Genomic DNA, 55,401 nt, shown 5'->3' with positions numbered 1-55,401 from the left:
CGCTCGGACTTCATGAACTTGAGCCGGGCGGGCGTGGCGTAGAACAGGTCGCGGACCTCGACCCGGGCGCCGTGCGGGCCGGGGAAGCCGGCGGGGGCCGTCGGGCGCTGGTCGCCGCCGTCGACGGTGACGGCCCAGGCGTCGGCCTCGTCGCGGGCGCGGGTGGTGATGGTCAGGCGGGCGACGGAGCCGATGGAGGGCAGGGCCTCGCCGCGGAAGCCGAGGGTATTGATGCGCAGCAGGTCCACGTCGCCGGCGTCGTCGGGCTCAAGCTTCGACGTGGCGTGGCGTTCGACGGCCAGCGGCAGTTCGTCCTTGGGGATGCCCTTGCCGTCGTCGGCGATCAGGATGCGGGTCAGGCCGCCGCCGTCCGCCTGGATCTCGACGCGCGAGGCCCCCGCGTCCAGCGCGTTCTCGACCAACTCCTTGATGGCGCTGGCGGGACGTTCGACCACCTCGCCGGCGGCGATGCGGTTGACGGTTTCGGGGGGGAGGCGACGGATGGGCATGTGAGTCGCAGGATAGGCGGGCGGCGCGCAGGGCGCACCTCAATCCGCATTTTTGCACGAACGGGGCTTGAAGGTCACCAATCGCAACTTATACTGTTGCAGTCCGAGCGGCGCGCCGACGGACAGACGAACCGTTTCTGGGCCTCGTGTCCAGTCCTGAACTCCAACGAGGTCCTCCCCATGAAGATGCAACATATCCTGGCGGTTTCCGCCTTCGCCCTGCTGGCCGCCTGCGGTCAAGCCGGCGACAAGTCCGCCGCCCCGGCCGCCGACGCCGCCTCGACCGCTCCGGTCGAGCTGAAGGCCCCGGCCGGCGTCTACGTCATGGACCCGACCCACGCCTCGCTGCAGTGGTCGGTCCCGCACAACACGATTTCGAACTACACCGCGCGCTTCAACAAGTTCGACGCCAAGATCACCCTGGACCCGGCCAACCTGGCCAACAGCTCGGTCGAGGCGACCATCGATCCGCTGTCGGTCGACGCTAACTATCCGGGCGACTACCTCGGCACCCACGCGGCGACGGGCTTCAAGAGCTTCAGCGAGGACATCGCCAAGAGCAAGAACTTCCTGAACGGCGTCGCCTTCCCGCAGATCACCTTCAAGTCGACCAAGGTCGAACTGACCGGCACGCGCACGGCCAAGGTGACGGGCGATCTGACCTTCCTGGGCGTGACCAAGCCGGTGACCCTGGACGCCACCTTCGGCGGCGAGATCGAGAAGCACCCCTTCATGCAGGTGCCGACCATCGGCTTCTCGGCTGAAGGCAAGTTCAACCGTTCGGACTTCGGCATGCCGGTCGGTCCGGTCGGCGACGAAACCACCATCCGCTTCGACGGCGAGTTCCTGCAGCAGGTCGCTCCGGCTGCTCCGGCTGCCTAATCGCTGACTTTTCTGCCGTCATCCCGGACAGCCGACAGGTTGATCCGGGATCCAGGCGCTGGATATGGGCTCGAGGCTTCGGTGCTTGTGCTCTGCCGCCTGGGTCCCGGATCGCTCCTGCGGAGCGTCCGGGATGACGGATATTTTTTGCGAGTTTTGTGATGACCGCGTCCGCCAGCCGCTACACCCCCGTCGCCATCGCCCTGCACTGGGCCATTGCGGTCGCTATCATCGCCATGATCCCGATGGGCTGGTGGATGAGCGACGCGATCAACGAGCCGGGAAGTCAGGCGCTGGCCTATCGCGTGTTCCAGATTCACAAGTCGGTCGGCTTTCTGATCCTGGCGCTGACGGCGCTGCGCATCGTCTGGCGGCTGACGCACCGGACGCCGGGGATGCCGGCCGAGATGAAGACCTGGGAAACGTTCGCGGCGCGGGCGACCCATGCGGCCTTCTACGGCCTGATGCTGGCCCTGCCGCTGACTGGCTGGCTTTACGTTTCGACCGGCTGGGCCGTGGCGACGGATCAGCCGCTGGCCGTGGCGACCAGCTGGTTCGGCCTGTTCGCCGTGCCGCACCTGCCCTTCATCGGCGAGGCGGCGGCGGGCGTCCGCCGGACCGTGGCCTATCAGGCCATGGGGGCGCACAGCCTGCTGGCCTGGGGCGCGGTGGTCCTGATCGCCATGCACGTCGGGGCGGCGCTGAAGCATCAGTTCATCAATCGCGACGGGGTTCTGGCGCATATGATCCCGCTGCTGAAGCACGGCGAGGGGCGGACTGCGCCGGAGCCCAAGCCGCTGCTGCGCCGCGCTGAGCGTCTGGCGGGACTGGGCTTCATCGCCGCCCTGGCCGTCGCGGGCGGCATCGCGGCCAAGCCTGCGCCGCTGGCGGACGGAGCAGGGGTTGAGGCGCACGCTGCGGCGGCGCCCGCTCAGGCCGAGGCTGCGGTCACGCCGGGGACGGCGACCGCCTGGACCATCGACAAGGCGGCCTCGAACATCGCGTTCACCGGGACCCATGCCGGCAAGGCCTTCAAGGGCCGGTTCGAGCAGTGGGAGGGGCAGGTCTGGTTCGACCCGGCCGATCTGGCGGGGTCGAAGGCCGTGGTTCTGGTGAAGACCGGCACGGCCAAGACGGGCGACGCGACGCAGGAAGGCAGTCTGACCGGCGCGGAATGGCTGGACCCGACGGGCTATCCGACCGCGCGGTTCGAGACGACTTCGTTCAAGGCCCTGGGCGGCAATCGCTATGAGGCGACGGGGACGCTGCGGATCAAGACGACGACGGTGCCTGTGGTCCTGCCCTTCACCTTTGACGAGGCGAACGGGACGGCGACGGTGGAGGGCAGGCTGGAGCTGGACCGCACATCGCTGGACCTCGGCATGATGTCCGACGCGGGCGGCGACTGGGTGTCGAATGCGATTGGCGTCGAGATCAAGGTGAAGGCGAAGCGGACGAGCTGAACCTTCTTACCCTTCCCCCTCAATGGGGGAAGGGTAGGGATGGGGGTGTGCGCTCAACATTTCTGACGGAGCATGCGAGGCGTTGTGTCTCCTGAGCACGACTGCAAACAATCTGTCTGCACCCCCACCCAACCCTCCCCCATCGAGGGGGAGGGCTTGTTGAGTTGCGGTGATGCCGAAGGAGAAGGCGCTTAGGGGTTTGCCCGACTCCGCGCGGGGCGTTACAGCCTTCGGCTTCTTCCTGACCGTCCGAAGATTGACGCCATGCACGACATCAGAGCCATCCGCGACAACCCCGAAGCCTTCGTCGCCGGCTGGTCGTCGCGCGGGGTGGAGGACGCCGCCGAGGTGGTCGCGCGCATCCTGGCGCTGGACGTCGACCTGCGCGCCGCCCAGACCAGGGGGCAGGAAGCCCTGGCCAAGCGCAACGCCGCCTCCAAGGCCATCGGCGCCGCCATGGGCAAGAAGGACATGGCCGAGGCCGACCGGCTGAAGACCGAGGTCGAAACCCTGAAAACCGAGATCGCCGAGGCGGGCGAGGCGGAAGCCGCCAAGGGCGCCGAACTGCGCGACCTGCTGGCGGGGCTGAAAAACCTGGCCGCCGACAATGTGCCGGACGGCGCGGACGAGAACGACAACGTCGAAGTCCTGAAGTGGGGCGAGCCGCGCACGACGGGTCCCGCCAAGGATCACGCCGACCTGGGCGAGGCCCTGGGCCTGCTGGACTTTGAGGCTGCGGCCAAGATGTCCGGCTCGCGCTTCGCCGTGCTGAAGGGCCAACTGGCTCGGATGGAACGCGCCATCGGCCAGTTCATGCTGGACCTGCAGACGGACAAGAACGGGTATCTGGAAGTGAACCCACCGCTGCTCGTCAAGGACGACGCGATGTTCGGCACGGGGCAGTTGCCGAAGTTCTATGACGACCTGTTTTCCGCCATCACGCCGGATTTCATCTACGACTATCTCCACGACGTGCGGTTGGCAGTTGGAGACGACGCGCTAGAGGCCAAAGACCACAAGGCAGATGCTACTTGGTCGGTCGGCCCAATGATGCTGCCCGATGGTCAGTCTGTAAAAGTGTTTTTGGATCGCCCCTACAATAGTGGTGATCGAGGGCAGCACTGGCTGATCCCCACGGCCGAAGTCTCCCTGACCAATCTCGTGCGCGAGCAGATTCTGTCCGAGGACGAGGTGGCGACGCCGATGCGGATGACGGCGCTGACGCCCTGCTTCCGGGCCGAGGCGGGGTCGGCGGGGCGCGATACGCGCGGCCTGATCCGCCAGCACCAGTTCAGCAAGGTCGAGATGGTCTCCATCTGCCGTCCCGAGGACTCGGACGCGGAGCACGAGCGCATGACCGGTTGCGCCGAGGCGGTGTTGCAGGCGCTGGAGCTGCCCTATCGCAAGGTGCTGCTGTGCAAGGGCGACATGGGCTTCTCGGCGCAGAAGACCTATGACCTCGAGGTCTGGCTGCCCAGCCAGAACACCTATCGCGAGATCAGCTCCTGCTCGAACTGCGGCGACTTCCAGGCCCGGCGCATGGACGCCCGGTTCAAGCGCGCGGGCGAGAAGAAGACCGAGTTCCTGCACACCCTGAACGGCTCGGGCCTGGCCGTCGGCCGCACCCTGGTCGCGGTGATGGAGAACTATCAGCAGGAGGACGGCTCGATCGCCGTGCCGAGCGCGCTGCTGCCCTATATGGGCGGGTTGAAAAAGGTTGGCTGACCCGTCTTCTCTTGCGGGAGACGGCGCTCAAGCGGCCGAAGGCGTTAGCGCTAAAATCCTTCTCCCCTTGCGGGAGAAGGTGGGCCGTACAGCGGCTCGGATGAGGGGTTGCTCAGACAGAAGATGACAGTGGCGAGTTCAGACGACATGATTTCCGGCCGGGGCGCGACCCCTCATCCGTCTGGCTGCGCCAGCCACCTTCTCCCGCAAGGGGAGAAGGACATGTTTGGTGCGCTATCGCCCTTTGGGCTGCTTGAGCGCGAATGATGCGTATCCTCCTCACCAATGACGACGGCATCGAGGCGGAAGGCCTTGAATGTCTTGAGAAGATTGCTCGCACCCTGTCGGACGACGTCTGGGTCGTCGCGCCCCAGACCGAGCAGTCGGCCAAGGGGCGGGGGATCACCCTGACCGAGCCGCTGCGGGTCAACCAACTGGGCGACAAGCGCTTCGCCGTGACCGGCACCCCGACCGACTGCGTCGTCCTGGCGGTCAACGACCTGATGCCCGAGAAGCCCGACCTGGTGCTGTCGGGCGTCAATCGCGGGCATAACGTCGGCGAGGACGTCAGCTATTCCGGCACGGTGGCGGGCGCGTTGCAGGGCATGGCCTTCGGCATTCGCTCGATCGCCCTGTCGCAGTCGCTGGAACGGTTCCACGACGACGTGGTGGCGCATTGGGAGACGGCCGAGGCCTTCGCCCCCGGCATCATCGCCAAGCTGCTGGAGCAGAAGTGGGAGGACGGCGTGGTCATGAACGTCAACTTCCCCAAGCTGCCGCCGGAACTGGTCAAAACGGTCGAGGTGACCAAGCAGGGCTTTCGCGACATCGGCGAGATGCACGCGATCCGGCGCACCGATCTGCGCGGCCGCGACTACTACTGGATGGCCTTCCGCGGGGCGCCGCAGGAGCACGCCGAGGGCACCGACCTGCGGGCCATGGACGAGGGCCGGATTTCGGTCACGCCGCTGCATATCGACCTGACGCATATGCGCAGCGTCAATGATCTGAAGAAGGTGCTGGGCGGCGCGCCCCCCAAGGGACCGCAGGAAAAATGAGCCTCAAGGACGACCGCGCGGGTCGGCTGATCCTGTCGCTGAGGCGGCAGGGGGTGACCGACGCGCGGGTGCTGCAGGCGATGGAATCCATCGACCGGTCGCTGTTCGTCCATGAGAAGTTCCTCGATCAGGCCTGGGAAGACCAGGCCCTGCCGATCGACTGCGCCCAGACGATCAGCCAGCCCTATATCGTCGGCCTGATGACCCAGGCGCTGGAGGTCGGGCCGCGCCACCGCGTGCTCGAGATCGGCACCGGCAGCGGCTATCAGTGCGCGGTCCTCAGCCGGTTGGCGCGCTTCGTCTATTCTGTGGAGCGCTACAAGAGCCTGCTGACCGAGGCCGAGACCAAGCTGAAGCTTCTGGGCGTCGACAACGTCTTCACCCGCCACGGCGACGGCGGGCAGGGCTGGCTGGAACAGGCGCCGTTCGACCGGATCATGGTCACGGCGGCGTCGCCGCATGAACCGACCGAACTGCTGAAACAGCTGAAACCGGGCGGCGTGCTGGTCGCGCCGGTGGGCCGCGGCTCGGTGCAGATGCTGCACCGCTATACCGGCCAGGAAGACGGCAGTTTCCGCCGCGAAAGCCTGTGCGAAGTGCGCTTCGTGCCGCTGGTCGAGGGGATGGCCAAGGAGGGGTAGGGGCGATGCTCGTCTTCTGTGTCGCCACCTTCATTTATTCCACCGTCATCCTCGGGCTTGACCCGAGGATCGGGCGGTCGGCAGGCAGATCATCTGAAGCGTTGAGCGCGCCGCTGTACCTCGACCCTCGGGTCAGGCCCGAGGGTGACGGCGGGGGTGAGGCGGCGGTCCCGGATAAACGCTGCGCGTTTTCCGGGATGACGAATGACTGTGCAGGTTAACCTTTCCGCCCCACTTTGGCGCTGTTTGGCGGGTTGGCTTGGCGACGCTTCCGGGGCACACCGGGGGTGAACGAATTCACGGTTAAGAAGGAGAGGCGCATGGGCGGCTTCACGGGCTGGATCAGGGCGGCGGCGGTCGTCGGCGGGGCGCTGACGGTCACGGCGTGCGCGAGTTATCCGACCGAGCCGCGCTATTCGACCCATCCGACGCCGGTTGGCGGACAGGGCGCCTATCCCCAGCAGCCCGGGCAGGGCGGCAATCCGAACAACAATCCCTACTACGCCCAGCCGACGCAGCCGCAGACGCCGCCGCCGGCGCGACCCTATGAAGAGCAGGGGCCGCGCGCGCCGTCGGGCAGCATTCAGGGCGGCGGTCTGCCGCCGGCGGGCGGACCGGCCTATCCGTCGACCGGGGCGCCCGCCGGGTCCACGTCGCCATCGACCGGCGGCTCGCCCGTCATGGCGGGCGCGACCTATGTCATCCAGCCGGGCGACACGATTTCGGGCGTCGGCCGCCGCTTCCAGACGCCGGTGCAGACGCTGATCGACCTGAACGGTCTGGGACCGCGCGGCGCCATCACTTCGGGCCAGCGCATCGTTCTGCCGGACAGCGCGGTGGACACGGGTTCGGATCCTTACGCCACGGGCGCGTCGCCGGTCGGCGTGAAGACGCCGAACAACGGCGTGGCGCCGCCGCCGCCTCCGCCGCCCAGCGGCAACGCCGCCCTGCCGCCGCCGCGCGCCCCGGCCGTGACAGCCTCCGAACCGGCCTCGCCGGTTCAGGGCGCAGCCGTGGGCCAGGCCCTGGCCATGCAGTGGCCGGTGCGCGGGGACATCCTGCGCCGTTTCGGCCCGGTCGGCATGGGCGAGCGCAACAATGGCGTCAATATCGGCGCGGCCGCGGGAACCGAGGTCAAGGCCGCCGCCGCCGGGCGCGTCGCCTATGTCGGCGACGACATCGTGGGGCAGGGGCTGACGGTCCTGATCGTTCACAAGGACGGCTGGCGCACGGTTTACGGTCATCTGGGCTCGGCCACCGTGCGCGACGGGGCCGAAGTTCGCGCGGGTCAGGCCATCGGCACGGTCGGCCTGACGGCAGGCGACGGCCGCCCCTCGATCCATTTCGAGACCCGGCAGATGCGTGGCGACGATCCGATTGCGGTCGATCCCCTGGGCGTTCTGCCGCGCTGACGAAGACCGCCCGGCGTGTCCGGGCGGCATCGCCTGTGACACGTTGGCGTCAGGCCGCGTTGCAAATCGGCACGGCGCGCCCTAGGTTCCGCGCCTCATTTTAAAGGGGCCCCCGTTTCGAGGTCGGCCCGGTTCGGGGAGTTTCCATGCCTACTGCTTCTGAAGGCGGCCTGATGGCCATGGCGGTGCAGATCGCGCCGATCGTCGCGATCTTCATCCTGTTCTACTTCCTGATGATCCGTCCGCAGCAGAAGCGGGTGAAGGCGCATCAGGCCCTGATCGCCAGCGTCAAGCGCGGCGACGAAGTCGTCCTGTCGAACGGCATGGTCGGCAAGGTCACCCGCGTCGAGGACGCCGAGGCCATGGTCGAGATTTCGCAGGGCGTGAACGTTCGCGTGGTCAAGTCGATGATCGCCGAAGTCCGCAACCGCACCGCCATCGCCGCCAACGACAAGGGCTGAGCGGCTTTCGCCGCTGACGCCCGCCCGAAAAGAGCCCTGACATGATTCAGCTTTCGCGCTGGAAAGTCGTCCTGGTCGTGCTGTCGCTCGTATTCGGGCTGCTGCTGGCCTTCCCCAATGTCCTGACGCCCGCCCAGCGCGAGGCTCTGCCCGGCTGGCTGCCCAAGAACGGCCTGAACCTGGGGCTCGACCTTCAGGGCGGGTCCTACCTGCTGCTGGAAGTCGACGTGCCGGAGATGCGCGCCAAGCGCGTCACCAACCTGATCGAAGACGTCCGCGTCTCGCTGGGCGAACAACAGATCGCCATCGGCGGCCTGCAACGCGAAGCGGCCGGCGTGGTCGTGACGGTCGGCAACGCCGCCCAGTTCGATGCCGCCATGACCGCGCTGCGCACCCTGGCGCAGACCGGTGCGCCGCAGGGCCAGTCGGACCGCGCCGTCACCCGTCTAGGCGACAACCGCATCCGCTTCGCCTTCACCGACGCCGCCCTGAACGCCATGGGCGCGACGGCGGTCGATCAGTCGATCGAAGTGGTCCGCCGTCGTCTGGACAGCACCGGCACCAAGGAAATCTCAATCACCCGCCAGGGCGCCGACCGCATCGTCGTCCAGGCGCCCGGCGAGAGCGACCCGAGCCAGTTGGAACGCGTCATCGGCCAGACGGCGCAACTGACCTTCCAGATGGTCGACAGCAGCACCAACGGTCTGCAGGACGCTCTGGCCGGCCGCGTGCCGCCGGACGCCGAACTGCTGGCGGGCGAGGATGGCACGCCGTACCTGGTCAAGAAGCGCGTGCTGGTGTCGGGCGAGAACCTGACCCGCGCCGGCGTCGGCTCGGACCAGAACGGCCGTCCCGCCATCGATTTCCGTTTCGACGGTCAGGGTTCGCGTCGCTTCGCTGAAGCTACGGCCCAGAACCTGGGCAAGCCCTTCGCCATCATCCTGGACGGCAAGGTCATCTCGGCCCCGACCATCCAGAGCGCCATCACTGGCGGTTCGGGTCAGATCACCGGCAACTTCTCGATTCAGTCGGCCGCCGAACTGGTGAACCTGTTGAACGGCGGGGCCCTGCCGGCGCCGCTGAAGGTCGAGGAGCGTCGCGTCGTCGGCGCCGAACTGGGCGCGGACGCCATCCAGGCCGGTCAGGTTTCGACCATCATCGGCTTCCTGGTGATCGTGGCCTTCATGCTGCTCACGTACGGCTTCCTGTTCGGCGGCATCTCGGTCCTGGGCCTAATGCTCAACGGCCTGCTGATCCTGGCGGCGATGTCGCTGACCCAGGCGACGCTGACCCTGCCGGGCATCGCCGGTCTGGTGCTGACCTTCGCCGTGGCCGTCGACGCCAACGTTCTGATCTATGAGCGGATGCGCGACGAAGCGCGGGCGGGCCGCTCGGTCATCGCCTCGATGGACGCCGGCTTCAACAAGGCCATGGGCACTATCATCGACGCCAACCTGACCACCCTGGTGGCGGCGCTGATCATGTTTGTCTTCGGCGCCGGCCCGGTGCGCGGCTTCGCCTGGACGCTGACCATCGGCGTCTTCACCTCCATGTTCTCCTCGGTGATGGTCGCCCAGGTGCTGCTCGGGTATTGGCTCAAAGTCGCCAAGCCCAAGAAACTGCCGATCGCGGAGTGATGGCGATGCGTGGATGGCCTCTCATCAAAGTGCTGCCGCACAAGACGAACTTCCATTTCGTGAAGTACGCTGTGCCGGCCGGTATCCTTTCCGTCGTGCTGTGCGTCGCCTCGATCGTCGCCTGCTTCTATCCCGGCCTTGAAATGGGCATCGACTTCAAGGGCGGGGCCGTCATGGAAATGACCGCCCCGGCTGGACAATCGATCGACGCGGGCAAGGTCCGCGAGGCGATGAACAGCCTCGATCTGGGCGAAGTCCAGGTTCAGAACATCGACGGCGACCAGCGCGCCATCGTCCGCTTCCAGGTTCCGGACAACCAAGACCAGACCGCAGTCGTCCAGCGCGTCCAGGGCGGCATCACCGACGCCGTCGGCAAGGTCGCCTTCTCGGGCGTCAGCGTCGTCGGCTCCAAGGTCTCGGGCGAGCTGTTCACCAATGGCCTGATGGCCTTGGGCGCGGCTATCGCCCTGATGTTCGCCTACATCTGGTTCCGGTTCGAACCGCAGTTCGGTTTCGGCGCCGTGGCCGGTCTGGTCCACGACGTGATCCTGACCTTCGGTCTGATCGTCCTGTTCAAGCTGGAGTTCAGCCTGAACATGGTGGCCGCCATCCTGACCGTCATCGGCTATTCGATGAACGATACGGTCGTGGTGTTCGACCGCCTGCGTGAGAACCTGCGCAAGTACAAGACCATGCCGCTGCGCGAGGTCATCGACCTGTCGCTGAACGAGACCCTGTCGCGGACCATCATCACCGGCGTCACCGCCGTGGCGGTTCTGGCCGTTCTGGCCGTCTTCGGCGGCGAGGCCCTGTTCGGCTTCTCCATCGCCCTGATGGCCGGCATCGTCATCGGCACCTATTCGTCGATCTATGTCGGCGCGCCGATCATCCTGCTGTGGGGCGTCCGGCGCGGGGGCTCCATCGACGAGGACGCCAAGCCGATCAAGCTCGGCATGGCCAGCCGGCCTTAAGGCTGGATTCTACCTGAAAATGCTCCTCCTTCCCCCGGACGGGGAGGGAGGAGTAAGGTCACGCTTCCTGATTCCGACCCGGGGAGGGGCGCATGGCCAAACTGCTTTCAAACTTCAGAACGACTTTCCTGCTCAGCATCCTGCTGGCGGGCGTCATGATCTTCGCCTTCGGCCGTATCGCGCCAGGCGGTTTCGACATGAGCTTCTGGCAGGCGAGCGCCCGCTGGGTCCACGTCGTGGCGGGCATCCTGTGGATCGGCCTGCTCTACTATTTCAACTTCGTGCAGATCCGGGTCATGCCGTCGATCCCGGCCGAGCTGAAGCCCGCCGTCGGCAAGTACATCGCCCCTGAAGCCCTGTTCTGGTTCCGCTGGTCGGCCCTGGTGACGGTGCTGGCGGGTCTGACCGTCATGTTCCTGCGCGGCCACGCCTATGCTCACGAAGTGCTGAGCTTCGGCCTGGCCGGAGGTCTTAAGGCGGGCGACCAGCAGTTCACCCTGATGGGGATCGGCGTCTGGCTGGCCATCGTCATGTTCCTGAACGTCTGGGGCGTGATCTGGCCGAACCAGAAGCGCGCCCTGGGCATCGTCGTCGTTGACGATGACAAGAAGGCCAAGGCCGCGCGGATCGCCATGCTGGGCAGCCGCACCAACCTGCTGCTGTCGCTGCCGATGCTGACCTCGATGGCCATGTATCAGACCCTGTTCGGCTGAGGTTTGCACCCCAGACCCTTGAGGTATGGGCCGCAATGGCCGATGGCCTTGCGGGATGACTGTTGATCTCGACTCCCAGGTCCGCGCCGCCGACCCCGACCGCTGGCTGTCCAGCCGGTTCGTGGCCGACGAACAGGCGCGCGCGGACTTGATCTCTTTCTACGCCTTCGAGGCGGAGCTTCTGGCCATTCCCACCCGCGTCACCCAGCCCATGCTGGCCGAGATGCGCTACACATGGTGGGCCGAGCAGATGGAGGGCGTCTTCGCCCATGCCCCGCGCGTCGGCCATCCCGTGCTGGAGGCCCTGACCGCCGCCGTCGCCCGTCACGGGCTGGTCCGCGGGCCCTTCGACGCCCTGATCGAGGCTCACATCGGCCGGGTGCATGGCGAGCCGCATGACCTGGACGCCTTCTACATCGCTCCGATGCAGGTCGCGGTGCGGATGCTGGCGGGCGAGGGGCACGAGGCAGCTGTCGAGGCGGCGGGGCGTCTGTGGGCTCTGTCGCAGACCGGTCGGGCGGACGAGGCGAGGGCGCTGCGCTCAGCCGCCAATAAGGCGCTTCGGAACCTGCCCGCGGCGGCTTTCCCGGCAACGGCCCACGCCGCCCTGGCGGGCTTCGACCACCCGGAACCGGTGAAGCGCCTTCGGCTGCTGTGGGCGGTCCTGCGCGGCCGCGTCTAGTCGCAGAGACCGCCGATCAGGCGAGCCAGCAGGGCGTTCAGGGTTTTCTGTTCATCGAGCGAGAGCGGCGAGAGGATGTCGCGCGCTGTTTCCTCATGGCGGGGCATGATGGATTCGATCAGGTCGAACCCCTTGTCGGTCAGCCGGACCAGGGTGGCGCGGCGGTCGGTGGGGTGGGGGCGGCGTTCGACCAGACCGGCCTTTTCAAGGCGGTCGATGCGGGCCGTCATGCCGCCGGACGACATCATCGCCGCCTCGAACAGGGCGGTCGGCGTCAGGCCCTCAGCCGCGCCCGAGCGGCGCAGGGTCGCCAGGGCGTCGAACTCTCCATGCTGCAGGCCGTAGCGGGCGAACAGGGGCGTCTGGCGCTCGCGCACCACCAGTTGCGAGGCCTCGTTCAGCCGGCCCAGCACCTGCATCGGCAGCATGTCGAGGTCGGGGCGTTGGACGGCCCATTGGGCGGCGGCGCGAGAGGCTCTGTCGGACATAGGTTATCTTGACGTCGAGATACTTGAGGTCGAGAGAGTAGCGCGATTGCCCAGTGGAGTCCTCTGTCATGACCGCACGGTCCGAAGCCGAACCGGCGCGCGGCGCGTCCCTGCTGCTGCTGGCGGCCATTTTCGCTCTGGCGCTGAACCTGCGCCCGGCGATGGCGGCGGTCGGGCCGCTGCTGGACCTGATCGAGGGCGCGACGGGGATGGATTCCACCGCCGCCAGCCTGCTGACGACCTTACCAGTGCTGATGATCGGTCTCGGCGCCCTGTCGATCCGGCCCCTGCGTCGGCGGCTGGGCGAGCGGCGCGGCATCCTGTTGGGCGCGCTGCTGATTGGCGGGGCCTGTCTGATCCGGGCGGCGCTGAAGGACACGGCGGGCCTGATCGCCAGCGCGGCGGTCGTCGGCGTCGGCGTGGCGCTGATCCAGGCCCTGGCGCCGGTCGTGATCAAGCGGGCCTTCCCGACGCGGTTCGGCACGGTGATGGCGCTCTACACTACGGGCATCATGGGCGGAGCGGCCATTGCGGCGGCCACGGCGGCGGGCTTGGCCGAGGCGGTCGGCTGGGCCGGGACGCTGGCGCTGTGGAGCGTGCCTGCCTGCGTCGCGGCGGTCGTCTGGCTGCTGGCCGCGCGTGATCCGGCGGCGGAGGAGCCCGACCGGCGCGCCGTGGTCGAGGTGGTCCATCCTGAAATCCCCTTCTGGCGTCAGGGGCGGGCGTGGAGCCTGATCCTGATCATGGGGCTGGGGACCTCGGCCTATACGCTGGTGCTGGCCTGGCTGCCGCCCTTCTACGTCGATCTGGGGCAGGCGAGGGCGACGGCGGGCTATTTGCTCAGCGGCATGACCGGCGCCGAGGTGGCGGCGGGCATCCTGGTGTCGCTGCTGATCGGACGTTTCCCCGACCGGCGCGGGCCGATCTTGGCGGCGCTGGTTCTGGCCCTGATCGGTCTGGCGGGGTTGGTGCTGGCGCCGGTCGGCTTGGCCGTTCCGGTCGTCATGGCCCTGGGTCTGGGCGTGGGGGCTGTCTTCCCCCTGACCCTGATCCTGGCGATGGATCAGATCGACGACCCGGCGCGATCCGGCGACCTGCTCGCCTTCGTCCAGGGCGGCGGCTACATCATCGCCAGCCTGTCGCCGCTGGCCGCCGGCCTGCTGCGCGACCACATGGCCGACCTGACCGGGGCCTGGGTCCTGATGGGCGTCGGCGTGGTCGGGCTGGGCGTGATGGTTCTGGGGTTCCGGCCGGGCCTGCCCAAGCTGCGCTGAGGCGACCCGGCCCTAAGGCTTAACCCGCGTCGCGCCAGGCTTTCAGCGCGGCCATGGCGCGGATGCTCTGCAGGCGCTTCTTGGCGCGGCCGCGATCCTTGGGATTGATGCGCTTGCCGTCCTCGTCGACCTTGGGGGCTTCCAGCGGCGGCAGCAGGCCGTAGTTGATGTTCATCGGCTGGAATTTGGAGCCTTCCAGATGGCCGCCGGTGATGTGCTCGACCAGGGCGCCCATGGCGGTTTCCGGCGGCGGGGCCGACAGGTCGCGGCCGAGGGCTTGGGCGGCGGCCAGGCGGCCGGTCAGCAGGCCCATGGCGGCGCTTTCGACATAGCCTTCGACCCCCGTCACCTGGCCGGCGAAGCGCAGGCGCGGCATGGATTTCATGCGCAGTTGGTTGTCCAGCAGTTGCGGGCTGTTGAGATAGGTGTTGCGGTGCAGGCCGCCGAGGCGCGCGAACTGGGCGTTCTGCAGGCCGGGGATCATGCGGAAGGTCTCGGCCTGGGCGCCGTGCTTCAGCTTGGTCTGGAAGCCGACCATGTTGAACAGGGTGCCGAGCGCATTGTCCTGACGCAGCTGGACGATGGCGTGGGCCTTGACCGTCGGGTTGCGCGGATTGGTCAGGCCGACGGGCTTCATCGGGCCGTGGCGCAGGGTTTCGCGGCCGCGCTCGGCCATGACCTCGATGGGCAGACAGCCGTCGAAATAGGGAACGTTCTCCCACTCTTTGAACTCAGCCTTGGGACCGTCGATCAGGGCGTCGATGAAGGCCTCGTACTGGGCCTTGTCCATCGGGCAGTTGACGTAGGCGGCGGCGTCGCCGCCCGGGCCTTCCTTGTCATAGCGCGACTGACGCCAGGCGATGTCGAAGTCGATCGAGTCAGCGTGAATGATCGGGGCGATGGCGTCGAAGAAGCTGAGGCTTTCCTCGCCCGTCAGCTTGAGGATGGCCTCGGCCAGCGCGGGCGAGGTCAGCGGGCCGGTGGCGACGATGACGTTGTCCCAGTCTTCCGGCGGCAGGCCGGCGATTTCCTCGCGCACGATGGTGACCAGAGGGTGGGCTTCCAGCCGCGCGGTGACGGCTTGCGAGAAGCCGTCGCGGTCGACGGCCAGGGCGCCGCCCGCCGGGACCTGATGATCGCCGGCCGCGGCCATGATGATCGAGCCCAACTCGCGCATTTCCTGATGCAGCAGGCCGACGGCGTTGAACTCCCAGTCGTCGGAGCGGAAGGAGTTGGAGCAGACCAGTTCAGCCAGGCCGTCGGTGTGGTGGGCGTCGGTTTTCACGCCCGGCACGCCGCGCATTTCATGCAGGATGACGGGCACGCCGGCCTGGGCGATCTGCCAGGCGGCTTCGGAGCCGGCGAGGCCGCCGCCGATGACGTGAATGGGTTTGGTGGAGGGCGCTACGTTCGACATGGCGGCCTTCTAGCCGTCCCAAGGCCTTCCGTCAGCCTGTCATCGCATCCTTGGCCCCGGGGGAGCGGGCGCGTATGGTCTGGCTTGCGGCGAAGGTTCGGAGGGACCAGTCATGACCACGGCGTTTTCAATCGGCGAGGCCTTGGGCTCCGGCTTCAGGCTGACACGGCGCCAGCCGCTGCGGGTCTGGGCGTGGGGCGTGGTGCTGGCCGCCCCGTCGCTGATGTTCGGCGCCCTGATGCTGCGGCTGTTCGGCGCGATCTCCGTGGAAGAACTGGCGGCGGAGGAGCCGCCCGCCACGCTGATCGCCCAGATGGTGCAGTTTCAGGCGTGGTCGGGCCTGGCCAACGTCCTGCAGGCCCTGATCTGGGTGGTCGTGGCGGCAGCGATTTTCCGAGCCGTGCTGTTTCCCGAAAGAAGCGTTCGTTTCGCCGGTTTGAAGGTCGGCATGGACGAAGTGCGCATAGCCGTCGTCGGCCTGGGCATGATCGTCGCCTTCTACGCCGCCGCCATTGTCGTGGGGCTGATCGCCTTCGCGGTCGGCGCTGCGCTGTGGTTCGTGTCGGAAGCGGCGGCGGTGACGCTGGGACTGTTGGTGGCCGTGGCGGCGGGGCTGGCCATATGGGGCGTGATGCTGCGGGCGTCGCTGATCATGCCGGCCAGCGTGGCGCTGGGCGATTTCGCCTTTGTGCCGGGCTGGAAGCTGACCAAGGGACAGGTGCTGAGGTTGCTGGGAATGAGCCTGGCGATCATCGTGGTCGTGATCGCGATCGAGCTGGCGCTGCTGATGGCGGCCGCCGTCGTTCTGTTCCTGGCGGCGGGCGTCAATGTCTTCAGTCTGGCCGCGATGCTGGAGCAGGGGCCGCCGCCCGACATCGATTGGGGCGCTCTCGTCGGTTGGGGGCTGGCGGCCTTCGTGCCCCTGTCGTGGCTGCAGGGATTTCTGATAACGGTCATGGTCGCCCCCTATGCCGAGGCCTGCCGTTGGCTGTTGGCGCAGGGGCCGCAGGACGAACCGGGCCCGGTTGCGCTAGAGCCAAATCGGTCCTGACGTACGCAGCCAGTCAGAATCCAGAAAATGCTCTAGGCTGACCGGGAATCGAGGACGATCGCATGACTTTTCCTGCCACCAATTGCGCTTTTGAGGGCTTCCGGATGACCCGGCGCGCGCCACAGGCCCTGCTGGCCTGGGCGCTGGCCTACGCGGTCTTCTTCATCCTGTTCTTCCTGGTCGCCGGACCTCATCTGGTGACGATGATGTCGCTGATGAAAGAACTCGAAGGGAAGGCCAATCCCTCCATCGAGGAAATGCAGCCGTTGATGCAGGCTTACGGCGTCATGTTCGCCTGGGGCGTGCCCCTGGCCATCCTGCTGGGGGCGGTGCTGAACACCGCCATCGCCCGCTCGGTGATCCGACCCGAGGACAAGCGGTTCGGCTATCTCCGGGTGGGCAAGGACGAACTGCGGGTCCTGGCCGTCAATCTGATCGTGGCCGTGATCACGGGCTTGACCGCCATGGCGGCGTTCGTCGTGGTCAGCGTGGCCGCTGGCCTCGCCATGACCGTCCCCGCTCTTTGGCTGGCGGTGATTCTCTTGTCCCTGGCCGCCGTGGCGCTAATCGTCTGGCTGTCAGTGCGGCTCAGCCTGGCCGTGCCGATCACCTTCGCCGAGCGGCGGATTGCGGTGAAGGAGTCCTTCGCACTGACGCGTGGCGTTTTCTGGCCGATCCTGGGCATGGGCATCATCGCCTGGATCATGGCGGTCCTGGTCGCCGTGCTGGGCTCGGCCGTGGCGGCGCCGCTCAGTCTGCTGGTCGGCGGCATGGACCGTCTGGCCGGGCTGGAAGGCGCCGGCATCGCGGAAATGCTGCGCGTGGCCGGGCCGGCGCTGGCCGTGTCGCTGGTGGTCAACGCCATCCTGTCGGCGGCGCAGATCGCCATCATGTACGCGCCGTTCTCGGCCGCCTACCTGCACCTTAAGGACGCGCCCCGCGTTTGACGGCCCGCGTCTTAGACGCCTGACCGATCCGGTCAGGCGTTCTTGCGGACGCGGGCCGGTTTGGCGGGCGCTTTCGCGGCCTCGGGCAGGGCGGCGACGCGCGCCTTGCGACGCTCTTCGTGGCGATCCAGCACTTCCTTCAGATATTTGCCGGTCCAGCTGGCGGCGTTGTCGGCCACCTGTTCAGGCGTGCCGACAGCGACGATCTCGCCGCCTCCGTCGCCGCCCTCGGGACCGAAGTCCAGCAGGTAGTCGGCGACCTTGATGACATCCAGATTGTGCTCGATCACGACGATGGTGTTGCCGCTGTCGACCAGTTCCTGAAGCACCTCCAGCAGCTTGCGCGTGTCCTCGAAATGCAGGCCGGTCGTCGGCTCGTCGAGGATGTAGAGGGTCTTGCCCGTGGCGCGCTTGGCCAGTTCCTTGGACAGCTTCACGCGCTGCGCCTCGCCGCCCGACAGGGTGGTGGCGGACTGGCCGACCTTGACGTAGCCGAGGCCGACGCGGGCCAGGGTCAGCATCTTGTCGCGGATCGGCGGCACGGCCTTGAAGAAGGAGGCGGCCTCTTCAACCGTCATGTCCAGAACGTCGGATATGCTCTTGCCCTTGAAGACAATTTCCAGCGTTTCGCGGTTGTAGCGTTTGCCCTTGCAGACGTCGCAGGTGACATAGACGTCGGGCAGGAAATGCATCTCGATCTTGATCAGGCCGTCGCCCTGACAGGCCTCGCAGCGGCCGCCCTTGACGTTGAAGCTGAACCGGCCGGGACCATAGCCGCGCGCCTTGGACTCCGGCAGGCCGGCATACCAGTCGCGGATCGGGCCAAAGGCGCCGGTATAGGTGGCGGGGTTTGAACGCGGGGTGCGACCGATAGGCGACTGGTCGATGTCGATGACCTTGTCGAACAACTCCAGCCCTTCGATCCGGTCGAAGTTGGCGGGGGCGTCTGAGGCGTTGTGCAGGCGGCGCGCGGCGGCCTTGTACAGGGTCTCGATGGTGAAGGTGGACTTGCCGCCGCCGGACACGCCGGTGACGCAGGTGAACAGACCGACGGGGATCTCGCCGGTGACGTTCTTCAGGTTATTGCCGGTGGCGCCGCTGATCTTCAGCATCCGCTTGCGGTCGACGGGACGGCGACCCTCGGGCGGCAGTTCGATCTCGCGCGCGCCGGTCAGGTACTGGCCGGTCAGGGAGTTGGGGTTGGCCATGACCTCGGCGGGCGTGCCCTGGGCGCAGATCTCGCCGCCGTGGACGCCGGCGGCCGGACCCATGTCGATGACATAGTCGGCGGTCATGATCGCCTCCTCGTCATGCTCGACCACCAGGACCGAGTTGCCGAGATCGCGCAGGCCCCGGAGGCTTTCCAGCAGACGGGTGTTGTCGCGCTGGTGCAGACCGATGGACGGTTCGTCCAGCACATAGAGGACGCCGGTCAGGCCCGAGCCGATCTGCGAGGCCAGACGGATGCGCTGGCTCTCGCCACCCGACAGGGTGCCGGAACTGCGCGACAGGCTGAGGTAGTCGAGGCCGACATTGTTCAGGAAGCGCAGCCGGTCGGTGATCTCCTTGAGGATGCGGCGGCCGATTTCCTTCTGCTTGTCGGTCAGGTGCTCTTCCAGCGTCGAGAACCACAGATAGGCCTTGGAGATGGACAGCCAACTGACGTCGGCGATGTCGGCCCCGCCGATCTTGACGGCCAGGGCCTCGGGTTTCAGCCGCTTGCCGCCGCAGACTTCGCACGGGGTTTCGGACTGATAGCGGCCCAGTTCCTCGCGGACCCAGGCGCTGTCGGTCTCGCGCCAGCGGCGTTCCAGGTTGGGCAGCACGCCTTCAAAGGCTTTGGAGACCTCGTATTTACGGGCGTTGTCGTCATAGACGAACTTGATCTTCTCGCCGCCCGAGCCTTGCAAGATGACCTTCTGGGCCTGTTCCGGCAGGTCGCGCCAGGCCTTGTCCATCGAGAAGTCGTAGTGCTGGGCCAGCGACTGCAGGGTCTGGGTGTAGAGCGGCGAGGGGCCGCGCGCCCAGGGGGCGACGGCGCCCTTGTGCAGGGTCTTGTCGCGGTCCGGGATCACCAGATCGGCGTCGAAGGCCAGCTTGACCCCCAGGCCGTCGCAGGTCGGGCAGGCGCCGAAGGGGTTGTTGAACGAGAACAGCCGGGGCTCGATCTCGCTGATGGTGAAGCCCGACACGGGGCAGGCGAATTTCTCGGAGAAGACGATGCGGCGCGGCTCTTCGCCCTCCGGCGCATTGGCCCATTCGGCGGTGGCGATGCCGTCGGCCAGGTTCAGCGCCGTCTGGATGCTGTCGGCGTAGCGGGGTTCAAGACCTTCTTTTGTTACAATACGATCCACGACGATATCGATGTCGTGCTTGAACTTCTTGTCGAGCGTCGGCGCATCCTCGATGGCGTAGAATTCGCCGTCGATCTTCAGCCGTTGGAAGCCGTTGCGCTGCCACTCGGCCATCTCCTTCTTGTACTCGCCCTTGCGGCCGCGAACGACGGGGGCCAGCAGGAGCAGACGCTCGCCGTCGGGCAGGGCGGTCAGCTTGTCGACCATCTGGCTGACGGTCTGGCTCTCGATCGGCAGGCCGGTGGCGGGCGAATAGGGCACCCCCACGCGGGCCCACAGAAGGCGCATGTAGTCGTGGATCTCGGTGACCGTGCCGACGGTCGAGCGCGGGTTCTTGGAGGTCGTCTTCTGTTCGATGGAGATGGCCGGGGACAGGCCCTCGATCAGGTCCACGTCGGGCTTGCCCATCAGTTCCAAGAACTGGCGCGCATAGGCGCTGAGCGACTCGACATAGCGGCGCTGGCCCTCGGCGTAGATGGTGTCGAACGCCAGCGAGGATTTGCCCGACCCCGACAGCCCGGTCATCACGACCAGCTTCTCGCGCGGGATATCGACGTCCACGCCCTTGAGATTGTGCTCGCGGGCGCCGCGAACGCGGATGAAGTTGTGCTTTTCGGTCATGGGCCCGGAAACGGTAAGCGGGAACGCGGGAGGCCCCAAAACGGTCGGGGCGACGACGCTATATGGGGATCAATTCGCCCGAAACAGCAAGAACAATATGAGAACTTACGTTCAGGATTCGGGCATCCAGGCGGGCTCCGGGCGGCGGTAGCGTTCGCCGGGGCCGACGAGGACGCCTTGGGCGTTGGCGACGCCCAGTTCCAGGCTTTGGGCGATCTGGCGGGCGCGGCTGATGAAATGGTCGGCGGCGACGGGCGGGCAGAGGTCGCGGGCGGTCGCCTCGAAGAGTTCAAGCCAGCGGTCGAAGTGGCGGGCGTCGATGGGCAGGGGCAGGTGTTTGGGCATGGGCCGGCCCTGATAGACGCCGGTGGACAGGGCGACCGAGGACCAAAAGAGCTTCATCTGTTCCAGATGCGGAGCCCAGTCCGAGATGCGCTCGGCAAAGATGGGGCCGATGAAGTCGTCGTCGCGGACGCGGGCGTAGAAGCCTTCGACCAGGGCGTCGATCAGGGCCTCGTCGATGCCGGTCTCGGCGCGGATGCGGTCCACGGCTTCGGCGCGGCGGGCGGCGGCCTCGGTGCGGTCGGGGGCGGGTTTGTCGATGCGGAAGGCGACGGTTCGGTCAGGCGCGGTCATGGGGCCAAGATAGGCGCACGCCGACTGTTCGACCATGGGGGCGGGATCGGGGTGCGGCGCCGCGTCGCAAAAGCGGGACCGGAGAATTGGGGTTGCGCTGCGAAAGATCAGCACCCATCCTTCCTCCAGCCAACGTATTTGACGAGGAGGCACGACGATCATGATCAGCGCTTTGGAAATCGGTTTCGCCCTTTCCGCTCCGCTGCTGGTGCTCGCCCTTGTCCTCGCTCAACCCAAGCCACAACCCGTCCGCATCCGCGCCAAGGCTACCTATCGTGACGCTCAACAGCGTCGCGGCCCGCACGCCTGACGGAAACCCCCTATTCGATAATCTGAGCCTCGCCTTCGGGCGCGAGCGCACGGCCGTCGTGGGCCGCAACGGCGTGGGCAAGACCACGCTGCTGCGGCTTGTCGCCGGCTTGGCCGCGCCCGCAGAGGGGACGGTGGCCCGCGCCGGAACGATCGGCTGGCTGGCCCAGACCTATGAGCCGGCGCCCGGTGAGACCGTGGCTGACACCTTGGGCGTGGCGGGGGCGCTGGCCTTGCTGGCGCGGGTGCTGGCCGGGGACGGCTCGGTCGAGGATATGGCCGAAGCGGACTGGACGCTGGAGGCGCGGCTGGATGAGGCCTTGGCGCAGGTCGGCTTGGCTGGGCTGGCGTTGGATCGGCCCACGAGCGGCCTGAGCGGGGGGGAGCAGACGCGGCTGCGGTTGGCGGGGCTGATGCTGGCGGCGCCGGACCTGATCGTGCTGGACGAGCCGACCAACCAGCTGGACGCCGAGGCGCGGGCCTTGGTGGCCGAGGTCGTGGGGCGCTGGCCGGGCGGGGTGCTGACGGTCAGTCATGACCGGGCGCTGTTGCGGCGCATGGACCGGATCGTGGAGCTGTCGAGGCTGGGCGCGCGGACCTATGGCGGCGGCTGGGACCTCTATGTCGAGCGGCGCGAGGCGGAGCGGGCGGCGGCCGAGCGCGATCTGGAGAGCGCCGAGCGCGAGGTCGGACGCGCCGCGCGCGAGGCGCAGACCGCGCTGGAGAAGAAGGCGCGGCGCGACAGGGCGGGGCGGGCGCATCGGGCGGGGACGTCCGATCCCAAGATCCTGCTCGACGCCAAGGCCCAGCGGGCCGAGGAGTCCGGGGCGCGCGAAGGGCGGCTGGCTGAGCGGCGCCGCGCCGAGGTCGAGGCGCAGCTGACCGAGGCCCGTGAACGGGTCGAGCGGGCGCGATTGTTGTCCGTGCCCATGCCCTCGACGGGGCTGGCGACGGGCAAGACCGTGCTGGCGCTGGACGGCGTGGAATGGCGCAGTCCCGAGGGGCGGTTGATTGTCGGGTCGGTGTCGCTGCGGCTGACGGGGCCGGAGCGGGTGGCGATCACCGGGCCGAACGGGGCGGGCAAGACGACGCTGCTGAAGCTGATCTCGGGCGAACTGGAGCCGACAGCGGGGTGGGTCGAGCGGCCGGTGACGGCGGCCTTGCTGGATCAGGTGGCGGCGATCCTGAAGCCGGAGGAGACCCTGATCGAGGCCTGGCGGCGGCTGAATCCGGAAGGGACGCCGAACGAGGCCCATGCGGCGCTGGCGCGGTTCCTGTTCAGGAATACGGCGGCGCACCGGACGGTCGGGACGCTGTCAGGCGGTGAGCGACTGAGGGCGGCGCTGGCCTGTGTGATGACCGGAGCGCGGCCGCCGCAACTGCTGATCCTGGATGAGCCGACCAATCATCTGGACCTGGATTCCATCGCCGCCATCGAGGCGGCGCTGAAGGCCTATGACGGGGCGCTGGTGGTGGTCAGCCACGATCGGGACTTTCTGGGTAATGTGGGCGTGGGCCGGGAGGTTCGGCTGGAGCGGGCGGATTGCACGGTGCGGTGAAAAAAACAGTGCAATTGGTGCAATGCGCGGACTTCAGGGGGGCTAGATTGACCCCGTTCATCCCGGCGGACGCCGGGACCCAGTGAGATCGCCGAGCGCCGCACTTTCCATTGATCCCGGCGGCTGGAAGCCAAAGCGCTGGATCCCGGCGTCCGCCGGGATGAGCGGAGTGTGAGGGGCGGTTCGCTATAATCGACGTGTCAAAGACCGTCCCTAGTGTGGCGCACGGCGTGACCAAGGCGAGCGAAACGTTTCGAGGCGTTCGCAATCCCTGGAATTCATTGGGATCGGCGCGTCGGATTTGGATGGAAAGTCAGCCCCAGGCCTCGACCACGCCCTGACGGCGGGCGCGGGGGGCGGCGGGGGCCACGGTGACGGGTTCGGCTTCGGGGCGGCCGAACAGCCAGCCCTGGCCATAGCCGACGCCCAGGGCCTGGACCGCCTGGGCGGCGTCCTCGGTTTCGATCATCTCGGCGATGGTGGTCAGGTTCAGCGAGCCGCACAGGTCGACCAGATGGCTGACCATGGTGCGGGCGCGGGCGTCGCCGTCGATCTGGCGCACGAAGCCGCCGTCGATCTTGACCGAGTCGACCGACAGGCCGTGCAGATAGTCGAAGGCGGCGGAACCGGCGCCGAAGTCGTCGATGCAGACCTTGATCCCGGCGTCGCGCAGGGCGCCCAGGCGGCGGTTGGCGGCGGCGATGTCGGCCAGGGCGGCGGTCTCGGTGACTTCGACGATCAGACGGCGGCGGTTGTCGGGCTCGGACGCCGTCATCCGCAGCAGGGCCGCGACATAGGCGTCATTGGCCAGCGAGGCGCCGGAGACATTGATGGCGACCTTGAGCAGTCCCGAGCCGGGTTGGCGAAGGCGGTGGACGATCTTTTCGGCCACGGCCATGTCGAAGCCTTCGATCAGGGCCAGTTCCTCGGCCATGCGGATGGCCGGGGCGGGGCCGCCGGCCTGACCGAAACGCGCCAGAGCCTCGAAATGATGAACGGCCCGCGTCTTCAGATCGACGATGGGCTGATAGAAGAGGGCGAACTCCTTGTCGCGGACGATGCCGCGGAACCGGTCGGCGTCCTTCAGCGTGCGCGACAGCGAGTCGGCGAAGCTGAGTTCCGGCTGGGCGGCGTCGTCCTTGAGGCAGCCCTCGATGGCGAAGCGCATGGCGCGCAGGGCGCACAGGGCGTCGGATCCAACGGCGACTTCGCTGGACCGTGAGGTCAGGTCCAGACCTTCGGCCAGTCCGGCTTCGCGGACTTCGGCCTGGAGGTCGCGGCCGTCGCCGGCTTCCTTGACGAGGGCGTAGCGATTGCCGGTCAGACGCCCCGCGCTGACCCCGTCATGGGACGCCAGTTGCAGCCGGGCGCCGAGGCGGACGGCGACGCGCTCATTGGCGGCGTCATTGGCGGCGGTCAGGCCCTGAACCTCGATGAAGGCGAGGGCCAGCCGTTGCAGAGCCGCGCCGGTCTGGTCGCTCAGACTCTTGCGGGCGTGCTCCATGAAGCCCGCCGCGTCCGCGATTTCCGCTGCGCCGAGCGCAGCGCTCATTTCAAACGCGGCGCCGGCATAGGTGAGGGCGCAGGACACGGCCGGGGCCAGTTCGGGCAGCATGAAGGCGCGGAACACGGCCCGACGGACGCGCCCGTCGCCGCAATCCACCAGCACCTCGAGCGCGTCGCAGCGGCCGCCGGCGCTCAGGGCGCGGGTCGCCTCGGCGACCGCCGGGCGGCTGGCGACGGCGAGCCGGTCGGCCAGCGGCTGGCCGATCCAGGCGGTCGAGGCCTGGCCCGCTATGGGTCCGGCGCCGAGGGCGAAGGTGATCTGACCATCCTTGTCGATCTCGACCAGGGCGTCGGCGGCGGCGAACGCCATTCCAAGAAGACGGGATTTCAGGCTCATGGCCTGTCCTTGCGGCCAAGGCCGTTAAGAAAACGCGGATCGTCCGAAGATTTTTCGAGCCGATCAGGCCTTTCGGTTCAAGGCCACGGCGCGGCCGTCGCCCTCGGTGGCGCGGCCGGAGGCCCCGTAGCCGACGCCCTGGGCGCGGGCGCCGGCGACCTCGGCGGCGATGGTGCGGACCAGGCCCTCGGACACCTGACGGGCGGCGTCGACGGTCAGGGCGTGGTCGGCCAGGACGAGTTCGAACGCCTGGGTCGCCTCGATCAGGGCATTACGGTCGGCGGCGGGGATGACGGACAGGAAGGCGGGCGCCGCCTTGGCCTGGGCCGACTCGCGGCGATAGAGGTTGGCCAGTTCCTGCGTCTCGGCCATGCCCGCCGCGACGTCCTGGGCGCGATGGGCGCGGAAGGCGTCGCGCTCGGCGCCGAGGCGTTCGGTCAGGGCCTGGGTCAGGTTGATCAACTGGCGTGCGCGGAGAGTGGAGGTTTCGACGTCGGCGGTCACGCGGCTTGTTCCTGCATCTTCAGCATCTGGGAGACGACGCTGTCGGCCAGACCGACGCCGCCGGCCTTGACGGTCTGCTTGGCCATGGCGTCGATCAGGAAGCTGCGCCACGTCGCTTCGCCCTCGCCGCCGCCGAAGGGGCCGTCGGTCTGCAGACCCTCGAACATCGGCTTGAGCATCTGCGACAGGAAGCTGGCCTCGAAGGCCTCGGCGGTTTCGCGCATCTGCTCGGGCGACTGGCCGCGCTTGGCGGGCGCGTCGGTCGGGCGCAGCAGGTCGGGGGAGACGGAAAGCGCGTCCATTACATCACCTCGATGTCGGCTTGCAGGGCGCCGGCGGTCTTGATGGCCTGCAGGATGCTGATCATGTCGCGCGGGCTGACGCCGAGGGCGTTCAGGCCGTTGACCAGGGTGGACAGGGAGGTCCCGCCGTTAACGATCCGCATCTGGCGGCCGGTTTCTTCATCGACGCTGACGTTCGACTGGGGGACCACCACGGTCTGACCGCCGCGGCTGAAGGGCTCGGGCTGGCTGACCATCGGGTTTTCCTGAACCGAGACGGTCAGATTGCCCTGGGCGATGGCGACGGTAGAGACGCGAACGGCCTCGCCCATGACGATGACGCCGTTGACCTCGTCGATGATGACCTTGGCCGGGGCGTCGACGCGGACCGGCAGGTTCTCGACCCGGCTGATGAAGCCCGCCATGCCGAGGTTCTGCGGCGAGCGGACGGCGACGACGGTGCCGTTCTCGGCCAGGGCGCTGTTGGGATAGGACTGATTGATCGCGGCGGCGACGCGCTGGGCCGTGGTGAAGTCCGGGTTGCGCAGCGTCAGGCGCACGACGGGCATGGCCGACAGGTCGAAGCCGGTCTCGCGCTCGACCACGCCGCCCGAGGCGATGCGGCCGGCGGTCGGCACCCCGCGCGTGACCGAGGAGCCGGAGCCGCCCGAGGCCGAGACGGCGCCGGTCTGGACCGAACCTTGAGCCACCGCATAGATTTCGCCGTCCGCGCCCTGAAGCGAAGTGACCAGCAGGGTGCCGCCCAGCAGGCTCTTGGCGTCGCCCATGGCCGAGACGCTGACGTCCAGGCGCGAGCCCGGCGTGGCGAAGGGCGGCAGATCGGCGGTGATCATGACCGCCGCGACGTTCTTGGTGTTCAGGTTGGCGCCGCGGATGTTGACGCCCTGGCGTTCCATCATCCCCTCCAGCGACTGGCGGGTGAAGGGCGAGTTGCGCAGGCTGTCGCCCGTGCCGTTCAGGCCGACCACAAGGCCGTAACCGACCAGTTGGTTGGTGCGGACGCCCTCGATGGAGACGATGTCCTTGATTCGCGACTGGGCCTCGGCCGCCGTCGTCGCCGCGGCCAGAATCAGCGCGGCGGAAGCGGAGGCGAGGAGGGCGGTGAGCAACTTCTGCATACGAAAGACGTCCCGTGGAGGCGTTCGCGATTAACCATGCGAAGTTCGTGCCGCCTGAAAAGATGCGTAAATTCAATGCGTGGCTCGTGGGCGCCGATCACCTGGCGGCAGAATCTGCCGGGGCGTTAACCAAGCGGTGACGCTCCTGACCGATGGTCGGGATTGATCGGGAGCATTGATCATGAAGGTCACCGGCCCCTCAGGCCCTACATCGACGCAAGGCCAGCGCCCCGCCCGCGCGGCGGGCGGTTTCAGCCTGCCGGCCGGCGGCGCGGCCTCTGGACCGGCCTCGGCCAACGCGACCTCGTCCGCATCCAGCGTCGCCGGGGTGTCCGCCCTGATGGCGTTGCAGGGGGTGGAGGACGCGACCGAGCGCCGCCGCCGGGCGATTCGACGCGGAGGCGGGCTGCTGGACCGGCTGGACGAGCTGAAATTGGCCCTGCTGAACGGCCAGGACGGCGCGGCGGCCCTGGAACGATTGGCGCGCACCTTGCGCGAAGAGCGGCCGGAGGACGCCGATCCGGGCCTGAAAGGCGTGCTGGATCAGATCGACCTGCGTGCCGCCGTGGAAATGGCCAAGGCGGAAACTGCCCGCGCGGCGGTCTAGAAGCCGCGAGAAACGCAATCGAAATCCCGGTTTCGACCGTCAGGTGAGGACAATTTGCCACACTGACGCGGCGTTAATGAAGCTTAACGATATCACGGACTCGCGAACGCCATTGCCGCGACTCTCGCGCTTGCCTATACGGCCCATGCGCCGCAGGGGGGCGCAGACATATTTGAGCGTGAGTGCGATGAACGCATTAGCGTCTGTGATCGAGGGGGAGTCGGTCGTGTACCGGCCCACCGACGACGAGCCGTTTATGAATGAGCGGCAATTGGCCTATTTCAAGGCCAAGCTTCTGGCGTGGAAGGATGAGATCCTTCGCGAGTCCAAGGGCACCGTGGTCAATCTGAAAGCCGAAACCGAGAACCATCCTGATCTGGTGGACCGGGCCTCGTCGGAATCCGACCGGGCGCTGGAGCTCCGGACCCGCGACCGGCAACGCAAGCTGATCTCCAAGATCGACGATGCGCTGCGCCGGATCGAGGACGGTTCCTACGGCTATTGCGAGGACACCGGGGAACCGATCGGCCTGGGCCGGCTGGAAGCGCGGCCGACGGCGACCCTGTCGGTTGAGGCCCAGGAGCGGCACGAGCGCCGCGAACGGGTCCATCGCGACGACTGATCGCGCCGGATCGCTTCGGATTGGGCGGATCGGCTTGACTTGAGCGGGCGGCGGCGCGACCAAGCCGCCTTCCTATCGAGGTCGTTGATCCCCCATGTCCGTCAAGGTTCGTTTCGCTCCGTCGCCCACGGGTAAGCTGCACGTCGGCAATGTCCGCACGGCTCTGGTCAACTGGCTGTTCGCCAAGGGGCAGGGCGGCTCGTTCGTTCTGCGCATCGACGATACGGATCTGGCCCGTTCCACCCAGGAGTTCGAGGACGGCATCGAGACCGACCTGACCTGGCTGGGCCTGACCTGGGACGAGCGCTACAATCAATCCAAGCGGTTCGACCGCTATGAGGAAGCCGCCGTGCGTCTGAAGGCGGCGGGCCGGCTGTATCCTTGCTACGAAACCTCCGACGAACTGGATCGCCGCCGCAAGGTGCAACTGTCGCGGGGCCTGCCGCCGATCTATGACCGCGCCGCGCTGGAACTGACCGACGCCGAGAAGGCCGCCTATGAGGCCGAGGGCCGTCGCCCGCACTGGCGCTTCAAGCTGGAAGGCAAGCGCGTCGCCTGGGAAGACCTGGCGCGCGGTCACGCCGAGGTGGACACCGCCTCGATGTCGGATCCGGTGCTGATCCGCGAGGACGGCCTGTTCCTCTACACCCTGCCGTCGGTCGTCGACGATATCGACATGGACATCACCCACATCATCCGGGGCGAGGACCACGTCACCAACACCGGCGCGCAGATCGAGATCTTCGAGGCGCTGGACGCCAAGGTTCCCGGCTTCGCCCACATGCCGCTGCTGGTCGGCGCCGACGGCGCGGCCCTGTCCAAGCGTCTGGGTTCGCTGTCGATCAGCGACATGCGCGACCAGGGCTATGAACCGATCGCCATCACCAGCCACCTGGGCAAGATCGGCACCTCGGACAATCTGGAAATCGCGGCTTCGGTCGAGGCTCTGGGCCAGTCGTTCGCCTTCTCCAAGATGGGTCGTTCGCCGGCGCGCTATGACACCGCCGACCTAGACCGTCTGAACGCCCAGGCCCTGCACGGTCTGACCTATGCCGAGGCCCAGCCGCGTCTGGCGGCGCTGGGCGTCGATCTGGGTGAAGGCTTCTGGGAGGCCGTGAAGCCGAACCTGCACAAGTTCGCCGACGTCGCCGACATGGCGAAGATCGTCACCGGCCCGGTCACGCCGGTGATCGAGGATGCCGCCTTCGCCGCCGCGGCGCTGGAGGTCCTGCCCGAGGTCATCGACGCCAACGCCTGGTCGGCGTGGACGGCGGCGGTGAAGGAAAAGACCGGCGCCAAGGGCAAGGGCCTGTTCATGCCCTTGCGGCTGGCCCTGACCGGACAGGCGCACGGACCGGACATGGCGGCCATGGCCCCCCTGATCGGGCGCGAGGCCATCGTGCGACGCTTGAAGGGCGATGCGGGCTAACCCAAGCCTCAGTCGGATACAAAAAAGGCCGCCTTCCTGCGAAGGCGGCCTTTTCGTTTTCAGCGCGGAGGCTGGATCAGCCGGCGTTGCAGACGGCCAGAGCCTGCTGATCCAAGGCCTCGCCCTTGTAGCTGAAGGCCGTGACCGGGCCGAGCTTGGCGACTACGCGGCGGCAGGCGCGCGCGGCGGGTTGGCTGGTTCCGCCCGTGGCGGTGCAGGCCGCGCCTTCGCAGCGCCAGGCGGCGCCGTCGACGATGACGCGGCCAGCCGGGGCCTTGGCCGCATCCGCGAGCGTCAGGCTGGTGGCCGGGGCATCGGCGGCGAAGGCAGGCGCGGCGACGAACAGGACGGCGGCGGCGAGAAGAGCACGCATAGGCAAGTCTCCAAAATGGGGCGGGCGCACGGCCCAGCGGCGCCATAGTCCATTTTTTTAGAAAACTGTCAACGCAGCCTTCTGTCGATAACGGATCGGCGTTTAGTGACCCACGATTACTTACCGACGATCATGTTTCAAGTGGGGCGTTTCCTCGGCCATTTTCATGACGGCGACGGCTTCTTCGACCGTGTCGACGCTGATGTAGGCGTCCAGGAAGCTGGCGGGCGTCATGCCTTCTTCGACGCTGTGGCGGATCAGGGCGAAGTAGTTTTCCCAGAAGCCGTTCAGGTTCAGGAAGATGACCGGCTTGGCGTGCAGGTCGAGCCGTTTCCACGACAGCAGCTCGATGGCCTCTTCCAGGGTGCCGATGCCGCCGGGCGCCACGACGAAGACGTCGGATTGATCGTACATCAGCTGCTTGCGTTCGTGCATCGAGGTGACGACCACGGTCTCCACGTCGTCGAACAGGCGTTCGCGGCTGCGAAGGAAGGCCGGCATGATGCCGACGACCCGGCCGCCCGCTTCGTGCGCGGCGCGGGCCGAGGCCCCCATCAGGCCGACGCCGCCGCCGCCGTAGACCAGGCGCCAGCCAGCTTCGGCCGCCGCCTTGCCAAAGGCGCTGGCGGCCTGGACGTACTGCGGATCAGCGCCGTCGGACGAACCGCAGAACAGGCAGACCGAACGGCCGTCGAAAGGAGCGATGTTGGCGGGCGGCAAAGACATGGGGCCTCGATATAGGAAGGGAGACAGGGCGGCGTCGGCCGCGCTATCTGATGCGACAGGCATATCGCTACGCGGGGCAGGATGAAACGTCGGAATGTCATGTTGCAGGCGGCGACCTTGGCGGGAACGCTCGCCGCGGGGCTGCTGCTGACGGCGTGCAGCCCCTCCGAGAAGCGGACGGCGGGCGAGGAAGCGCCGCAGGATGGGGGATGGGTGACGCCGCCTCTCGTCACCGGCGTCGAACGGCGAGCGGATGGTCTGATCGTTCGCGGTCATGCGGCGCAGGGCGCGCGGGTGGTCCTTCGAACGGGTCAGAATGCAGGATTCGCCACCAGCGCCGACCGAGCCGGGCGGTTTGAGATCCGGATGCCGCCGCCGGGCGCCGCCCTGGTTCTGATTCCCGAAATTCAGTCGGGGCAGTCGCGGACGCCAGGGCGTGAGCAGCTTTTGTTGATCGGTGGAGACGCGCCTCTGGCGGCCCTGCTGTCCGACGGCGGGGCCAGTCGCAGGCTGGGTCTTGCGCCGGCCCTTGATGCCGTGGACGGCGACGGCCGTGGCCTGGTCGTGTCGGGGCGCGCTGACCCCGGGGCAAGGGTGACGGTAAGGGCCGCGGGCGTCGCCGTTCAAGTCGTCGCCGGCGACGACGGGCGCTGGACCGCAGGCTTGTCGAGCGCGGGCGACCATCCGCTCAGGCTCGAGATCGGCGACGTCGCGTTCGACTATCCGGGGCCGGCGGCCTCGGCTGACGGCCAGGTCGTGCGCGCGGGCAAGGGGTGGCGACTGACCCGCGCCCTGTCCTCGACAGCGCGGCAGACCAGTTGGTTTCCCGATGCCTGAAGGGGCGGCTGGCGGAGGGTTTACGTTTGATTAACCAAACACGCCGATCAAATGCCCCGTCTTCTTTTTCTTCGAGGACACCCACCATCACCGAATGACTTTAAGCCCGGCGCGAATGCGTCGGGCCTTTTTTTGCGCCGCGCGGGTGCGGGGGTCAGCTTTCCGGGAAGCCGAGCGACGGCTCCATGTCCTCGAAGGTCACGGTCATGCCCCAGCCCTTGGCGGCCGGCGATGCGATGTGGCCGTAACGGATGGACAGTTGCCGCTCGGCGATCTCTTCGCCGTAGCGTTTGACGGCCGCCAGATACAGGGCTGACGCCAGGCCGCTGCGGTCCGCGCCGGATTCGCAGTGAATCAGCAGGGGCTTGGGCGCCTGTTCCATGACGTCGATCAGCCGCCAGGCCTCTTCCTTCGTGATGCCTCGCCGCGCCGACATCCTGAAATCAATATGTTGGATGCCGAGGCGTCGGGCGGCGGCGACTTCGTTCCGATACCAGGCGGCGTGGGGGTTTTCGCCGCGAAGGTTGAGGATGGCGCGGACCCCGTGTTCGCGTTGATAGGCCGCGATGGAGGCGCCTGAAGGCTGGGCCGAGCGATACAGCTCGCCGGCGACGACGGTATGAAAATTGCCCGTGGCCATCAGCACCGCGGCGTAGGCGAGGATAGCGACCAAGCTGGCGCCGACGACGAATCCAACGACCTGCAAGGGACGCTTGAGACGTCCGCCAGTCTTTTGAAGCAGGGTCATGGCTTGAGGTGCGCTCGGATTACGGCGCTTTTCCGAGGGGCGGGATGAGACGGCCAAGTCATGCCGTCAGCGCCGATGTTCTGGATAGCTCTGGGGGAGTTTGCCGAGTTGTCAGTGACAACAAGATAATCACCCCGAGTGGCTCCGCGGGTAGGATTCGAACCTACGACCAGCCGATTAACAGTCGGCTGCTCTACCACTGAGCTACCGCGGAACATCCCCTCGGGGGAGGCCGCCGTATAGCAGCGCCTTTTTGATTCATGCAACGGCTAAAACGCAGAAAACGCCGAAATTTATTCAACGGGTCAGGCTAAAAGGCTCTGCATGAATCTGATCCCTGTCTCTGACCCCGCCGATCCCTGCATTTCAGCCTTTCGCGACGTGAAGGAGCGCGACCTGACCGGTCGCCAGGGCCTGTTCGTCGCGGAAGGCGAGGTGGTGCTGCGCGTGCTGGCCTCGGCCGCGTCGCGCTGCGCGCCGGTGGCGGTCCTGATCGCGGAGAAACGACTGGAGGCGCTGCGCGACGTGCTGGAGCGGCTGCCGGAGGATGTGCCGGTCCATACGGCTCCGCAGGACGTGCTGGACGCCATCGCCGGCTTTCATCTGCATCGGGGCATCCTGGCGCTGGGGCGCAAGCCTGAGCGGCTGGGCCTTGAGGCGTTTCTGGATGGGCTGTCCGCGCGCGCCGTGGTGGTCGGGGCCTGCGGCATTGGCAATCACGACAATATGGGCGGCCTGTTCCGTAATGCGGCGGCCTTTGGGGCCGCAGGCCTGCTGCTGGACGAAACCTGCTGCGATCCCTTTTACCGAAAGGCGATCCGGGTCTCGGTCGGGGCGGTGTTGCGCACCCCCTTCGTCGAGGGGGTGACGGCGGCGGCGATGGTCGAGGCGCTGGAGGCGCGCGGCTTCGAGGTCCTGGCCCTGACGCCGTCGGCGACCGAGACGTTGGCGGAACTGAGGCCCGCGCCGCGCACCGCGATATTGCTGGGGTCGGAAGGGCCGGGCCTGTCGCCCGAGGTCATCGCGCGCTGTCGCCCGCTGGCGATCCGCATGTCGGGCGGATTCGATTCCCTGAACGTCGCGACGACCAGCGCGGTGGCGCTGCATCATCTGACGACTGCGGGCGGCGCCCTGTAGAGCGCCCCGGAGCGGGGAGGGAGTGGATGGAAAGTTTAGCTCGCGATGGAGGCCTGACCGGGAATCGAACCCGGGTGCAAGGATTTGCAGTCCTCTGCGTCACCACTCCGCCATCAGGCCGTTGAGCCCCCAAATCAGAGGGCTGCACCATCGCGAGGGGCGTCAGCTATCAGATCGGATTGTCGGCTGCAACGCACGGACCTATAAGCGCCGCAGATTTATTCGCTTACGCCGACCTGAAGGACCTCGGAACCATGGATTTCGCCGCTGCGCGCAAGGTCATGCTGGACTCACAAGTCCGGGTGAACGACGTCACGGACCGTGACCTGCAGGCCGCTTTCGGCGCCGTCGAACGCGAGCGCTTCTGCGCCGCCGACCGCGCCTTCTCCGCCTACGCCGATATTGAACCGGAAGTGGCCGGCGACCGTCGCCTGATGCTGCCGCGCGATCTGGGCAAGCTGATACAGGCGCTGGACGCCCGCGCTGGAGAGAAGGCGCTGGTTCTGGCTGGGCCTTACGCCGCCGCCGTCCTGGCGCGCATGGGTCTGACCGTCACGGTGCAGGATTCGGACGCCGCCGTGTTCGAGGTCACGGGCGCGGCCCTGGCCGACGAAGGCGTCTCGACCGTCGTCGCGCCTCTGAGCCAGCCGCAAGGCGAAGGCTATGACCTGATCGTCAGCGAGGCCGCCGTGCCGGCGCGTCCCGAATCGTGGCTGGCTGCGCTGCGTCCCGGCGGTCGTCTGGCAGTGGTCGAGCGTTCGGGCCCGGTGGGCAAGGCGGTGCTTTATGTGCGCGGTCGCGACGGGGTTTCGCGTCGAGAGTTGTTCGATGCGACGCCGCCCGTTCTGACCGAACTGATTCCGGCTCCCGCCTTCGCGTTGTGAGTATGGGGAAGGGGCGACGGAGTTCGGCGTCGCCTGCGTGAAAAAAACTTAACTGGCGTAAGGCGAGGCTTGCCTCCAACTACGCCGTTCAAGGCACCACAGGCGCACCCGTCGGGAGCGTCAGGCAGGAACAGGTTCATGTTGAAACGCTCGCGCGCGCTCGCTTCGGTCGCTCTGGTCACCCTCGCCATGGGGGCGGGCGCAGCTCCGGCCGGGGCCGAGACCTTGCAGGAAGCGATCGGCCTGGCTTATCGCACCAACCCGACCCTGCTGGCCCAGCGCGCCAACCAGCGCGCCCTGGATGAGACCATCGTCCAGGCTCGCTCGAGCCTGCGTCCGACCATCAGTGCCTCCGGCGGCGTCAGCTACACCCGCATTGATGCCGGCGGTCTGGGCGTGACGGAAACCGACGGCGCCAACGCCAGCGTCAGCCTGGCCCAAAATATCTGGACCGCCGGCCGCACGGCGCGCGGCATCGACGCCGCCGAGGCCAATGTCCGCGCCGGTCGCGAAAACCTGCGCGATATCGAGCAGCAGGTCATGGCCTCGGTCGTTCAAGCCTACGCCGACGTGGTGCGCGACATGGAAATTCTGCGGGTTCGTCAGGAGAACGTCACCGTCCTGCGCCGCCAGCTCGACGAATCCAACGCCCGTTTCGAAGTGGGCGAGATCACCCGCACCGATGTAGCCCAGTCTGAAGCCCGTCTGGCCCAGTCGGACGCCGATCTGGCCAACGCCCAGGCCCAGTTGTCCGTGTCGCGTGCAGCCTATGCCGCCGTGGTCGGCCAGGCGCCGACGAATATGCAGGCCCTGCCGGTCCTGCCGGGCCTGCCGACCAACTTCGAAGGCGCGCTGGATGTGGCTCTGGTCGAGAACCCGGGCGTCCTGGCCGCGACCTACGCCCTGCAGGCGGCCGAAGCCAACGTCGCGGCGGCGCGGTCCGAGTATCTGCCGTCGGCGCGTCTGTCGGCCTCCTATGGCGGCACGGCGAACGATCTGTCGGGCTTTGACCTGACCGACCGCACCAGCTTCACCGCCGGCGCGACCGTGTCGGTGCCCCTGTTCACCGGCGGCCTGAACCGCTCGCGCGTGGCCCAGGCGCTGGAGCGCGCCAACGCCGCCCAGATCGGCGTCGAGGGCGAACGTCGCGGCGTGCTGCAGACCGTCAGCTCGACCTACGCCCAGACCGTCGCCGCCAAATCCTCGCTTCAGGCCGGCCAGGAAGCCGTCCGCGCCGCCTCGGTCGCCGCCGAGGGCGTGCGTCAGGAGGCCCAGGTCGGTCTGCGCACCACGCTGGACGTGCTGAACCAGGAGCTGGAGCTGCGCAACGCCCAGGTGACCCTGGCCAGCGCCTATCGCAATCAATACGTCGCTCAGGCTCAGCTGCTGGCCGCCATGGGCCGCTTGGGCGGGCCGAACCTGGATCCCTCGATCGACGCCTATGACGCCGAGGCCAACTACAACGCGGTCCGCAACCGCGGCGCCCTGCCGTGGGACGGCGTGGTCGAGGCGCTGGACCGCGTCGCGTCGCCCGGCATCGTTCCCGCCGCCGACGCAGAGGACGCCCCGATCGACGCCCAGCTGAAGAACGAAATCGTCCGCACCGCGCCTCGCAACTGAGGCGATATTAGCCTGACAGGCGAAAAACGTTCGTTGATTCCGACGAGCGTTGGTGCGACGACAGGTGCAAGGGGAGGGCGAGTCTGTTTGCCCGGCCCTGATCGTCGCGCGCCGCCTGGCGCCTGTCGGCGGTCCTCCAAGGTTCAGCCCCGCTCGCCCAAGGTTCGCCATGACCGACCAGACCGCCCAAGAACCGACGATGGAAGAGATTCTGGCGTCGATTCGCCGGATCATCTCTGAAGACGACGCACCGGCCGAAACCGCCGCCGTAGCGCCTGAGCCGGTCGTCGAGATCGCGCCGGAGCCGGAACCTGTGGTTGAGGCCGCGCCCGTGGCCGAAGAACCGACGATCATCGAGGACGAGGTTTTGGAGCTGACCGAGCGCTACGAAGCGCCCGCGGCCCAGTCCATCGGTGATCTGGATGTCGCCGATGTCGCGCCGTTCCCGGCTGCGGAACCGGCGCCTCCGTCCGAGCCCGCTGCGACGCCCGTCCATGATTCCCTGGTCGGCGAAAGCGCCGCCGCCAGCGCCGCCTCGGCCTTCGCCGGTCTGGCCGCCACCTTCCAGAAGCCGGAAGTCCCCGCCGCCGCTGCGCCGCAGGACCTGCCCTTCATGAGCGGCAATACGGTCGAGGCCATGGTCCGCGAGATGCTGCGCCCCATGCTGAAGGACTGGCTTGACGCCAACCTGCCTGGCATCGTCGAGGGCCAGGTACGCAAGGAAGTAGAACGCATCGCCCGCAACGCCGGCTAGCCCTTCGCTTCACCAGACACTAAGTCACTGAGGGCGGCTCCGGCGGGGCCGCCCTTTTGCATTCCAAGAAACGACATTCCTATGCTCGAGAAGACTTTCGAACCCCAGGCCGCCGAGCCGCGTCTCTACGCCCAGTGGGAAGAGAGCGGCCTGTTCGCGCCGCGCGCCGCCAAGGCCACCGATGGGGCCGCCGACGCCTATTCGATCGTCATCCCGCCGCCGAACGTGACGGGCTCGCTGCACATCGGGCACGCGCTGAACAATACGCTGCAGGACATCCTGGCCCGCTATCACCGGATGAAGGGCAAGGCCGTGCTGTGGCTGCCCGGCACCGACCACGCCGGCATCGCCACCCAGATGGTGGTCGAGCGCCAGTTGGCTGCTGCGGGCAGCCCCGGACGCCGCGACATGGGCCGCGACGCCTTTGTCGACAAGATTTGGGAATGGAAGGCGGAATCGGGCGGCACCATCGTGCGCCAGCTGCGCCGTCTGGGCGCGTCGTGCGACTGGTCGCGCGAGCGCTTCACCCTGGACGAGGGGCTGAACGCCGCCGTCCGCAAGGTCTTCGTCAAGCTGCATCAGGACGGCCTGATCTATCGCGACAAGCGTCTGGTGAACTGGGATCCGCATTTCCAGACCGCCATTTCCGATCTGGAAGTCGAGCAGCGCGAGCAGGACGGCCACTATTGGCACTTCGCCTATCCGCTGGCCGACGGCGTGACCTATGAGCACCCGGTCGCCTTCGACGAGGACGGCAAGGCCACCGAGTTCGAAACGCGCGACTTCATCGTCGTGGCCACGACGCGGCCCGAAACCATGCTGGGCGACACCGGCGTCGCGGTTCACCCCGAGGATGAGCGCTACGCGGGTCTGGTCGGCAAGGCCGTGATCCTGCCCATCACCGGCCGTCGCATCCCCATCGTCGCCGACGATTACGCCGATCCGACCAAGGGTTCGGGCGCGGTGAAGATCACGCCTGCGCACGACTTCAACGACTTCGGCGTCGGCAAGCGCGCCGGTCTGGCGGCGCTGAACGTGATGGACGCCTTCGCGCGCATCACCAACGACGACGTGCCGGAAATCCCCGCCGAACTGGTCGGTCTGGATCGCTTCGCCGCGCGCAAGGCCATTGTCGCCCGCGCCGAGGAAGAGAACTGGCTGCGCGAGATCGAGAAGACCAAGCACGTCGTCCCGCACGGCGACCGCTCGGGCGTGGTCATCGAGCCGTGGCTGACGGACCAGTGGTACGTCGACGCCCACACCCTGGCCCAGCCCGCGCTGAAGGCGGTGGAGCAGGGCGATACGGTCTTCGAGCCTAAGTCGTACGAGAAGATCTATTTCGAATGGCTGCGCAACATCGAGCCCTGGTGCATCTCGCGCCAACTGTGGTGGGGCCACCGCATTCCGGCCTGGTACGGCCCGAACGGCGAGATCTACGTCGCCGAGACGGAAGAGGACGCCCGCGAACTGGCGATGGCGGACTATGATTCCGAGGTGGCGCTGACGCAGGACGAGGACGTTCTGGACACCTGGTTCAGTTCGGCTCTCTGGCCCTTCTCGACCATGGGCTGGCCCGAGAAAACCGAGGACCTGGAGCGCTTCTATCCGACCAGCGATCTGGTCACGGCGGCGGACATCATCTTCTTCTGGGTCGCCCGGATGATGATGATGGGCCTGCACTTCATGGACGAAGTCCCGTTCAAACGGGTCATCATCAATGGCCTGGTCCGCGACGAGAAGGGCCAGAAGATGTCGAAGTCCAAGGGCAACGTCATCGACCCCCTGGGCATCATCGATGAACTGGGCGCCGATCCGCTGCGCTTCACCATGGCCATCCTGTCGGGTACGCGCGACATCAAGTTGTCGAAGCAGCGCATTGAAGGTTATCGCAATTTCGGCACCAAGCTGTGGAACGCCGCACGCTTCAGCCAGATGAACGAAGCCAAGCGCGTCGAGGGCTTTGATCCCGCCACCGTCGAGCAGACCATCAACCGCTGGATCCGCGGCGAACTGACCAAGGCCGAGCGCGCCGTGTCGGAGGCCATCGAGGGCGGTCGTTTCGACGACGCCGCCAGCCTGCTGTACCGCTTCGTCTGGAACGTGTTCTGCGACTGGTATCTGGAACTGGCCAAGCCGGTGTTCAACGGCGCGGATGAAGCCGCCAAGGCCGAGACGCGGGCCATGACCGCCTGGACCATCGACCAGACGCTGAAGCTGCTGCACCCGGTCATGCCCTTCATCACCGAAGAACTGTGGGCCGAACTGGGCAAGGAAGGCCCGGCGCGTGAAAGCCTGCTGATCGGCGCCGAATGGCCCGTCCTGCCTGACGCCTTCATCGATGCGACGGCGGAAGGCGAGATTGGCTGGCTGGTCGATCTGGTCGGCGAGATTCGGGGCCTGCGGGCCGAGATGAACGTGCCGCCGTCGGCGAAGCCGCCGCTGGCCTTCATCGCGCCCGACGCGACGACCGCCGAGCGTATCACGCGCCACCGCGACCTGATCCTGACACTGGGCCGGGTGTCCGAGGTGGGTTCGGCGGATGCCGCGCCGGCCGGGGCCGTGACCTTCGTCTCGGGCGGCTCGACGGCGGCCCTGTCGCTGGCCGGGATCATCGACCTGACCGCCGAACGCGCGCGTCTGGAGAAGGAAATCGATGCCTTCGACAGCGACATCGGCCATGTGAACAAGAAGCTGGGCAACCCCAACTTCGTCGCCCGCGCGGCGCCGGAAGTCGTCGACGAGCAGCGCGCCAAACTGGCCGAGGCCGAAGAGGGCAAGGTCAAGCTTCAGGCGGCCTTGGCCCGTCTGGACGCGATGGCCGGCGCATGAGGAAGGTTCGACTGGACCAACTGCTGGTCACGCGGGGCCTGACGGAAAGCCGGGCCAAGGCCCGGGCGGCGATCGAAGCCGGCGGGGTCACCGTGGACGGCGCGCCGGCCAAGTCGGCCTCGCAGTCCGTCGGCCATGACGCCGAGATCGGCTATGTCGCCGCCCACCGCTGGGTCGGGCGCGGCGCATTGAAGCTGGAACACGCGCTGGACCTGTGGCCGGTGGCGGTCGAGGGGCGGGTGGCGCTGGACGTTGGCGCCTCGACCGGCGGCTTCACCGAGGTCTGCCTGGATCGCGGCGCGGCGCAGGTCTTTGCCGTGGATGTCGGGTTCGGTCAGATGCATGCCAGGGTCGCCGCCGATCCGCGCGTGGTCAATCTGGAGCGGACGGACGCGCGCGATTTGACGCCTGCGATTATCCCGGACGCCCCGTCGCTGGTCGTTTGCGACGTCAGCTTCATCGGCCTGTCGAAGGTTCTGTCGGCGGCGCTGGCGCTGGCGACGCCGGACGCGGACCTGATCACCCTGGTCAAGCCGCAGTTCGAAGGGGCTGGCCCCAAGGACGCCGGCAAGAAGGGCGTGGTCAAGGACCCCGAGGCCCATGCGGCGGCGGTCGAGGGCGTGCGCGCCTGGCTGGAAAGCGTCGGCTGGTCCGTGCGTGAGACGGCGGAGAGCCCGATCGCCGGCGGTGACGGCAACATCGAGTTCCTGCTCTGGGCGAAGCGGGCCTGAACTTCTCCCTCCCCTGCATGGGGAGGGTGGTCGCGTAGCGACCGGGTGGGGAGGGCGTGGCGATACAGAGCGCAGCGCTTGATCTGTAAAAGCGCCCCCACCCGACTTCGCCCTTCGGGCTCAGCCACCCTCTCCATGAAGGGGAGGGAGAGAGCGTGGTACATCCAGAATTAAAGAAACCGCCGGGGGATTTCTCCACCGGCGGTTTCCGTCACGTCGTCGATCGACAGGGGGGCTGAAACTTAATCGACGACGCGATAGCGGCCGTTCTGGTCGGGGCAGGTGCGCACGTAGCGCGTCTCGCTGCGACCGTCGGGCAGACGAATGCGGCTCTCGGCGAGGCGGCATGGGTCGGTGTTCTGATAGCGGTAGTCCGGCGCCGGCTGGACGTAGCCGCGATCATAGCCGTAACCGCGGTTGTAGCTGTCGTCGTAACCGCGATCATAGCCGGAGTTGTCGTAGCCGTAGGCCGGCGGGACATAGGTGCGGCCGTAGGATTGATCGTAGCCGTAGCTGGACGAGGGATAGCGGCTGTCGCAGGCGGCCGAGCTGTTGCCCACGCCCGCGCCGATAGCCGCGCCGAGGACGCCGCCCAGGACGCTGCCTTCGGTGCGGCGGCCGCGCGCCGCCAACTGAGAGCCCGCGATGGCGCCGATCGTGGCGCCGACCACGCCGCCGGTCGTCGTGCGATCGCGCTGGTCGCGGACGCAGGGGTCATAGCCCTGACCGTAGCTGTAGCTGTTGTTGTAACCATAGGCTGGCGGGTAGCCGTAGCCATAGGTCTGGGCGCTGGAGACGCCGGGAAGCATCAGCGTGCCGGCTACGGCGAGGGCGGCGACTGCGGCGGCGGAAGCCTTTTTGGACAGATGACCGATCATCGTTCTTGTTCCTCTGACAGGTCCCGATGCTGAACGGCTTCGGTCCCCTGTCTGTTGCATCCCGTGATAGGGCCCCGAAGCTGAACGGCTTTTGATCGGCCCGTTCATCTTCGTTCAGGTTTCAGATTTGGCGCGGGAACGGTTAGAAGCCGCGTCATGATGCAAACGCTGACCATCGCCCGCATGGGCCACCAGGGCGACGGGATCGCCGAGACGCCCAACGGCCTCGTCTTCGTGCCGGGCGCCCTGCCGGGCGACGTGATTTCGGCCGAGGTGAAGGACGGGCGCGTCGAGCAGTTCGACCTGATCGAAGCCAGCCCGGATCGCCGCCCCATCCATTCCGAGACCTATGCCGAGTGCGGCGTCGCGCCGATGCAGCATTGGGCGGACGCGCCCTATCTGGCGTGGAAACGGGACATCGTAATCCAGACCCTGGCGCGCGAGGGAATCGAGACCGAGGTCGAGGCGACCGTCGCCGTGCCGCAGGCCAGTCGGCGTCGGCTGGCGCTGCATGCTCGCAGCGGTCCGGGCGGGCGCGTTCTGCTGGGGTTCAAGGCGCGGCGGTCGTGGCGGCTGGTCGAGCTGACCGACTGCCCCGTTTCCGATCCGGCGCTGACGGCGGCCCTGCCGGCGTTGGCTAAGGTGGCGGCGCCCTTCCTGGGGCATCCGAAATCGGCCCCGACCCTGCATGTGACGCTGACCGACACCGGCCTGGACGTCGATGTGACCGGGGTCGAGAAGAAGTCTGGCGGGCTGACGGCGGACATGACGGCGCGGGCCATTGCGGCGGCGGCGGAGGCCGACCTGGCGCGGCTGAGCCTGGACGGCGACACCCTGGTGATGGCGCGCCAGCCACGCATCACCTTCGGCCGGGCGACGGTGCCCCTTCCGCCCGCGGCCTTCCTGCAGGCGGCGCCTGCGGCCGAGGCGGCGATGGTCAGCCGGGCGGTCGAGGCGGTGCGCGGGGCCAAGAAGGTCGCCGACCTGTTCTGCGGGGCGGGCACCTTCACCTTCCCTCTGGCCGAGGTCGCCGGGGTGTTGGCGGCGGATTCGTCGGCGGCGTCCATTGCGGCGCTGAAGGCGGGGATCGGCACGGCCCAGGGCCTGCGCACCATCGAGGCCCAGGCGCGCGACCTGTTCCGCCGTCCGCTGTCGCCCTATGACCTGAAGGGCTGCGAGGCCATCGTCATGGACCCGCCGCGCGCCGGGGCGCTGGAACAGACCGGACAGATCGGCGGCACCAAGGCCAGCGTCGTCGTCGGCGTGTCCTGCAATCCCCAGACCTTCGCCCGCGACGCTCGCATCCTGATCGACGCGGGTTTCCGGTTGGAGAAGGTCTCCCCCATCGACCAGTTCCTGTGGTCGACCCATGTCGAACTGGTCGGCGTCTTCCGTCGCTAGGTCTCAGGACGCCCGACCAGGGAGCCGCTTCCGGTCACAGGCAGCAGCGGAAGCCGATATGGGAAGCGGTCGTATCGGTCGCCTGGGGCAGGCGGGCCGGCGCACGGTATCGCCTGCAATAATCGGGCGTGCACAGATGTGATCCGCCCTTCAGCACCTTGAAATGGTTGGCTGATGGCCGGATGTCGGCGCCGCAGCAGCTTTTGGCGGGCGGGGCCGCCGCGTGGTCTGGCTGATAGGCGTCGCACGTCCATTCCCAGACATTGCCGATCATGTCGAACAGGCCCCAGGCGTTGGGCGGAAAGCTGGCCACGGGCGAGGTCCGATCGAAGCCGTCGGCCAAGCTGTTGTGGTAGGGAAAGGCGCCCTGCCACAGATTGGCCATGTGCCGGCCCTCGGGCTCAAGCATGTCGCCCCACACATATTCGCTGTTGCCGCCGGCGCGGGCGGCGTATTCCCACTGCGCCTCACTGGGCAGGGTCTTGCCGGCCCAGCGGGCATAGGCGAGGGCGTCGGCGAAACCGACATGGACGACCGGATGCTGGTCGCGTCCCTCGATCGAGGAGTTGGGTCCCAGGGGATGTCGCCAGTCGGCGCCGGGAACCACCTTCCACCATTGGCGGGGGTCATTGAGGGGGACGGGCCCCGGCGGCGGCGTGAACACCAGAGAAGCCGCCACCAGCATTTCGGCGGGAAAGCCGGGATAGTCCGCCGGGTTCAGCGGACTTTCGGCCAATGTCCGGTGGCCCGTTTCGGCGACGAAGGCCGCGAACCGGGCGTTGGTCACGGGCACGGTGTCGATGACGAAACGATCGACCCGCCGCTGCTGGGCCGGCCGTTCTTCGGGATAGTGGTGGTCCGACCCCATGACGAAATCACCGGCCGGAAGGGCCGCCATCGCCACGGGGTCTTGGAACCGGTTCAAGGGCGGTCAGTCCTTGGTGCGAACGTCGACCGGGTGGTCGGGGAAGTGGACGCTGGTGTTTCCATAGTCGTTCTTGCCGGCGATGTAGGGGGTCCAGAGGATATTATTGGTTCTCTGGCATCCTTCCCACTGTCCTTGCATCGCCGCCAGTTCGCGGGGGTGAGACTGGCTCAGGTCGTTGGCTTCGGCGGGGTCGCTACGCGTGTTGTAAAGCTCCCACGCGCCCGTACCCCAGGGCCTGTTGCTGTAGGTCAGTTTCAGGTCGCCCTGGCGCACCGCCACGCGGCCGAACAACTCCAGACACATGGTCTCGTCCGCCGCATGCACCCGATTGGTTTGGCCGTTCAGGAAGGGCAGGGCCGAGGAGCCTTGCATGGGGGGCACGGCCGCGCCTTCGTCCGCCGGATGTTTCGCCCCGGCGATCTGCAGGAAGGTGGGCGCCCAGTCCTTCACATCGACATAGGTGTCGCTCATCAGGCCCGAGAGGATGCCCGGGCCGGCGACGAAGGCCGGGGTGTGCGTGCCGCCTTCATAGCTGAAGGCCTTGAACATGCGGAACGGGGTCGAACTGACGCGCGCCCAGTTGGGACCATAGCCGATGAAGGAGTTGCGCCGCCCCATATTGTCGAGGCTGTTGTCGAAGGTCGCCTGAATCCACTCGCGGTTCTTCTCGCTGATGTCTTCGGCGTCGCTGCCCTCGGCGCCGTTGTCGGAGAAGAAGACGAAGATGGTGTTGTCGTACTGTCCTGTGCGCTTCAGCTCGGCGACCAGCTTGCCGATATTGTCGTCCAGATTGGCGATCATCGCGGCGTAGATCTCCATCCGGCGGGCCTCGGAAGCGCGTTGCTCGGCCGACAACTCGCTCCATTCGGGCCAGACGCCTGGGGCTGCGGCCGGGGTGACGTCGCGACCGATCACGCCCTTGGCCTTCATCCGTTCGATGCGCTGGCGCAGGATGGCTTCATAGCCCACGTCATAGACGCCGCGATATCGGGCCAGATAGGCGTCGGGCGCCTGGAGCGGCCAATGCGGCGCAGTGTAGGCGAGATAGGCGAAGAAGGGCTTGCCGTCCGTGATGCCGTTGATGTCGGCCAGCACGCGGTTCGTATAGAAGTCGGTCGAGTAGAAATTGTCGGGAAGGTCGACCAGGGCGCCGTCTTCGCGATAGCTGGCCTTGGGCGCGGCGTAGATGGTGCCGCCTTGGGTGAAATGGTCGGCCCCCCCGTTCAGCAAGACGAAGGACCGTTCAAAGCCACGCGCCTGCGGGCTCTGCTCGTCCTTCATCCCCAGGTGCCATTTGCCAGCCATGAAGGTGTGATAGCCGGACTGTCTCAGCAGCGTGGGGAAGGGGACTACCGTATCGTTGAGCACCCCCTCATAGCCCGGAACGCCCTTTTGCTCGGGCGCGATCACCTCGACCATGGTCCCGACGCCGGCGATGTGATTGTCGGTGCCGCTCATCAGCATGGCGCGGGTCGGCGAACAGGCCGGCGAGGCGTGGAAATTGGTCAGCTGCACGCCGCTCTCGACCAGGGCGTCGATGTTGGGCGTGGCGATCTCGCTGCCGAAGGCGCTCAGATCCGAAAAGCCCAGATCGTCGGCGACGATCAATACGATATTGGGGCGCATGTCCCGCTGCGGGGCGGGCGCCGTCATCGGTGCAGGCGCAGATGCAGTCTGGGCCTGAAGCGCGACGGGGGACAGGCTCAAGAGAGAGACGCCGCCGAGAAGGGCCGGCAGCAGGCGTTTCACGATCTTCATGGCGGGGGTCCGGGTTTCTCGATGGGGCTCAGAACATGAAAGTCAGATCGACGAGCGAGTAGAAAACGTCGCGCCCGCCCGCGCGTTTCAAACCGTCCGACACGTCGAAATAGGCGGCTTCGGCCGTCAGCGTGAGGTGGGGGTTGATCGACCACTGGACCGTCAGGTCGGGTTGCATGCCGACATAGCCGACGGTGTCGCCGGCGGTCCCGGGCAGGGGCGTGAAGCCGCGGCCATAGACGGCGTCGTCCCGGTCCTGTTTCCAGTACCAACGATTATAGGCCGAAACCCGCACATCTTTGCTCGGGTTGAACGCCAGGGTCGGCCCGGCCTCGACCAAGTTGCTGCCCGCGAGATAGCCGCTCGCCGCATAGTATTGCTGACCGGTGTAGAGGGGGTTGAAGGTGCGGACCTTGCCGTCGTCGCCCTGGCCGCCGCTGATCGCGTCGAAGCGAGCGCCGATGCGCGGCTTCAGCGGCGAGGACTCGATTACATAGCCGGCGTCGCCATAGAAGGCCCAGGCCTCGACATCGCGTCCGGCGAAGGTCCCGCCCTGGCGGACGACCGTGGTGTCGATCTGCACCGGGCCGGCCTTGCCCCAGAGCCGTGCGCCCAGTCCATGCCGCTCGTCGTCGCCGACCAGACCCGCCATGGCCAGGCGGGTGGATTTGAACCCGAGATAGAAGGGATCGATGTTCAGCGCGACGGCGCCATCCTGCGAACGGGGCAGGGCGAAACTGCCATAGGCGCCCCAGATCTTGCGGCCGCTGTTGCTGAAATCGCCGAAAACCCCGTCCTTGTTGGCGACGTTCTCGACGGCGATGATATCGACGCGCGCCGATTTGGAGCGGTATTGCGCGGTGACGCCGTCGTAGGTCTGCGGGATATTGGCGGAGGGCTGGGTCGAGATCAGAAGGCCGTTGCCGAGCCAGATCTCCTGTCGTCCGGCGCGGACACTGACCCGTCCATCACCGAGCGCCCCGCCGACCTCTACAAAGGCTTGCTGAAGCGCCAGGTCGTTGCGCTGCCGCGGCGGCTGAGGGCCGATGTCGCGACCGCCGACCTGCCCGCTGGCCAGTTCGGCATAGGCGCGGACATGGGAGCCCAGATGCAGGTCGGCCCCATAGATGTGGCGAAACTGCATGAGCAGTTGATCGCTGAATTTCTGGCTGTTCAGGCTCTCGTGGGAATAGCTGTTGAACTGGAGCCGTTCCATGCCGCTCAGCGACAGGGTCACGTCGCCAGCCGCATTGAGCGGGATATATTTCAAGGCGTTCAGACCGGTCGTCGGCGCCCCGGCCGGACGTTCCGGCGCCGAGGTTTCGTTGAACCGGAGCAGGTAGTAGGGGCCGACGCGGGGCCCCAGGCCGGCCTGGGGCGGCAGGGCGGGACGATCCTTGGCCGTTTCCGCCGCAGCAGGGGCGGCTTCGCTCGCCAGCACGGTCTGCGCCGACAGCGAGACGGCCGCGATCGTCAACGCCAGGGCATAGCTGTAGCGGGATGGTGAATGCTTCATGGATCCTCCGTTTTTTTCTTTTCAGTCTTTGGGTTGAGGACCTGACTGACCAATATCTTTTCGGCATGACGCGATAGCGCGGCCGGCGCGCATCCCTTTCGGGCGACCGCGAACGCGAAGGAACGATCCTCTCCGGGCCCGCGTTCGCGCGGTGGCGGAGAAGCTGCGCGCTGTGCCGGCGGGCCAGAAGGAAACGGCATGGTTGACCGATCTTTCATGCCGTTTCGGCATCAGGTATTCGAGAAATGCTATTGGGAATTCAGTCCCGGCATACAGATTTTGCTCAATGCGGCGCGTGTTCCACGGCGCTGAGAGAGGCAGGGTCCAGTGAAAGGAGCGACTTCATGACCAGTCACGTCGCCGGACCCGTTCGCACAGAAGCGACCGATAGAAGGTGTCGCTCGTGAAGGTGGTCGATCCTTTCGCCGAAGCCGCGGGCGTCGATGTCCGCCGCCTGCGTTACTTCGTGGCCATCGCCGAAGAACTGCATTTCGGCCGCGCCTCGGAACGACTCAGCATCGCCCAACCCGCCCTCAGCCGTCAGATGGCCGAGCTTGAGGCGGCGATCGGCGCGGCGCTGTTCGACCGCACCCGCAACCAGATCAGGCTGACGGTCGCCGGCGAGGCCCTGCTGCCGCGCGCTCGCTCTATTCTGAGCAGCATCGTCGAGGCGACGCGCATCGCCCGGCGGGCGGCGGAGGGCGTCGTCGGCGTGCTCAATGTCGGCTTCGTCGGGTCGGCGACCTATTCCCTGCTGCCTCGGGCGTTGAACGCCTTTCGCACCGAAAACCCCGACGTCGACCTGATGCTGCACGCGATGAATACCGCGGAGCTTCGGGTCGGTCTGATCGAGCGCACGATCGACGTCGCCTTCGCGCGACCCGGGATCGAAGATCCCGAGGTGGTTGACGAGGTCGTGCTGGAGGAGCCTCTGATCGTCGCGCTTCCCGACGTCGATTCGCTGGCGGCCCAGAGCGAGATCGCCCTCGGCGATTTGGCGCGCCATCCCTTCGTCCTCTATCCGCGTTTTCCGCGTCCCAGTTTCGCCGACACCATCTTGCGGCACTGCGCCGAGAGCGGCTTTTCCCCGACCATCGCCCACGAAACCATGGATGTTCAGACCGCCCTGGGTCTGATCGCGGCGGGGGCGGGCGTCTCCCTGGTGCCCGCCAGCGTCGAGGGCGGCCAGCGTCTGGGCGTGTCATATCGGCCTCTGCGGGCGCCGGCGCCCATGACCCGGCTCAGCCTGTCCTATCGCCGCGACAACCGCTCGGCGACGCTCGCGCGCTTCCGCGCCCAGGTCAAAACCTTCGCCGCCGCCAGCAAGACCCAGGACCATGGGGCCGCCGGCGGCGCCTCTGCCCCCTCGCATCAAGGACCCGCCTGATGGCCACGACAATCGACGCGTTTGAGACCTGTCTGGTGGATCTGCCCACGATCCGCCCGCACGTGCTGTCGATGACGACCATGCGGCAACAGGCCATCCTGCTGCTGACCATCCGCTGCTCGGACGGCACGGTGGGTGTCGGCGAAGCCACGACCATCGGCGGCCTCAGCTACGGCGAGGAAAGCCCCGAGGGCATGAAGCTGGCGCTCGACACCTATTTCGCTCCTCTGGTCCTGGGGGCGGACCCGACGCGGCCCGCGCAACTGATGGACCGGTTGAGCCGGGCCATCGCGGGCAATCGTTTCGCCAAATGCGCCGTAGAGACGGCCCTGCTCGACGCTCTGGGCCAGAGGGTCGGCCTGCCGGTGTCCGAACTGCTGGGCGGTCGTCGTCGCGAGCGTCTGTCCGTCGCCTGGACCTTGGCCAGCGGCGACACGGCCAAGGATATTGAAGAGGCCGAGCGGATGCTGGCCGAGCGCCGCCACAACATCTTCAAGCTCAAGATCGGCAAGCGCGCCGTGGTCGACGACGTCGCCCACGTGGCCGCCATCAAGCGGGCGCTGGGGGACCGGGCCAGTGTTCGCGTCGACGTCAACCGGGCCTGGGACGAGGCCAGCGCCGCGCGCGGCATCGGCATGCTTGAGGACATCGGCTGCGACCTGGTCGAACAGCCGGTCGATGCCCACCTGAGGGGGGCGATGGCGCGTCTGTCGCAACGCTTCACCATCCCCATCATGGCCGACGAATCCCTGACCGGCCCGGCCAGCGCCTTCGACTTCGCCGCCAGCGCGGCGGCGGACGTCTTCGCGGTCAAGATCGCCCAGTCGGGGGGGCTGACCGCGGCCTGCGCCGTGGGCGCCATCGCTCAGGCGGCGGGCGTCGGCCTTTACGGCGGCACCATGCTGGAAGGGCCCGTGGGGACGGCCGCCTCGGCCCATGTGTTTTCCACCTTCGCCAATCTGTCGTTCCAGACGGAACTGTTCGGCCCCTTGCTGCTGACCGAGGAGATTCTGGAGGAGCCGCTGGCCTATGCGGACTTCGGCCTGAAGGTGCCGGACGGTCCCGGCCTGGGCGTCCGTCTGGACGCCGACAAGGTCGCCTTCTTCCGCCGCGACGCCGCCCGCAAGACCCATATCGCAGGAGCCTGATCATGCTGTTTCACGTTCGCATGGATGTGCGCATCCCGGTCGATTACGACCCCGACCGCGCCGACGAATTGAAGCGGATCGAGCGCGAGCGCGCCCAGGATCTGCAGAAACAGGGCAAGTGGCGTCATCTGTGGCGCATCGCCGGCCAGTATTCGAACGTCAGCGTGTTCGACGTGGCTGACGTGCAGGAACTGCACGACATCGTCAGCACCCTGCCGCTGTTCCCCTTCATGAACATCGAGGTCACGCCGCTGTGCCGGCACCCGTCCTCGATCCATGACGACGACCGCTGATCGCGGTCGCCACCCCGTTCCGCCCAGAGCAATAAGAGGAAATGAAATGACCGAGCGGCTTGTTGATACCCCCGAAGTTCAAGCTCTTCTGGAAAAGCTGAGCGGCGCCGACACCGTCAGCGGCGATCCGCGCCTGAAGGCCATCGTCAAACGCATGGTCGGCGACCTGTTCGCCACCATCGAAGAGTTCGACATCACCGATGACGAATTCTGGCAGGCCCTGAACTATGCTTCGACCGGCGCCCAGGAGTACGGCCTGTGGGCCGCCGGCCTCGGCATCGAGCGCTTCCTGGATATCCGCGCCGACGCGCAAGACGCCGCGGCAGGCGTCGTGGGCGGCACGCCGCGCACCATCGAGGGGCCGCTCTATGTCGCCGGCGCCCCGGTCGAGCAGGGCTATGCCCGGCTGGACGACGGCGAGGACCACGGCGAACTGCTGTACATGCACGGCCAGGTCCGCGACGTGAACGGCAAGACCCTGGCCGGCGCCAAGGTCGAGGTCTGGCACGCCAATACGCTGGGCAACTATTCCTTCTTCGACAAGACGCAGAGCGACTTCAATCTGCGTCGGACCATCATCACCGACGCAGACGGCCGTTACGCCTTCCGCTCCATCGTGCCGTCGGGTTACGCCTGTCCTCCGGGCGGCTCCACCGAGGGCATCCTGAAGCAACTGGGCCGTCACGGTCATCGGCCGGCGCATATCCACTTCTTCGCTTCGGCCGACGATCACCGTCACCTGACGACCCAGATCAACATCGACGGCGACCCCTACCTGCGCGACGACTTCGCCTACGCCACGCGTGAGGACTTGATCCCCGCCGTGAACCATCGCGAAGGCGGCGAACCGGCCGAGAAATACGGGTTGGAAGGCCGGTACGCCGACATCGAGTTCGACTTCGTCATGTATCCGACGAAGGACGAGTCGGAAGAGGAAGTCTCGCACCGCGTTCGCGCTGCGGCCTGACGACCACGTTGAAGCAAGCGTCCGCTTCGGCGGACGCTTGTCGCCGCATCTGGACCTGGAGTTTCGAATGGTCAGCAAGATCTATCCGTCGCCCGCCGCGGCGTTGGAGGGCGTCCTGTTCGACGGGATGACCATCATGTCCGGCGGCTTCGGCCTGTCGGGGAACCCGGAAAGCCTGATCCCGGAAATCCGCGCGGCGGGGGTCAAGGATCTGACCGTCATTTCCAACAACGCCGGGGCCGACGGCTTCGGACTGTGGATGCTGCTGGAGAGCCGGCAGATTCGGAAAATGATCTCGTCCTATGTGGGCGAGAACAAGCTGTTCGAAAGCCAGTTCCTGTCTGGCGAGCTGGAGCTGGAACTGAACCCGCAGGGCACCCTGGCCGAACGCATTCGCGCCGGCGGCGCGGGCATCCCCGCCTTCTACACGAGGACGGGCGTCGGCACCGTCGTGGCCGAGGGCAAGCCGGTCGAGGAGTTCGACGGCGAGCTTTACGTGCGCGAGCGCTGGCTGCGCGCCGATCTGTCGATCATCAAGGCCTGGCGCGCCGACCCGGAAGGCAACCTGCAGTTCCGCAAGACCGCCCGCAATTTCAATCCGAACATGGCCACGGCTGGCCAGATCACGGTCGTCGAGGTCGAGGAGATCGTCGAGGCCGGAACCTTTGATCCCGACCAGGTGCACACGCCGGGGATCTTCATTGATCGGATCGTGCTCTCGACCATCAACGAAAAGCGCATCGAGAAGCTGACCACGCGCGAGAGGGAGGCGTCGTAATGGCCCAGGATCATGGCTGGACCCGCGATCAGATGGCGGCCCGCGCCGCGCGCGAGTTGAAGGACGGCTACTACGTCAACCTGGGCATCGGCATTCCGACCCTGGTGGCCAACCACATTCCCGAGGGCGTGCACGTCACGCTTCAGTCCGAGAACGGCATGCTGGGCATGGGGCCGTTCCCCTATGCCGACGAGGTCGATCCCGACCTGATCAACGCCGGCAAGCAGACGATCACCGAACTGCCGACCTCCAGCTTCTTCAGCTCGGCCGACAGCTTTGCCATGATCCGCGGCGGGCATATCGACCTGACCGTCCTGGGGGCGATGGAGGTCGCGGCCAACGGCGACATCGCCAACTGGACCATCCCCGGCAAGATGCTGAAGGGCATGGGCGGGGCGATGGATCTGGTCGCCGGGGTCAGGCGCGTCGTCGCGGTGCTGGAGCATTGCAACAAATACGGCGAGCCCAAGATTCTCGAACACTGCACCCTGCCGCTGACCGGTCAGGGTGTGATCGACCTGATCATCTCGGACCTGTGCGTCTTCGCCGTCGACAAGAAGAAGGGCGGCCTGACCCTGCTGGAACTGGCCCCCGGCGTGACCCTGGACGAAGTGCGCCAGAAGACCGGCGCGGCCTTCGATGCGGGGACGGTTCAATGACCCTTCTCAAGCAGGCGCGGTCCGTGGCTGCGCCGACAGGAGACGCAAAATGAGCGATGCCTTCATCTGCGATGCGATCCGCACCCCGGTCGGCCGCTACGCCGGAAGCCTGGCTTCGGTGCGCGCCGATGATCTGGCGGCGCTGCCGATCCGCGCCTTGATCGCCCGCAACGCCGGCCTGGACCCGGCGGCCGTCGACGACGTGATCCTGGGCTGCGCCAATCAGGCGGGCGAGGACAACCGCAACGTGGCGCGCATGGCGGCCCTGCTGGCCGGCCTGCCGGACAGCGTCGGCGGTAATACGGTCAATCGCCTGTGCGCCTCCGGGCTTCAGGCCGTGGGCGATGCGGCCCGGGCAATCCGGGCGGGCGACGCCGACGTGATGATCGCGGGCGGGGTGGAGAGCATGAGCCGTGCTCCCTTCGTCATGCCCAAGGCTGAAAGCGGCTTCTCGCGCGCTGCCCACATCTACGACACGACCATCGGCTGGCGCTTCGTCAATCCGGCGATGAAGGCGGCCTATGGCGTTGATTCCATGCCCGAGACCGGCGAGAACGTGGCCGCCGACTATGGCGTCAGCCGTGCGGATCAGGACGCCTTTGCGGTCCGCAGCCAGCAGCGCGCCGCCGCCGCCCAGGCCTCGGGCTATTTCGCCGAGGAGATCATCCCGGTCGAGATCGTCGGCCGCAAGGGCGCGGTCACGGTCGTCGACACAGACGAACACCCCCGCGCCGACACCACGCTGGAGACTCTGGCCAAGCTGAAGCCCATCGTCCGCCCCGACGGCACGGTGACGGCGGGCAACGCCTCGGGCGTCAACGACGGCGCCGCCGCCATGATCGTCGCTTCGGAGGCGGCGGTGAAAGCCCACGGTCTGACCCCGCGCGCGCGCATCATCGGCATGGCCTCGGCGGGCGTGGCCCCGCGCATCATGGGCGTCGGGCCGATCCCGGCGACGCAGAAGCTGATGGCCCGCCACGGTCTGACCATCGACCAGTTCGACGCCATCGAACTGAACGAGGCCTTCGCCTCGCAGGGGCTGGCCGTGCTGCGCGGCCTCGGCGTCGCCGACGACGACGCGCGGGTGAACCCTAACGGCGGCGCCATCGCCCTGGGCCATCCGCTCGGCATGTCCGGCGCGCGCATCCTGATGACCCTGGTGCACCAGCTTGAGAAGACCCAGGGCCGCTATGGCCTGGCCACCCTGTGCGTCGGCGTGGGGCAGGGGCTGGCGGTGGCGGTGGAGCGCGTCTGATGGCGATGCAACATTTCACGACGGACGACGGCTGCCGCATCGCCTACCGCTTCGACGGACCCGAGGACGCGCCGGTGCTGCTGCTGTCGAACTCGCTCGGCACGGACCTGCATATGTGGGACCCGCAGATCGCGGCCTTCGCGGAGCGGTATCGCGTGCTACGTTACGACAGCCGGGGCCACGGTCGATCGGACTCGCCCGCAGGGGCTTATTCGATGGACCGCCTGGGGCGCGATGCGGTGCAATTGTTGGACGCCGTGGGCGTGGCGCAGGTCGATTTCTGCGGCCTGTCCAAGGGCGGCATGGTCGGCCAGTGGCTGGGCGTGCGCGCGCCGGAACGGGTCCGCAAACTGGTCCTGGCCAACACCTCGGCCTACATGGGGCCGCCCTCGGGCTGGCAGTCGAGGATCGCGGGCGTTCTGGCCAAGGGCATGGCGCCGCTGACCGAGGCGTCCATTGCCCGCTGGTTCACCCCGGGCTTTCCGTCGCGGTCGCCCGAGGCCATCGCGCCGATCCGGGAGATGCTGCTGGCGTGCGACCCGTCCGGCTACGCCGGCTGCTGCGCCGCCATCCGGGATATGGACCTGCGGCCGACGGCGTCCCTGATCACGCCGCCGGTCCTGGTCATCGCGGGCACGCAGGACCCGTCGACCTCGGTCGAGGACGGCGCATGGCTGGCGCGCGCCGTCGCCCAGGGGGCATTGGCCGAGATCGATGCGGCGCATCTTTCGAATGTCGAACAGCCCGAAGCCTTCGCGCGGCTGGTCATCGAGTTCCTTCTGGCCTGACGACTGGACGCCGCCACAGCCGTGCCATGGCGCCCTTCTAGCCGAACAGATCCAACTGGCGGATAGAGGCCGCCGGAACGCGGAACTGCGTCACGTCCAGCGGCGTGCGCGGGGCGGCGAGGCCGTAGCGTTTGACGGCCGCCTTGAACCGGGCGGCGATCAGTTCGGCGACGGGGCCGGTTCCCTTCATGCGCTGGGCCCAGTCGGGGTCGTAGTCCTTGCCGCCGCGCGTCTGACGGATCAGGGACATGACGCGGGCCGCGCGCTCGGGCCGGGCGTCGGCCAGCCATTCGCGGAACAGGTCCTTGATCTCCAGCGGTAGACGCAGGGTCACGTACATGGCCGAGGTGGCGCCGGCCTTCTGGGCAGCCTCGAGGATGGATTCCATCTCGTGATCGTTCAGGCCGGGGATGACCGGGGCGAAGCCGACGCCGACCGGAACGCCCGCGTCGGCCAGACGGCTGATGGCCTCCAGCCGTTTGGCGGGCGTGGAGGCGCGGGGCTCCATGGCGCGGGCCAGACCGCGATCCAGGGTGGTGATGGAGAGCATGGCCGAGGCCAGTCCCTCGCGCCCCATAGGCCCCAGGATGTCGGCGTCGCGGGTGATCAGCACCGATTTGGTGATGATGCTGAACGGCTGATGGAACCGCTGCATGACCTGCAGGATCGAGCGGGTGGACAGGGTCTCGCGCTCGACCGGCTGATAGGGGTCGGTGTTGCCCCCTATGTGGATGCGTTTGCAGACGTATCGGGGCTTGGCGAGTTCCTGTTCCAGCAGACGCGCCGCGTCGGGCTTGAAGAAGATCCGGCTCTCGAAATCCAGACCCGGGGATAGGCCCATCCAGGCATGGGACGGACGGGCGTAGCAGTAGATACAGCCATGTTCGCAGCCCTTGTAAGGGTTGATGGAGCGATCGAAGCCGACGTCGGGACTCGTATTCCTGGCGATGATGGTGCGCGCGTGTTCCGGCGAGAGGGTGGTGCGCAGCGGCGCGGCCGCTTCGTCCTGATCCGTCCAGCCGTCGTCGAATTCCTCGCGCCGGTCGGCTTCATACCGGCCCGAGTCGTTGGAGCGTGCGCCGCGTCCCTTCATCGCCGTCTTCATCAGGGGAGGGTGCCACAGATACGGAACAAATCAAGAACGAAAAGGTCTTCGTCGTTCGAAGGCGGGAGGAACAGGTTTGCCCGCCTCGCGTGAACGCGGGCGGCGGAGGGCTGGGCGGGGCGCCGGGCCTTCGCCCGGAGAGGTTGTAGTTTTACCGTTTCGACGAAGACGCTGCGCCCCGCGCGAAGAGTTGGACATGAGCTCGGGGCAGGCGCCGTTGTTAGCGGCTACCCCCGGCGCCCATGACGGGCAGGCCGCGCGACGACGCGGTCCTGGAACGGTCCGAGTAACCCCCTCGACCCTGACCGGAGCCTCTATGGCGGACGGGTCGAACGCCCCGTCGCTAGGCCCCAGCGGCGTCTTGTCTTGATGCTGTGGCCTATCGCGCTTGCGCGCTACTTGAGGCCACGGAACGACGGTAGAGGCGCTCGCCTCGTTCCCCCGCCCGCGAAACATCCTGAACCGCCCGCCTGATCCATCGCCGCCTTCCGCTGGGTGCTCCCTTGCCCGGTGCGCGCGACGAGAGGCTGACGGTCCGACAAGACCCCCGTTCTCTCCGCTCCCGCCGCCGCTTCGGTTCGCCGGCCAAGCGAGCCCTCCCTTGCG

51 protein-coding genes and 2 tRNA genes (1 of these 53 only partly in view) are annotated in these 55,401 nt (G+C 67.4%); 34 read left to right on the top strand and 19 right to left on the bottom strand.

All coding sequences use genetic code 11. The features are described 5' to 3' along the window. On the bottom strand, nt 1-509 hold the 5' portion of the coding sequence (gene mutL / locus AC1DJ5_RS08900; protein ID WP_477020353.1) for a DNA mismatch repair endonuclease MutL. Its footprint begins 1,414 nt before the window's first position; only the first 509 of its 1,923 coding nucleotides appear in the window; the start codon lies at nt 507-509; its stop codon lies beyond the left edge, outside the window. Between the two features lie 180 nt (nt 510-689). On the opposite strand from mutL, the gene AC1DJ5_RS08895 reads away from it, so the two are divergent. The 11 genes from AC1DJ5_RS08895 to AC1DJ5_RS08845 all read left to right on the top strand — a co-directional run bounded on the left by AC1DJ5_RS08895 (nt 690) and on the right by AC1DJ5_RS08845 (nt 12,154). Further along, entirely contained in the window at nt 690-1,391 is a 702-nt protein-coding gene (locus AC1DJ5_RS08895; protein ID WP_477020352.1) for a YceI family protein, read from the top strand. Nucleotides 1,392-1,552: 161 nt separating this feature from the next. Next, nucleotides 1,553-2,854, top strand: coding sequence for a cytochrome b/b6 domain-containing protein (locus AC1DJ5_RS08890; RefSeq protein WP_441456217.1), 1,302 nt, complete (start codon nt 1,553-1,555; stop codon nt 2,852-2,854). 264 nt (nt 2,855-3,118) lie between these two features. Next, nucleotides 3,119-4,579, top strand: a complete 1,461-nt coding sequence (gene serS, locus AC1DJ5_RS08885; protein ID WP_477020351.1) for a serine--tRNA ligase — start codon at nt 3,119-3,121, stop codon at nt 4,577-4,579. 266 nt (nt 4,580-4,845) lie between these two features. Next, nucleotides 4,846-5,637, top strand: a complete 792-nt coding sequence (gene surE / locus AC1DJ5_RS08880; RefSeq protein WP_477020350.1) for a 5'/3'-nucleotidase SurE — start codon at nt 4,846-4,848, stop codon at nt 5,635-5,637. Continuing rightward, entirely contained in the window at nt 5,634-6,278 is a 645-nt protein-coding gene (locus AC1DJ5_RS08875; protein WP_441456214.1) for a protein-L-isoaspartate(D-aspartate) O-methyltransferase, read from the top strand. Before surE ends, AC1DJ5_RS08875 begins: the two co-directional genes overlap by 4 nt. Nucleotides 6,279-6,598: 320 nt before the next feature. Continuing rightward, nucleotides 6,599-7,690, top strand: coding sequence for a peptidoglycan DD-metalloendopeptidase family protein (locus tag AC1DJ5_RS08870; RefSeq protein ID WP_477020349.1), 1,092 nt, complete (start codon nt 6,599-6,601; stop codon nt 7,688-7,690). Nucleotides 7,691-7,836: 146 nt separating this feature from the next. Further along, nucleotides 7,837-8,151: a preprotein translocase subunit YajC gene (yajC, locus tag AC1DJ5_RS08865; RefSeq protein WP_441456212.1), complete on the top strand. Its 315-nt coding sequence runs from the start codon at nt 7,837-7,839 to the stop codon at nt 8,149-8,151. Nucleotides 8,152-8,192: 41 nt separating this feature from the next. Further along, entirely contained in the window at nt 8,193-9,788 is a 1,596-nt protein-coding gene (gene secD / locus AC1DJ5_RS08860; protein ID WP_441456211.1) for a protein translocase subunit SecD, read from the top strand. Next, complete coding sequence (secF, locus tag AC1DJ5_RS08855; RefSeq protein WP_441456210.1) at nt 9,788-10,759, top strand: protein translocase subunit SecF; 972 nt, start codon at nt 9,788-9,790, stop codon at nt 10,757-10,759. The genes secD and secF overlap by 1 nt, the downstream gene beginning before the upstream one ends. 92 nt (nt 10,760-10,851) lie before the next feature. Then, a complete protein-coding gene (locus AC1DJ5_RS08850) occupies nt 10,852-11,472 on the top strand; it encodes a hypothetical protein (RefSeq protein ID WP_441456209.1) in 621 nt (206 codons plus the stop codon). A gap of 55 nt (nt 11,473-11,527) precedes the next feature. Next, nucleotides 11,528-12,154 carry a squalene/phytoene synthase family protein gene (locus AC1DJ5_RS08845; protein WP_477020348.1) on the top strand — a complete coding sequence of 209 codons (627 nt, stop codon included), beginning with the start codon at nt 11,528-11,530 and terminating at the stop codon, nt 12,152-12,154. Here the strand turns inward: AC1DJ5_RS08845 and AC1DJ5_RS08840 are convergent. Further along, the gene (locus tag AC1DJ5_RS08840; protein WP_477020347.1) at nt 12,151-12,642 is read right to left on the bottom strand and encodes a MarR family winged helix-turn-helix transcriptional regulator; all 492 of its coding nucleotides are present in this window, start codon (nt 12,640-12,642) and stop codon (nt 12,151-12,153) included. The genes AC1DJ5_RS08845 and AC1DJ5_RS08840 overlap by 4 nt on opposite strands. Nucleotides 12,643-12,710: 68 nt before the next feature. Here AC1DJ5_RS08840 and AC1DJ5_RS08835 point away from each other — a divergent pair, with 68 nt between their 5' ends. Further along, on the top strand, nt 12,711-13,916 hold the full coding sequence (locus tag AC1DJ5_RS08835) for an MFS transporter (RefSeq protein ID WP_477020346.1): 1,206 nt from the start codon (nt 12,711-12,713) through the stop codon (nt 13,914-13,916). A gap of 19 nt (nt 13,917-13,935) precedes the next feature. Here AC1DJ5_RS08835 and trmFO read toward each other — a convergent pair whose 3' ends face one another. Further along, the gene (gene trmFO / locus AC1DJ5_RS08830) at nt 13,936-15,333 is read right to left on the bottom strand and encodes a methylenetetrahydrofolate--tRNA-(uracil(54)-C(5))-methyltransferase (FADH(2)-oxidizing) TrmFO (RefSeq protein WP_477020345.1); all 1,398 of its coding nucleotides are present in this window, start codon (nt 15,331-15,333) and stop codon (nt 13,936-13,938) included. A 112-nt stretch (nt 15,334-15,445) separates the two neighbouring features. On the opposite strand from trmFO, the gene AC1DJ5_RS08825 reads away from it, so the two are divergent. Both AC1DJ5_RS08825 and AC1DJ5_RS08820 read left to right on the top strand, forming a co-directional pair. Beyond that, nucleotides 15,446-16,384: a hypothetical protein gene (locus AC1DJ5_RS08825; protein ID WP_477020344.1), complete on the top strand. Its 939-nt coding sequence runs from the start codon at nt 15,446-15,448 to the stop codon at nt 16,382-16,384. 62 nt (nt 16,385-16,446) lie between these two features. Further along, nucleotides 16,447-17,331 (top strand): hypothetical protein, encoded by an 885-nt coding sequence (locus tag AC1DJ5_RS08820; RefSeq protein WP_477020343.1) that lies wholly within the window; start codon nt 16,447-16,449, stop codon nt 17,329-17,331. Between the two features lie 32 nt (nt 17,332-17,363). Here the strand turns inward: AC1DJ5_RS08820 and uvrA are convergent, their stop codons facing one another. Then, nucleotides 17,364-20,306, bottom strand: coding sequence for an excinuclease ABC subunit UvrA (gene uvrA / locus AC1DJ5_RS08815; protein ID WP_477020342.1), 2,943 nt, complete (start codon nt 20,304-20,306; stop codon nt 17,364-17,366). Between the two features lie 111 nt (nt 20,307-20,417). Further along, nucleotides 20,418-20,942: a group III truncated hemoglobin gene (locus tag AC1DJ5_RS08810; RefSeq protein ID WP_477020341.1), complete on the bottom strand. Its 525-nt coding sequence runs from the start codon at nt 20,940-20,942 to the stop codon at nt 20,418-20,420. 275 nt (nt 20,943-21,217) lie between these two features. On the opposite strand from AC1DJ5_RS08810, the gene AC1DJ5_RS08805 reads away from it, so the two are divergent. Continuing rightward, nucleotides 21,218-22,810, top strand: a complete 1,593-nt coding sequence (locus tag AC1DJ5_RS08805; RefSeq protein ID WP_477020340.1) for an ABC-F family ATP-binding cassette domain-containing protein — start codon at nt 21,218-21,220, stop codon at nt 22,808-22,810. A 313-nt stretch (nt 22,811-23,123) separates the two neighbouring features. Here the strand turns inward: AC1DJ5_RS08805 and AC1DJ5_RS08800 are convergent, their stop codons facing one another. From AC1DJ5_RS08800 to AC1DJ5_RS08785, 4 genes are all read right to left on the bottom strand, one after another. After that, complete coding sequence (locus AC1DJ5_RS08800; RefSeq protein WP_477020339.1) at nt 23,124-24,713, bottom strand: EAL domain-containing protein; 1,590 nt, start codon at nt 24,711-24,713, stop codon at nt 23,124-23,126. A 63-nt stretch (nt 24,714-24,776) separates the two neighbouring features. Then, nucleotides 24,777-25,217, bottom strand: a complete 441-nt coding sequence (locus AC1DJ5_RS08795; RefSeq protein ID WP_477020338.1) for a flagellar basal-body protein FlbY — start codon at nt 25,215-25,217, stop codon at nt 24,777-24,779. Beyond that, complete coding sequence (locus tag AC1DJ5_RS08790; RefSeq protein ID WP_477020337.1) at nt 25,214-25,519, bottom strand: rod-binding protein; 306 nt, start codon at nt 25,517-25,519, stop codon at nt 25,214-25,216. Before AC1DJ5_RS08790 ends, AC1DJ5_RS08795 begins: the two co-directional genes overlap by 4 nt. Beyond that, nucleotides 25,519-26,637 carry a flagellar basal body P-ring protein FlgI gene (locus AC1DJ5_RS08785; RefSeq protein WP_441456196.1) on the bottom strand — a complete coding sequence of 373 codons (1,119 nt, stop codon included), beginning with the start codon at nt 26,635-26,637 and terminating at the stop codon, nt 25,519-25,521. The genes AC1DJ5_RS08790 and AC1DJ5_RS08785 overlap by 1 nt, the downstream gene beginning before the upstream one ends. A 181-nt stretch (nt 26,638-26,818) precedes the next feature. On the opposite strand from AC1DJ5_RS08785, the gene AC1DJ5_RS08780 reads away from it, so the two are divergent. From AC1DJ5_RS08780 to gltX, 3 genes are all read left to right on the top strand, one after another. Beyond that, nucleotides 26,819-27,244 (top strand): flagellar assembly protein FliX, encoded by a 426-nt coding sequence (locus AC1DJ5_RS08780; RefSeq protein WP_441456195.1) that lies wholly within the window; start codon nt 26,819-26,821, stop codon nt 27,242-27,244. Nucleotides 27,245-27,431: 187 nt separating this feature from the next. After that, nucleotides 27,432-27,866 carry an RNA polymerase-binding protein DksA gene (gene dksA / locus AC1DJ5_RS08775; protein ID WP_441456243.1) on the top strand — a complete coding sequence of 145 codons (435 nt, stop codon included), beginning with the start codon at nt 27,432-27,434 and terminating at the stop codon, nt 27,864-27,866. Between the two features lie 94 nt (nt 27,867-27,960). Then, nucleotides 27,961-29,295 (top strand): glutamate--tRNA ligase, encoded by a 1,335-nt coding sequence (gltX, locus tag AC1DJ5_RS08770; RefSeq protein WP_477020336.1) that lies wholly within the window; start codon nt 27,961-27,963, stop codon nt 29,293-29,295. A gap of 76 nt (nt 29,296-29,371) precedes the next feature. On the opposite strand, the gene AC1DJ5_RS08765 is transcribed toward gltX, so the two are convergent. Both AC1DJ5_RS08765 and AC1DJ5_RS08760 read right to left on the bottom strand, forming a co-directional pair. Next, nucleotides 29,372-29,668, bottom strand: coding sequence for a DUF8200 family protein (locus AC1DJ5_RS08765; protein WP_441456193.1), 297 nt, complete (start codon nt 29,666-29,668; stop codon nt 29,372-29,374). 120 nt (nt 29,669-29,788) lie between these two features. Further along, nucleotides 29,789-30,394 carry an LOG family protein gene (locus AC1DJ5_RS08760; protein ID WP_441456192.1) on the bottom strand — a complete coding sequence of 202 codons (606 nt, stop codon included), beginning with the start codon at nt 30,392-30,394 and terminating at the stop codon, nt 29,789-29,791. 99 nt (nt 30,395-30,493) lie between these two features. Between AC1DJ5_RS08760 and AC1DJ5_RS08755 the strand changes: the two genes are divergently transcribed. Continuing rightward, nucleotides 30,494-31,231 (top strand): hypothetical protein, encoded by a 738-nt coding sequence (locus AC1DJ5_RS08755; protein WP_477020335.1) that lies wholly within the window; start codon nt 30,494-30,496, stop codon nt 31,229-31,231. 154 nt (nt 31,232-31,385) lie between these two features. Here the strand turns inward: AC1DJ5_RS08755 and AC1DJ5_RS08750 are convergent, their stop codons facing one another. Together AC1DJ5_RS08750 and AC1DJ5_RS08745 are read right to left on the bottom strand one after the other, a co-directional pair. Beyond that, nucleotides 31,386-31,979, bottom strand: a complete 594-nt coding sequence (locus AC1DJ5_RS08750; protein ID WP_441456190.1) for a dual specificity protein phosphatase family protein — start codon at nt 31,977-31,979, stop codon at nt 31,386-31,388. Between the two features lie 139 nt (nt 31,980-32,118). Then, nucleotides 32,119-32,193: transfer RNA gene (locus AC1DJ5_RS08745), tRNA-Asn, on the bottom strand. Between the two features lie 110 nt (nt 32,194-32,303). Between AC1DJ5_RS08745 and AC1DJ5_RS08740 the strand changes: the two genes are divergently transcribed. Next, nucleotides 32,304-33,116 (top strand): TrmH family RNA methyltransferase, encoded by an 813-nt coding sequence (locus AC1DJ5_RS08740; protein ID WP_477020334.1) that lies wholly within the window; start codon nt 32,304-32,306, stop codon nt 33,114-33,116. A 46-nt stretch (nt 33,117-33,162) separates the two neighbouring features. Here AC1DJ5_RS08740 and AC1DJ5_RS08735 read toward each other — a convergent pair. Continuing rightward, nucleotides 33,163-33,236 (bottom strand) — tRNA-Cys (locus tag AC1DJ5_RS08735). A 134-nt stretch (nt 33,237-33,370) separates the two neighbouring features. On the opposite strand from AC1DJ5_RS08735, the gene AC1DJ5_RS08730 reads away from it, so the two are divergent. From AC1DJ5_RS08730 to AC1DJ5_RS08710, 5 genes are all read left to right on the top strand, one after another. Then, nucleotides 33,371-34,000, top strand: coding sequence for a protein-L-isoaspartate O-methyltransferase family protein (locus tag AC1DJ5_RS08730; protein WP_441456187.1), 630 nt, complete (start codon nt 33,371-33,373; stop codon nt 33,998-34,000). Between the two features lie 138 nt (nt 34,001-34,138). Beyond that, nucleotides 34,139-35,620 carry a TolC family outer membrane protein gene (locus AC1DJ5_RS08725; RefSeq protein WP_441456186.1) on the top strand — a complete coding sequence of 494 codons (1,482 nt, stop codon included), beginning with the start codon at nt 34,139-34,141 and terminating at the stop codon, nt 35,618-35,620. A gap of 169 nt (nt 35,621-35,789) precedes the next feature. Further along, nucleotides 35,790-36,374, top strand: coding sequence for a DUF2497 domain-containing protein (locus AC1DJ5_RS08720; RefSeq protein ID WP_477020333.1), 585 nt, complete (start codon nt 35,790-35,792; stop codon nt 36,372-36,374). An 81-nt stretch (nt 36,375-36,455) separates the two neighbouring features. After that, nucleotides 36,456-39,203 (top strand): valine--tRNA ligase, encoded by a 2,748-nt coding sequence (locus AC1DJ5_RS08715; protein ID WP_477020332.1) that lies wholly within the window; start codon nt 36,456-36,458, stop codon nt 39,201-39,203. Then, on the top strand, nt 39,200-39,934 hold the full coding sequence (locus AC1DJ5_RS08710) for a TlyA family RNA methyltransferase (RefSeq protein WP_477020331.1): 735 nt from the start codon (nt 39,200-39,202) through the stop codon (nt 39,932-39,934). The genes AC1DJ5_RS08715 and AC1DJ5_RS08710 overlap by 4 nt, the downstream gene beginning before the upstream one ends. Nucleotides 39,935-40,176: 242 nt before the next feature. Here AC1DJ5_RS08710 and AC1DJ5_RS08705 read toward each other — a convergent pair whose 3' ends face one another. Next, nucleotides 40,177-40,812: a glycine zipper 2TM domain-containing protein gene (locus AC1DJ5_RS08705; protein WP_477020330.1), complete on the bottom strand. Its 636-nt coding sequence runs from the start codon at nt 40,810-40,812 to the stop codon at nt 40,177-40,179. 159 nt (nt 40,813-40,971) lie between these two features. Here AC1DJ5_RS08705 and AC1DJ5_RS08700 point away from each other — a divergent pair, with 159 nt between their 5' ends. Further along, entirely contained in the window at nt 40,972-42,213 is a 1,242-nt protein-coding gene (locus tag AC1DJ5_RS08700; protein WP_441456242.1) for a class I SAM-dependent RNA methyltransferase, read from the top strand. Between the two features lie 34 nt (nt 42,214-42,247). On the opposite strand, the gene AC1DJ5_RS08695 is transcribed toward AC1DJ5_RS08700, so the two are convergent. From AC1DJ5_RS08695 to AC1DJ5_RS08685, 3 genes are read right to left on the bottom strand one after another with little or no spacing between them, the layout of a single operon-like run. Next, a complete protein-coding gene (locus AC1DJ5_RS08695; RefSeq protein ID WP_477020329.1) occupies nt 42,248-43,138 on the bottom strand; it encodes a formylglycine-generating enzyme family protein in 891 nt (296 codons plus the stop codon). 6 nt (nt 43,139-43,144) lie between these two features. Then, nucleotides 43,145-44,899 (bottom strand): arylsulfatase, encoded by a 1,755-nt coding sequence (locus tag AC1DJ5_RS08690; RefSeq protein WP_477020328.1) that lies wholly within the window; start codon nt 44,897-44,899, stop codon nt 43,145-43,147. Between the two features lie 28 nt (nt 44,900-44,927). Next, nucleotides 44,928-46,415 (bottom strand): alginate export family protein, encoded by a 1,488-nt coding sequence (locus AC1DJ5_RS08685; RefSeq protein WP_477020327.1) that lies wholly within the window; start codon nt 46,413-46,415, stop codon nt 44,928-44,930. Between the two features lie 394 nt (nt 46,416-46,809). Here AC1DJ5_RS08685 and AC1DJ5_RS08680 point away from each other — a divergent pair, with 394 nt between their 5' ends. Genes AC1DJ5_RS08680 through pcaD form a run of 8 tightly spaced genes read left to right on the top strand, consistent with a single transcriptional unit; the run spans nt 46,810 to nt 53,690 of the window. After that, nucleotides 46,810-47,802 carry a LysR family transcriptional regulator gene (locus AC1DJ5_RS08680; RefSeq protein ID WP_441456178.1) on the top strand — a complete coding sequence of 331 codons (993 nt, stop codon included), beginning with the start codon at nt 46,810-46,812 and terminating at the stop codon, nt 47,800-47,802. After that, nucleotides 47,802-48,950: a muconate/chloromuconate family cycloisomerase gene (locus AC1DJ5_RS08675; RefSeq protein ID WP_441456177.1), complete on the top strand. Its 1,149-nt coding sequence runs from the start codon at nt 47,802-47,804 to the stop codon at nt 48,948-48,950. Before AC1DJ5_RS08680 ends, AC1DJ5_RS08675 begins: the two co-directional genes overlap by 1 nt. 2 nt (nt 48,951-48,952) lie before the next feature. Next, nucleotides 48,953-49,243, top strand: a complete 291-nt coding sequence (gene catC / locus AC1DJ5_RS08670) for a muconolactone Delta-isomerase (protein ID WP_441456176.1) — start codon at nt 48,953-48,955, stop codon at nt 49,241-49,243. Nucleotides 49,244-49,289: 46 nt separating this feature from the next. After that, complete coding sequence (catA, locus tag AC1DJ5_RS08665) at nt 49,290-50,210, top strand: catechol 1,2-dioxygenase (protein WP_477020326.1); 921 nt, start codon at nt 49,290-49,292, stop codon at nt 50,208-50,210. 55 nt (nt 50,211-50,265) lie between these two features. Beyond that, nucleotides 50,266-50,988: a CoA transferase subunit A gene (locus tag AC1DJ5_RS08660; protein ID WP_477020440.1), complete on the top strand. Its 723-nt coding sequence runs from the start codon at nt 50,266-50,268 to the stop codon at nt 50,986-50,988. Next, complete coding sequence (locus tag AC1DJ5_RS08655) at nt 50,988-51,647, top strand: 3-oxoacid CoA-transferase subunit B (RefSeq protein ID WP_441456174.1); 660 nt, start codon at nt 50,988-50,990, stop codon at nt 51,645-51,647. The genes AC1DJ5_RS08660 and AC1DJ5_RS08655 overlap by 1 nt, the downstream gene beginning before the upstream one ends. Before the next feature lie 49 nt (nt 51,648-51,696). Further along, entirely contained in the window at nt 51,697-52,902 is a 1,206-nt protein-coding gene (pcaF, locus tag AC1DJ5_RS08650) for a 3-oxoadipyl-CoA thiolase (protein ID WP_477020325.1), read from the top strand. Then, entirely contained in the window at nt 52,902-53,690 is a 789-nt protein-coding gene (pcaD, locus tag AC1DJ5_RS08645) for a 3-oxoadipate enol-lactonase (RefSeq protein ID WP_477020324.1), read from the top strand. The genes pcaF and pcaD overlap by 1 nt, the downstream gene beginning before the upstream one ends. 37 nt (nt 53,691-53,727) lie before the next feature. On the opposite strand, the gene AC1DJ5_RS08640 is transcribed toward pcaD, so the two are convergent. After that, the gene (locus AC1DJ5_RS08640) at nt 53,728-54,795 is read right to left on the bottom strand and encodes a PA0069 family radical SAM protein (protein WP_477020323.1); all 1,068 of its coding nucleotides are present in this window, start codon (nt 54,793-54,795) and stop codon (nt 53,728-53,730) included. Nucleotides 54,796-55,401 lie beyond the last annotated feature (606 nt).

This window comes from Brevundimonas sp. 01N35 (assembly GCF_056399785.1).
This window is presented reverse-complemented; position numbering and strand designations above follow the sequence as displayed.

What these genes read in the sequence shown, in the direction of transcription:
- catC (WP_441456176.1), top strand. Translation starts at nt 48,953, where the DNA reads ATGCTGTTTCACGTTCGCATGGATGTGCGCATCCCGGTCGATTACGAC.
- trmFO (WP_477020345.1), bottom strand. Translation starts at nt 15,333, where the DNA reads ATGTCGAACGTAGCGCCCTCCACCAAACCCATTCACGTCATCGGCGGC.
- AC1DJ5_RS08840 (WP_477020347.1), bottom strand. Translation starts at nt 12,642, where the DNA reads ATGTCCGACAGAGCCTCTCGCGCCGCCGCCCAATGGGCCGTCCAACGC.
- AC1DJ5_RS08740 (WP_477020334.1), top strand. Translation starts at nt 32,304, where the DNA reads ATGAATCTGATCCCTGTCTCTGACCCCGCCGATCCCTGCATTTCAGCC.
- yajC (WP_441456212.1), top strand. Translation starts at nt 7,837, where the DNA reads ATGCCTACTGCTTCTGAAGGCGGCCTGATGGCCATGGCGGTGCAGATC.
- secF (WP_441456210.1), top strand. Translation starts at nt 9,788, where the DNA reads ATGGCGATGCGTGGATGGCCTCTCATCAAAGTGCTGCCGCACAAGACG.
- AC1DJ5_RS08870 (WP_477020349.1), top strand. Translation starts at nt 6,599, where the DNA reads ATGGGCGGCTTCACGGGCTGGATCAGGGCGGCGGCGGTCGTCGGCGGG.
- AC1DJ5_RS08755 (WP_477020335.1), top strand. Translation starts at nt 30,494, where the DNA reads ATGTTGCAGGCGGCGACCTTGGCGGGAACGCTCGCCGCGGGGCTGCTG.
- pcaD (WP_477020324.1), top strand. Translation starts at nt 52,902, where the DNA reads ATGGCGATGCAACATTTCACGACGGACGACGGCTGCCGCATCGCCTAC.
- AC1DJ5_RS08760 (WP_441456192.1), bottom strand. Translation starts at nt 30,394, where the DNA reads ATGTCTTTGCCGCCCGCCAACATCGCTCCTTTCGACGGCCGTTCGGTC.
- AC1DJ5_RS08780 (WP_441456195.1), top strand. Translation starts at nt 26,819, where the DNA reads ATGAAGGTCACCGGCCCCTCAGGCCCTACATCGACGCAAGGCCAGCGC.
- AC1DJ5_RS08700 (WP_441456242.1), top strand. Translation starts at nt 40,972, where the DNA reads ATGCAAACGCTGACCATCGCCCGCATGGGCCACCAGGGCGACGGGATC.
- AC1DJ5_RS08810 (WP_477020341.1), bottom strand. Translation starts at nt 20,942, where the DNA reads ATGACCGCGCCTGACCGAACCGTCGCCTTCCGCATCGACAAACCCGCC.
- secD (WP_441456211.1), top strand. Translation starts at nt 8,193, where the DNA reads ATGATTCAGCTTTCGCGCTGGAAAGTCGTCCTGGTCGTGCTGTCGCTC.
- pcaF (WP_477020325.1), top strand. Translation starts at nt 51,697, where the DNA reads ATGAGCGATGCCTTCATCTGCGATGCGATCCGCACCCCGGTCGGCCGC.
- gltX (WP_477020336.1), top strand. Translation starts at nt 27,961, where the DNA reads ATGTCCGTCAAGGTTCGTTTCGCTCCGTCGCCCACGGGTAAGCTGCAC.
- uvrA (WP_477020342.1), bottom strand. Translation starts at nt 20,306, where the DNA reads ATGACCGAAAAGCACAACTTCATCCGCGTTCGCGGCGCCCGCGAGCAC.
- AC1DJ5_RS08685 (WP_477020327.1), bottom strand. Translation starts at nt 46,415, where the DNA reads ATGAAGCATTCACCATCCCGCTACAGCTATGCCCTGGCGTTGACGATC.
- AC1DJ5_RS08640 (WP_477020323.1), bottom strand. Translation starts at nt 54,795, where the DNA reads ATGAAGACGGCGATGAAGGGACGCGGCGCACGCTCCAACGACTCGGGC.
- AC1DJ5_RS08720 (WP_477020333.1), top strand. Translation starts at nt 35,790, where the DNA reads ATGACCGACCAGACCGCCCAAGAACCGACGATGGAAGAGATTCTGGCG.
- surE (WP_477020350.1), top strand. Translation starts at nt 4,846, where the DNA reads ATGCGTATCCTCCTCACCAATGACGACGGCATCGAGGCGGAAGGCCTT.
- AC1DJ5_RS08845 (WP_477020348.1), top strand. Translation starts at nt 11,528, where the DNA reads ATGACTGTTGATCTCGACTCCCAGGTCCGCGCCGCCGACCCCGACCGC.
- AC1DJ5_RS08890 (WP_441456217.1), top strand. Translation starts at nt 1,553, where the DNA reads ATGACCGCGTCCGCCAGCCGCTACACCCCCGTCGCCATCGCCCTGCAC.
- AC1DJ5_RS08715 (WP_477020332.1), top strand. Translation starts at nt 36,456, where the DNA reads ATGCTCGAGAAGACTTTCGAACCCCAGGCCGCCGAGCCGCGTCTCTAC.
- dksA (WP_441456243.1), top strand. Translation starts at nt 27,432, where the DNA reads ATGAACGCATTAGCGTCTGTGATCGAGGGGGAGTCGGTCGTGTACCGG.
- AC1DJ5_RS08835 (WP_477020346.1), top strand. Translation starts at nt 12,711, where the DNA reads ATGACCGCACGGTCCGAAGCCGAACCGGCGCGCGGCGCGTCCCTGCTG.
- AC1DJ5_RS08765 (WP_441456193.1), bottom strand. Translation starts at nt 29,668, where the DNA reads ATGCGTGCTCTTCTCGCCGCCGCCGTCCTGTTCGTCGCCGCGCCTGCC.
- catA (WP_477020326.1), top strand. Translation starts at nt 49,290, where the DNA reads ATGACCGAGCGGCTTGTTGATACCCCCGAAGTTCAAGCTCTTCTGGAA.
- AC1DJ5_RS08655 (WP_441456174.1), top strand. Translation starts at nt 50,988, where the DNA reads ATGGCCCAGGATCATGGCTGGACCCGCGATCAGATGGCGGCCCGCGCC.
- AC1DJ5_RS08875 (WP_441456214.1), top strand. Translation starts at nt 5,634, where the DNA reads ATGAGCCTCAAGGACGACCGCGCGGGTCGGCTGATCCTGTCGCTGAGG.
- AC1DJ5_RS08800 (WP_477020339.1), bottom strand. Translation starts at nt 24,713, where the DNA reads ATGAGCCTGAAATCCCGTCTTCTTGGAATGGCGTTCGCCGCCGCCGAC.
- AC1DJ5_RS08790 (WP_477020337.1), bottom strand. Translation starts at nt 25,519, where the DNA reads ATGGACGCGCTTTCCGTCTCCCCCGACCTGCTGCGCCCGACCGACGCG.
- AC1DJ5_RS08710 (WP_477020331.1), top strand. Translation starts at nt 39,200, where the DNA reads ATGAGGAAGGTTCGACTGGACCAACTGCTGGTCACGCGGGGCCTGACG.
- AC1DJ5_RS08850 (WP_441456209.1), top strand. Translation starts at nt 10,852, where the DNA reads ATGGCCAAACTGCTTTCAAACTTCAGAACGACTTTCCTGCTCAGCATC.
- AC1DJ5_RS08705 (WP_477020330.1), bottom strand. Translation starts at nt 40,812, where the DNA reads ATGATCGGTCATCTGTCCAAAAAGGCTTCCGCCGCCGCAGTCGCCGCC.
- AC1DJ5_RS08895 (WP_477020352.1), top strand. Translation starts at nt 690, where the DNA reads ATGAAGATGCAACATATCCTGGCGGTTTCCGCCTTCGCCCTGCTGGCC.
- AC1DJ5_RS08725 (WP_441456186.1), top strand. Translation starts at nt 34,139, where the DNA reads ATGTTGAAACGCTCGCGCGCGCTCGCTTCGGTCGCTCTGGTCACCCTC.
- AC1DJ5_RS08825 (WP_477020344.1), top strand. Translation starts at nt 15,446, where the DNA reads ATGACCACGGCGTTTTCAATCGGCGAGGCCTTGGGCTCCGGCTTCAGG.
- AC1DJ5_RS08730 (WP_441456187.1), top strand. Translation starts at nt 33,371, where the DNA reads ATGGATTTCGCCGCTGCGCGCAAGGTCATGCTGGACTCACAAGTCCGG.
- AC1DJ5_RS08820 (WP_477020343.1), top strand. Translation starts at nt 16,447, where the DNA reads ATGACTTTTCCTGCCACCAATTGCGCTTTTGAGGGCTTCCGGATGACC.
- AC1DJ5_RS08750 (WP_441456190.1), bottom strand. Translation starts at nt 31,979, where the DNA reads ATGACCCTGCTTCAAAAGACTGGCGGACGTCTCAAGCGTCCCTTGCAG.
- AC1DJ5_RS08785 (WP_441456196.1), bottom strand. Translation starts at nt 26,637, where the DNA reads ATGCAGAAGTTGCTCACCGCCCTCCTCGCCTCCGCTTCCGCCGCGCTG.
- serS (WP_477020351.1), top strand. Translation starts at nt 3,119, where the DNA reads ATGCACGACATCAGAGCCATCCGCGACAACCCCGAAGCCTTCGTCGCC.
- AC1DJ5_RS08690 (WP_477020328.1), bottom strand. Translation starts at nt 44,899, where the DNA reads ATGAAGATCGTGAAACGCCTGCTGCCGGCCCTTCTCGGCGGCGTCTCT.
- AC1DJ5_RS08675 (WP_441456177.1), top strand. Translation starts at nt 47,802, where the DNA reads ATGGCCACGACAATCGACGCGTTTGAGACCTGTCTGGTGGATCTGCCC.